Source organism: Pseudarthrobacter sp. RHLT1-30-1, from assembly GCF_059383415.1.
Map to the genome: position 1 here is coordinate 1 of NZ_JBWZCG010000030.1, position 49,059 is coordinate 49,059.

Below are 49,059 nucleotides of genomic sequence, written 5' to 3' on the forward strand. Positions count from 1 at the left end.
GAAGAACGGGGGAGCCCCTTCCGCCCTTTATTGTCCCCAGCCCTCCCTGTGCCGGAAGGCCTTATTTGACGTCGTCGTCGACCCAGTCCATGGACTTTGTGACGGCTTTCTTCCACAGGCGCATCTGGCGCTCGCGCTCGTTCTGGTCCATCTGCGGTTCCCAGCGCTTGTCCTCGGACCAGTTGGCGGAGCATTCGCCGAGGTCCTTCCAGAAGCCGACGGCGAGCCCGGCAGCGTAGGCGGCACCCAGCGAAGTCGTCTCCACGACCTTTGGCCGGATCACCGGTACGCCGAGGATGTCCGCCTGGAACTGCATCAGCGCGTCGTTGGCGACCATGCCGCCGTCGACCTTGAGTTCCGTTAGCGGGACACCCGAGTCCGCGTTGACGGCGTCGAGCACTTCGCGGGTCTGGAAGGCGGTCGCCTCCAGCGCCGCGCGGGCGATGTGGTTCTTATTCACGAAGCGGGTCAGCCCGACAATCGCTCCGCGGGCGTCCGAACGCCAGTACGGGGCGAACAGTCCGGAGAACGCCGGCACGATGTACACGCCGCCGTTGTCCTCGACCGAAGCCGCCAGGGTTTCCACTTCCGCGGCGCTGCTGATCATGCCGAGGTTGTCCCGCAGCCACTGCACCAGCGAACCGGTGACGGCGATGGAGCCTTCCAATGCGTAGTGCGGCTTGGCATCGCCGAGCTTGTAGCCAACCGTCGTCAGCAGGCCGTTCTTCGAGTGGACGATTTCCTCACCGGTGTTGAAGATAAGGAAGCAGCCGGTGCCGTAGGTGTTCTTGGCTTCGCCGGCGTCGAAGGCGGCCTGGCCGAACGTCGCCGCCTGCTGGTCGCCCAGGATGCCGGCAACCGGAACCTCGCGCAGCAGCTGCGAGGTGTGCACCGTGCCGTAGACCTCGGAGGAGGACTTGATGGCGGGCATCATGGACGCCGGCACGCCGAAGGCGTCCAGGATGTCCTGGTCCCAGGAGAGCGTCTCCAGGTCCATGAACATGGTCCTCGAAGCGTTGGTGACGTCCGTGACGTGGACTCCGCCGTCGGTTCCGCCGGTGAGGTTCCAGAGCACCCAGCAGTCGGTGTTGCCGAAGACCAGGTCCCCGGCTTCGGCCTTGGCGCGGGCGCCCTCGACGTTGTCCAGGATCCATTTGATCTTCGTGCCCGAAAAGTAGGTGGCCAGCGGCAGGCCGACCTTCTGCTTGAACCGCTCCGGCCCCCCGTCCTTGGCCAGCTCATCAACGATCGACTGCGTTCGGGTGTCCTGCCAGACGATGGCGTTGTAGACCGCCTTGCCGGTCGTTTTGTCCCAGACGACGGCGGTTTCCCGTTGGTTGGTGATTCCGACGGCGGCAATGTCGTGCCGGGTCAGGTTCGCCTTCGAGAGCGCGGAGCCGATGACCTCACGGGTGTTGTTCCAGATCTCGGCGGGGTCGTGCTCCACCCAGCCGGCCTGCGGGAAAATCTGCTCGTGCTCCATCTGTCCGGAGGAGACGATGTTTCCGCTGTGGTCGAACACGATGGCGCGGGTGCTGGTGGTGCCCTGGTCGATGGCGATTACGTACTGGTTCATGTTGACGTCCTTGTCGTGGGGCTGGCAGTTAAATGAGTGCGTAGTTAAGCGTGGTTAGGCGCAGTTCAGCGTCGTTAGGCGGCGGCCGCAATGATCGGCACCACGAGCGCCACCAGACCGGCGAGGCCTCCGCCGATCAGCGGTCCGACGACCGGAATCCAGGAGTAGCTCCAGTCGGAGGAACCCTTGCCCTTCATGGGCAGCAGGGCGTGGGCGATGCGGGGGCCCAGGTCACGGGCCGGGTTGATGGCGTACCCGGTGGGGCCACCGAGCGAGACACCGATGCCGACGACGAGCAGTGCCACCGCCAGCGGGCCAAGTCCCGAAGGTGTCCCGCCGAAGGTCAGGATCACGAAGACCAGGACGAAGGTGCCGATGATCTCCGTGATCAGGTTCCACGGGGTGGAGCGGATGGCCGGACCGGTGGAGAACACAGCCAGCTGGCTGGCCGGTTCCGGCTCGGCGTCGAAGTGCTGCTTGTACGCCAGCCACATCACCACGGCGCCGAGGAACGCACCGAGCAGTTCACCGCCGAAGTAGGTGAGCGTGGAGGCGAAGTCCACGGCGACGCCGGGTGCGTACTCCTTCTTGCCGTTGACCAGCAGGCCGAAGGTCACGGCTGGATTCAGGTGCGCCCCGGACTGGGCGGCGACGTAGACGCCGGAGAAGACGGCGATGCCCCATCCCCAGGTGACCATCAGGAACCCGCCGTTGTTGCCCTTGGTGCCTTTGAGTGCAACGTTTGCCACAACGCCGCAACCCAGCAGGGTCAGCATTGCGGTACCGAATACTTCGGACAGGAAAACTATTCCAAGAGACATCTTTGACTCCTCTAATTTTCTGTTGTCAGCCCCTCGCGAGTTTGAAGGGCTGTGGGGCCGGCGCCTGGTGGCGCCGCCGGCCGGCCACTGCGCCGGTCCCCCTGGAGGAACCACGCAGTCCCTGCGCCCGGACGTTACCCGTCCGGTCGAGGTCTATCCGGAGACCAGGCTGTGGACCTGGACGCCGTGGAATCGTTTGAGCACCTCCTGAGCGTGGCTGATCTCGGAGGACCGTGTTGCCGCATCCCAGCCCAGCGGGACGGAGAGGATGTCGGCAACCTCGTTCAAAAGCTCGCCGGTCACCAGTCCCCGGAGGGCCAGGGAGGTGCGGCGGATCAGGATGTCGACCAGGTGCCCGATCTGCTCGTTCCGGGCCATGAACTCCAGTTCCCGGATGCTCAGTTCGCGGGTCGAGTGCAGGAGCCGGTCCGGAGCGGAACCCGGGGCGCCGTCGAGGTAGCTGATGACTTCCCCGGCGCGGGTGCCGTAGCGGGTCAGCAGTCCGGCGGTACGGTCCGCATCGCGGCCAGCGGTCATGTGCGCCTTGATCCAGCGCTGCACGCCGTCCGCGCTGTCCGGGAAGCCGGCGCCGCCGCCGATGGCGAGTTTCGCCGTCGAGACCTTCCGTTCCATGCCGAGTTCAGCGAGCACATCGTTGCTCAAGTGTTCGGCCAGGGCCCGGAACGTGGTCCACTTGCCGCCGACGAGGCTGAACACGACGGCGCCGTCCTTCCCGGCGATGCCGTCCGGCGCGGGGATGCCGTTCTTCCCGGAGGGCCCGGCACCGGCCCGTCGTTCGATCCGGTAATCGCGGCTGACGAAGCCGGGCTGGGTGGTGTCGTGCCGGGGCAGCGGGCGGACGCCGGCGAACGTGTAGACGATCTGCTCCCGGTCCACGGTGATATCCGGGAAGACGTGGCCGATCAGGTCGAAGAAATAGTCGATCTCCGCTTCGGTGCACACGGCGTCCGCCGCCATATCGGCGTCGACGTCGGTGGTGCCCACCAGGACCCGGTCGCCCATCGGATAGATCAGCACGATCCGGCCGTCGGTGTGTTCGAAGAAGATCTCGCGGCCGTTGCAGGCGGCCAGCAGTTCCGGGTGGTCAAGCACGATGTGTGATCCCTTGGTGCCGCCCATGAAGGCCGACGGCGCGCCCATCGCCTGGTTGGTCAGGTCGACCCAGGCGCCGGTGCTGTTGACGATGACGTCGACGGAAAATTCGAACTGCTCACCGGTGAGCTCGTCGCGGAGTTCCACGATGCTGCCGGTCCGCCCGGCCCCTGCCCCGTCCCTGACCGCCACCAGTGAGAGGTAGTTGCTGGCCCGGGCGTCGCTGGCGCCGGCGGACCCGGCCTTCTCGCCGTCCTGCAGCACGTCCAGGGTCAACCGCTCGGGGTTGTGGACGGAGGCGTCGAAGTAAGTGGCGGCGTATTTGATGCCGGGGTGCAGGCGCGGCAGTTCCGCCAGGGCCCGCTGGCGGCCGCGGAATTGGTGCCGGGGCACGCTGCCGCCGTCGCGGGAGAAGAAGTCGTACAGGCTCAGTCCGAGTTTGATCAGGAACGCGCCGCGTTCCGTCGGCGCGCCCTGCTGCTTGTGGGTCAGGAAGCGCAGCGGAGCGGCGAGGACACCGGAGAACGTGCTGAAGATGGGGATGGTGGTCTGCAGCGGCTTCACGTAGTGCGGGGCGATGCGCAGCAGCCGGTTGCGTTCCACCACCGATTCCCGGACCAGGCGGAACTCGCCGTTCTCGAGGTAGCGGATCCCGCCGTGGATCATGTGCGAGGACGCACCACTGGCCCCCTGGCAGTAATCGCCGCGCTCCACAAGGGCTACGTCCACGCCCTGCAGGGCCAAATCCCGGAACGTGCCCACTCCGTTTATGCCACCGCCGATGATCAGCACCTGCGCGTGGGGCCGCTTCCGCAGCTTCTGCACCGATGCTCGCTCGCCGGCCATCGCCTGGTTGCGGGCTGAATCCTTCTGTCCCAAGAACTGCTCCTACTTTGCTGCTGCTGTGCGGCGCGCCGCATGGCGCGACGCCGTTCAACACTATTGTTTGGACTAATGGAAAATGGAGTCAAGCACTATGCACAAACGTGCAGAACGGAAATGGGATGACACCCTCACGCCACTCCGACGCCCTCCGCGCGGCCCAGTTGTATTACTTGCAGGACCTGACCATGGACGCGATCGCCCGCGAGCTCCGCACCTCCCGGTCCACCGTGTCCAGGCTGCTTTCCTCGGCCCGCGAATCCGGCCTGGTGCAGATCCAGATCCGCAGCCCGCTGGACACCGGGCCCGAGCTGGCAAGCATGATCCGCGCCGAATATAAGGTCGATGTGCACGTCGTCCCGGTGCTGGACACGCTCAATGAGGCGGAGACACTGGACCGCGTCGCCATGCAGGCCGCCCGCACCATCGGCCCGCTGGTCGACTCCAACGCCATCATCGGCGTCGCCTGGGGCTCCACTCTCAGCGCTGTCAGCCGGCACCTGACCCGGAAGATCACGCACGACAGCGTGATCGTGCAGCTCAACGGCGCAGGCAACATGCAAACCACCGGCATCACGTACGCCTCCGACATCATGCGCCGCTTCGGCAGCGCCTATGGGGCTCGGGTGGAACAGTTCCCGGTGCCGGCGTTCTTCGACCACGCCGCGACCAAAAAAGCCATGTGGAATGAGCGCAGTGTGCAACGGATCCTCGACCTCCAGGCCCGGATGAGCATTGCCATTTTCGGCGTGGGATCGGTCGACGCCGACTACCCCAGCCACGTCTACGCGGGCGGATACCTCGATGAGGACGACCTGAACGTGCTGGCCACTTCCGACGTCGTGGGAGATGTGGCCACCGTGTTCTTCCGGGCCGACGGCTCCGCGGACGGCATCACGCTCAACGAGCGATCCACCGGACCGGACCTTGCGCAGTTGCGCCAGGTCCGCCGCCGGATCTGTGTGGTGTCCGGTGCCTCCAAGATCAACGGCCTGCGTGGCGCGCTCGCCGCGGGCCTGGCCACCGACCTGATCCTGGACGAGGCCAGCGCCCGGCGGCTGGTCAGCTTCGACGGGGCCGAGTCGGTAAAGTCGATGTTATGAAACCCTCGCCCCGGCTCAGCCTCAATAACGGTGTCCTGATCGACCAGTTGGGGTTCGGACTCTACAAGGTGCCTCCCGGCGATGCCGCCGGACTCGTGACCATGGCGCTCGAGGCCGGCTACCGGCACTTCGACACCGCCGCCATGTACGGAAACGAAACCGCCGTCGGCCGGGGCATCGGTTCGCTGTCCGGGTTCGTGAGTCCCGACGGCGCCCGTGGCGGCTCCGGCGAGGCCTCCCCCTCGCTCTCACGCGAGGACCTGTTCGTCACCACCAAGCTCTGGAACGACGACCAGGGCTACGACGCCACACTGCGCGCCTTCGACACGTCCATGGCCAACCTCGGGCTGGAATACGTGGATCTGTACCTCATCCACTGGCCGTGTCCGCAGCGCGGGCTGTACCCCGAGAGCTACCGCGCCATGGAGACGCTGTACCGCGAAGGCAGGGCGCGGGCCATCGGCGTCTCGAACTTCCAGCCGGACCATCTGGACCGCCTGCTGCAGGGCGCGGAAGTCGTCCCGGCCGTCAACCAGATCGAACTGCACCCCTGGCTGCAGCAGGAGGAGCTGCGCGCCCTGCACGCCGGGCTGGGCATCACCACCGAGGCGTGGAGTCCGCTGGGCCGCGGCCAGGTCCTGGCGGATCCGGTGATGCTGGATCTGGCAGCAGCGCTCGGCCGGACCCCGGCGCAGATCATCCTCCGCTGGCATGTCCAGCTGGGCAATGTCGCCATCCCCAAGGCCAGCTCGTACACCCGGATCAGGGAAAACCTGAACATCTTTGGCTTCAGCCTCGACGACGCCGCCATGGACGCCCTGGCCGGTCTGGAACGTGGCTTCCGTTCCGGCTCCCACCCGGACACCGTCAATTAGGACTCATCGAATGGAACCTGTGACCCTCGAGCCCACCCCCGGCACGCCCCTGTTCAGCGCCGGACTGGACGCCCGCACCCATGCCGCCGAGGTGGTCCTGGACGGCACCAGGGTCGCCTACTGGACCTACGAGCCGGTCCGCGTGACGCCGGAGACCCGGACCATCCTGGTCATCCACGGCTTCCGCGGCGACCACCACGGCCTCCTCCGGGTCGCCGACCAGCTCTCCGAGATGCGGCTGATCATGCCGGACCTCCCCGGCTTCGGCAGCTCCGCCGCCTTCGTGGATGCCGGACACAGCGTCGAGCGCTACGGCCGTTTCATCTCCGGCTTCATGGCGGCCCTCGGCCTGGGCGCCGACACGGTCCTGCTGGGGCACTCCTTCGGCTCCATCGTGGCCAGCCACTTCGTGGCGGGAAACCCCGGCACGGTCTCGGAACTGATCCTGATCAACCCGATCGCCGCCCCGGCCCTCGAGGGCCCCAAGGGGCTCATGACCAAGCTTGCCGTCCTCTACTACGAGGCTGCCGCCCGGCTTCCCCGCCGGCTGGGACAGGGCCTGCTGCGCAGCCAGCTGATCGTCCGGGTGATGAGCGAAACGATGGCGAAGACCCGGGACAAGCGGCTCCGCCGTTTTGTCCATGCCCAGCACAGCGCCTATTTCTCCGCATTTGCCGACCGGGAGAGCCTGCTGGAGTCGTTCAAGGCCTCGGTCGGCAGCAACGTCGCGGAAGTCGCGCGCAGCCTGACGCTTCCGGTGCTGCTGATCGCCGGGGAGAAAGACGAGATCGCCATGCTGCCGGACCAGCACACCTTGCTCGCCCTGCTTCCGGACGCGCACCTTGACGTGATCCCCGGTGTCGGCCATCTGATCCACTACGAGACCCCCGAACCCGCCGCCGGCTTCATCCGCCGCTTCCTGAAGGACCATGCCGCGTGAAAATCCTGATCGACGCCCGCTTCACCCGGCTGGACCAGCATGACGGCATCAGCCGCTACGGGGCCAGCCTGATTGGGGCCACCGCGAAAATCGCCGATGTCTCCATGCTGATCAGCGACGTCCGCCAGCTGGCCCTGCTGCCGGATGTTCCCTACACGCTGATTAACAGTCCGCTGTCCCCGGCCGAGCTGTTTGTCGCCGGCAAGGTCAACCGGCTCGGCGCCGACGTGGTGGTTTGTCCGATGCAGACGATGGGCAGCTGGGGGCGGAAGTACGCCTTGGTGCTGACGCTGCACGATCTGATCTACTACGAACACCCTGCGCCGCCCGGATTCCTGCCCGCTCCCGTCCGGGTGCTCTGGCGGCTGTACCACAAGGCGTTCTGGCCGCAGCGGCTGCTGCTGAACCGGGCCGACGTGGTGGCCACCATCAGTGCCACGACGGCGGCGCTGATCGCGAAGTACCGGCTCACCAGGCGTCCGGTCCGGATCGTCGGCAACGCCCCGCAGCACGGCCACACCCCGCGCGACCCCGGTGCGGGAGCGGACAAGACGCTGCTGTACATGGGTTCTTTCATGCCGTACAAGAACGTCGAGACCATGATCCGGGGCATGGCCGAACTGCCGGACATGAGCCTGCACCTGCTCAGCCGGGTCGCCCCCGAACGCCGGGCGGAGCTCGAGGCCCTGGCACCGGCGGGCGCGGACATCGTCTTCCACAACGGCGTGACCGACGCCGAGTACGAGGCCCTGCTGGGCCGCACCACGGCGTTGATCAGCCTCTCCAGGGCCGAGGGATACGGGCTGCCGCTGGTGGAAGCCATGTCCCACGGCACCCCCGTGATCGCCAGCGACATCCCGATCTTCCGCGAGGTCGGCGGCGACGCCGTCAGTTACGTCCATCCGGATTCGCCCGCGGAATTCGCTGCCGCGGTCCGGAGACTCGAGGACCCTGATCTCTGGAAGGCCCGCTCTGCCCGTTCGGTGGAACGAGCCGCCGATTTCAGCTGGGACGACTCCGCCCGCCGGCTGCTGGCCGCCGCGGAGGAGGCCCTGGCGCTGCGTGCCCGCCGTTCAGGGCTGTGAACCTGCCAGCGCCCTGCCGGCCCTGGGCGCACAGCGCCCGACGCCGCAGGCTGATCCTCCGGGAGAATGTGAAATCCATAGAAGTAACTTCCGTGGAATCTATCTGCTAGCCTGAAGCCATGCACCCCAACGATGATCAGGCCGGCTTCTACCCCCTCTTCAGCACTCTGACCCGGCTGGAAGCCGAACTGTGGGACTCGGTTGATGCCCGCCTCCGCCAGGAATGCGGCCTTCCGCTTGGCAGGTACGAGGCAATGGCAGTGGTTTCGTCGCTCGGCTCCTGCAGGGTGTTCGACATCGCATCCGCCCTGTCCATTACGGTGGGCGGCGCCAGTAAGCTGATTGACCGGGTTGAGGCGGCAGGCTATTGCCTGCGGAAGATAAACCCGGGCGACCGGCGCTCCTCCCTCCTTGAACTCACCGCGGCGGGAACCGCCATGGTGGAGCAGGGCAGCCAGGTGGTCGAGGCCGAACTCGGCCGCTGGTTCACGCCGGCCCTTAGCATGCAGGACGCCACCACGCTGCTCGAACTCCTGTCGCGGCTGCGCAGCGCCCCCCGGACCGCGCCGGACGCGCGCTCGGCCAGAGGGTGAGCGCCGGCACCATGCGCGCCGTTGTGCTGGACGGCCCCGGGCCGGCCGACGCACTGGTCATCCGGCAATTGCCCATCCCCTTGCCGGGGGCCCGGCCAGGTGCTCATCCGGGTCCGGGCGGTCGGGCTCAACCGCTCCGAACTACATACCCGACTCGGCCTGGCCGACGGCGTCACCTTTCCTCGCGTGCCCGGGATCGAAGCGGCCGGAGAGGTGGTGGACTCCCCCGGCGGAGAGTTCCGCGCCGGAGAAAAAGTTGTCACCCTGCTGGGCGGCATGGGCCGCGTGTTCGACGGCGGCTACGCCGAGTACACCTGCGTGCCGGCCCGTCAGGTCATCGCGTTCGAATCGGAACTGCCCTGGCCTGTCATTGGCGCCATCCCGGAAATGCTCCAGACCGCACACGGATCCCTCACCATCGGCCTCGACATCCAGCCCGGCCATAGCCTGTTCATCCGCGGCGGAACCTCCTCCGTCGGGATGGCCGCCGCCATCCTTGCCAAACGCCGCGGGCTCACCGTCCTGGCCTCAACGCGCGACGGGGCCAAGCGGGCCGCACTTGCCTCTATCGGCGTCGACCACGTCCTGGTTGACGACGGCGACCTGGCCGCCGCCGTACGCCGCATTGTTCCCGGCGGCGTGGACGCCGCCCTCGAACTCGTCGGCACCCCTACGCTGCATGACACGCTGCGGGCCACCCGCGTCCACGGCGTCGTCTGCTTCACCGGCATGCTCTCCAACCAGTGGACCATCCCGGACTTCTATCCCATCGACTACATCCCCCGAGGCGTCCGGCTCACCTCCTACACAGGCGGAGCCGCCGACCTTCCCGGCGGCGTGCTTCAGGACTTCCTCCAGGCAGTCAGCGACGGCACCGCGACCGTGCCCATCGCCAAGGTCTATCCCCTCGACGACATCGTCCAGGCCCACACCGACATGGAGGAAAGCCGCTACAGCGGCAAACTCGTCGTCACGACCTGAGACCCGTACCTCCCGGCTCAGCGGGGTTGGGCAAAGCGGGGTTGGGCCAATGTCGCGTCCTACCTCCCCCAAATACTTGACGCTTCAATCTTCGGGGTCTATATTTAGTTGTAGCTTCAAGTTTTACTCCCCGACAGAAACAGAATCTGATGAAAACCCTCCTGGCCCGCATATTCGGAAAGAAGACTCCAATGACAAACCTCACCATCATCGGCAACGGCAACATGGCCCGCGGCATCGCAACGCGCGCCCTCGCAGGTGGCATGAGCGTCGAGATCCTCGGACAGGACGCCGCCAAGGCACAGGACCTGGCCGCCGGGCTCGGCGCCGGCGTTACCTTCGGCACCACCGCCGTCGCACCGCAGGGTGACATCGTGGTCTTGGCTGTGCCGTTCGACGCCGCCAAGTCCGTCGTCGGCGCCTATGGCGAAGCTTTGGCGGGCAAGACCATTGTGGACATCACCAACCCGGTGAACTTCGAAACCTTCGACTCCCTGGTTGTTGACCCCGGCAACTCCGCAGCCGAAGAAATCGCCCTGCTGGCCCCGGCCGGCGCCCACGTGGTGAAGGCGTTCAACACCACATTCGCCGACACCCTGGTGGCGGGCGCGTCAGGCGGACAGCCTCTGGACGTCTTCATCGCCGGGGACAATGCAGAAGCCAACGCCGCAGTCAGCAGTTTCGTCAGCGCCGGTGGCATGCGCCCCCTGGTGGTGGGCCCGCTCAAGCGCGCCCGCGAACTGGAAGGATTCCAGTTCGTGCTCATGACCATGCAGGCAAACCCGGAGTTCGCTGACTTCAACTGGGACACCGGCCTTCAGGTCACCAAGTAATTCCGGCTGACAACAGCCGACGAAGGACACGACATCACGCAGGCGCTCGGCTGGGATATTCCGGCCGGGCGTTTTGCGTGGCCGCGCGCCATGTGGCGACGGCCCGGCACGGTGGCTGTCCGGCCGCCGGTGGATGTCGGGCGGCCGGCCTAGGCCTTCCGCTTCATCCAGCCCCAAACCGCCGTGGCCAGGAAAAGCACCAGACCGATGATGGCCAGCCAAAAAAGGCCCTTCACGGCGAAGCCAAGAATCGAGAGAACCAGCCAAATGATAAGCAGTGTGATTATTAGTCCCATATCCGAATCCTATGACACGGCACCGGTCAGGGTGGGACCCTGGCACTACCGGGCAGGTGTGTGGAAGGACGACGTGGTCGGGTCACTTCCCCGGGCTGAACGTTCCTAGAGCACGTCCACGCCGTCGAGCCGCAACTGCACCGGGTCGTCCGTGCGCTTGGCGGCGGCGGCAACCTTGACCGCCCGCAGCACCCGGGTGACCTGCGCGGCCTGCGGGTACGGGATGAAGAGCAGGGTCCGGACCTCCTCGGGGGCCCCCGCGGCACCCTTCTGGCCCGATGCGGCAGCCAGCACGAGCGGCGCCGGGCCGGCGGTGCGCAGTTCGATGCCCAGCGGGCCAAGCTGCTGCTCGACCGCCGCACCGAAATGCCCGACGGCGGTCCGGCCGCCGGTGACGGACGCGACCCGGACGGCCGGCGGAAGCTGCAGCTCCTGCCGCAGTGCCAGTTCCCGCTGGGCGTAGCCGGCGGGGTCCCAGCGCAGCAGGGCCCCGACCCCGGCTGCGTCGTCTGCGGTGATGACCACCAGGCCGCCCGCGCCGGCGGGGCGGACCAGCGCCGCGGCGTTGAACCAGCGCCGGACGGCGTCCTCCCCTGCCCGCAGGTTTTCGCGCCGCAGCAGCGAATCGCCGTCGAGCAGCAGGGCCGCCGCGTAGCCGCCGTCCGCGACCGGTTCGGCGCCGACCGTGGCCACAACCAGGGCCTTTGTGTCCGAAACCGTGGCGAGCACCCGGTCCCCGGAGGAGGTGATGACCGGTTTTCCCGGGAAGGCGCGGCCCAGTTCCTCGGCGGTCCGCAGGGCACCGGTGGCGCCGCGCCGGAGCCGGACGCCGTTGCAGGTGCCGCAGCGCCAGGCCGGCGCCGGCGTCGAACACCAGCGGCACTGCGGCACGGCGGAGCTCCCGCTGGCCCCGGCGACCGCCAGCGGCCCGCTGCAGGCGGTACAGCGCGCCGGTTCCCGGCAGTTGTCGCAGGCCAGGGACGGTGCGTAGCCGGCTCTGGCCACCTGGACCAGGACCGGTCCGCGTTCGAGTCCGTCCTTGGCGGCCCGCCAGGCCGCACCCGGCAGCCGGGCGATCCTGGCCAGCGGATCATGTTCGAGTTCGTAGCTGTCCGCGGTGTTCAGTACCCGCGGAACGGTCCGGCGGACGACGGCCCGGTCCGCCTCCACCGGCCACGCCCAGCCAGCCTCGACGAGGCGCTGCGTTTCGGTGCTCCGGGTGTGCGCGGCGAGCAGGCAGGCGGCACCCTCCTGCCCGGCGCGCAGCAGCAGGACCTCGCGGGTGTGGGCGTAGGGTGAGCGCTGTTCGATGTGCAGGTCGTCGCCGTCATCCCAGCACACCACGAGGCCAAGATTGCTGACCGGGGCGTAGGCGGCGGACCGGGTGCCAACGGCTACCCCGGCGGCGCCGCTGAGGATCCGCAGGAAGCTGCGGTAGCGCGGGGTCTGGCCGTCGTCCGCGGTGAGCCGGGCGACGTCCCCGGCCGGCAGGAGCTGCAGGAGGGCGGCTTCGACCCGGTCCAGATCCCGGTAGTCGGGCACAACGACGATGGCGCCGCGGCCGGACAGCCGGACGGCTGCCACGGCCTCGGCGATCATCCGGGGCCAACCGCCGGGGCCGTGGCCCTGCAGCGCACCCAGCACGGCGCGCGGCGACTCCCCCGCGCCCAGGTGCTGCAGGAAGGCCGGACCGTTGCGGTAGGGCGCCCAGCTGGAGGCCTCGAGGCCGGCCGGGATGGCGGCTCCGGCCCCCGTGTCGGCCCCGTCCGCGAAGAGCGACGGATCCAGGGTTCCCGCCGGGGCAAGGTCCTTCTCGAGTTTTGCCATCCGCGGAGGCACTGCGACGCGCAGCACGTCGCTGACGTTGCCAGCGTAGCGCGCCGCGACGCGGGTGGCGAGTTCCGCGACAGCGGCGGTCAGCACGGGGACCGGGGAGACGACTTTGTGCAGCGGCACGAGGGGGTGGCCGGCGTCGGATTCCGCCGCCCGGTCCGTGAGGAAGCCGGCAAGTTCCTGGCCGTTGAACTTCACCTTCACCCGCACCCCGGGCTGCGCCGCGGTATCGAGCGCGGCGGGCACGCTGTAGTCGAAGGGCCGGTCCAGATGCGGGAGGGAGGACTCCAGCCGGACCCGCGCCACCGGAAGGTGCGCTGCCAGCGCGGGGCCGGGCGCCGCGGCCGCGGACGCCGGAAAGCCGTGCAGCAGCGACAGCTGGAAGGGCTCGTCCGGCGCCGCGCCCTGGATTGGGCTCATCGCTCTTCTCCTCCCCTCAGCAAAACGTTCAGACCCGGCCCGGTCAGTGCCGGGTCAACAAAAAATAGCCAGGCCGCCGATTCCGGCGGCCTGGCTACAGCACATCACAGCCCAGTGACATTTACCCCACGCTGCCTATCAGGCGGTGGCAAGACGGCTCAGGCGTTGAAGAATGCCTTGAGTTCGTCGACCCGGTCCAGGCGCTCCCAGGTGAAGTCAGGATCCTCGCGGCCGAAGTGGCCGTGGGCGGCCGTCTTGGCGTAGATCGGGCGTTTGAGGTCCAGCGCATCGATGATGGCCCGGGGGCGCAGGTCGAAGATCTCGGCGATGGCCGCACTGATCCGGGCCGGATCCACGGTCTCGGTTCCAAACGTTTCAACGTAGGTTCCGACCGGGCGGGCCTGGCCGATTGCGTAGGCAATCTGGATTTCGGCGCGCTTGGCGAGCCCGGCAGCGACCACGTTCTTGGCTACCCAGCGCATCGCGTAGGCCGCCGAGCGGTCCACCTTGGACGGATCCTTGCCGGAGAAGGCCCCGCCGCCGTGGCGGGCCATGCCGCCGTAGGTGTCAACGATGATCTTGCGTCCGGTGAGGCCGGCGTCACCCACCGGGCCGCCGATAACGAACGCACCGGCCGGGTTCAGGATGTTCCGTGCCCGGGAAATGTCGAGGTTGGACACGGCCATGACCGGGGCCACGACATAAGCGGCGAGGTCGGCACGGAGCTGGTCCAGGCTGGCGCCCTCGGCGTGCTGGCTGGAGATGACAACGGTCTCGACCGAGACGGGCCGGTCGCCGTCGTAGCCGACGGTGACCTGGGTCTTGCCGTCGGGGCGCAGGTAGGCGAGTTCGCCGCTCTTGCGGACCTCGGTGAGACGCTCGGAGAGGCGGTGCGCGAGCCAGATCGGAACCGGCATGTAGGACGGGGTCTCGTCGCTCGCGTAGCCGAACATCAGGCCCTGGTCACCGGCGCCCTGGAGGTCGTAGTCGTCCTCCTGGCGTCCTTCGCGGGCTTCCAGCGAGTTGAAGACGCCCCCGGCGATGTCGTTGGACTGCTGGCCGATTGAGACGGACACACCGCAGCGGGCGCCGTCGAATCCGTTGGCGGAGGAGTCGTAGCCGATCCCCAGGATCGTTTCCCGGACAATCTGCGGGATCTCGACGTAGGCGTCCGTGGTGACTTCACCGGCGACGTGGACCAGCCCGGTTGTGGCCAGCGTCTCCACGGCGACCCGGGACTCGGGGTCCTTGGCCAGCAGGGCGTCGAGGATCGCATCACTGATCTGGTCACAGATCTTGTCGGGGTGTCCTTCGGTCACCGACTCGGACGTGAAAAGCCGGAGCGAGGCGGGCGTGGACCCGTGGAAATCAGGAATGTGCAGCGGTAAAGTCACTCAACTACCTTACTGGTTGGAAAACGGACGTCCGGCGGCGTGTGTCCCCGTGCTAAGGAGACGTTGCTTACGCCTGATCAGGCCGGCGGGACAACCCGGCTCAGCTCGGCGCTGATGCGGTCGATCACAGCAGCCGCAACGTCGGATTTGGAACCCGACGCCTCTTGGGGTTCGGAGCCGGACCGGGCAAGGATGACTACGGAGTTGGTGTCCTGGCCGAACACCTTGTCCTGGCCCACGTGGTTGACCACCAGCAGGTCGCACGCCTTGCGGCGCAGCTTGGCGGCGGCATACTCCAGCACATCCCCGTCGGCGTCGCCGGTCTCCGCCGCGAAGCCGACGATCAGCTGGTTGCGCGAGGCCGCGTCGCGGATCTCGACAAGTTCCCGCAGGATGTCCGGGTTCCGGACCAGCGAGATGACGGGATCGGCCCCGTCGTCGCGCTTCTTGATTTTCGTTCCGGACACGTCGGCGGGGCGGAAATCGGCGACGGCGGCCGCCATGATGATGACGTCGGTATCGGCGGCAGCGTGCAGGGCTGCCTTGCGGAGTTCCAGGGCGGTCTCGACCCTGACGACGTCGACGCCGGCCGGCGGCGGGACGTCCATGTGGGCGGCCAGCAGCCGGACCTTCGCGCCGGCGTCGCGGGCGGCGGCGGCCAGCGCCACTCCCTGCTTGCCGGAGGAGCGGTTGCCGAGGAAGCGGACGGGGTCCAGCGGTTCGCGGGTGCCGCCGGCGCTGATCGTAACGGTGAGACCGGCGAGCGGACGCGGCGCCGCGGACAGCGTCGCAGCAAGGGCAGAATCCGATCCCTGCAGCGGTGCGGTCGCGGGGACCGCCGGCGCACCGGCGAGGGCCAACGCCGCTTCGAAGATGGCTTCCGGTTCGGGCAGCCGGCCCGGACCGGAGTCCGATCCGGTGAGCCGGCCGGAGGCGGGTTCGAGGACCGTGACGCCCCGGCTGCGGAGCGTCTCGACGTTAGCCTGGGTCGCCGGGTGCTGCCACATCTCGGTGTGCATGGCGGGGGCCATCAGCACCGGGCAGTCACCGGCCATCAGCAGGGTGTTGCTCAACAGGTCGTTGGCCTGGCCGCTGGCCGCGCGTGCCAGCAGGTCGGCGGTGGCGGGGGCCACCACGATCAGCTCGGCCTCGTGGCCGAGGCGGACGTGGTTGACGGTGTGCACCTCGTCGAAGACGCTGTTGCTGACCGGGTGCCCGGACAGTGCCTCCCAGGTGGCGACGCCGACGAAACGCGTCGCGGCCTCGGTGGGGATGACGGTGACGTCATGGCCGGCTTCAGTAAAAAGCCGGAGGAGCGACGCCACCTTGTAGGCGGCTATCCCTCCCCCGACTCCGAGGACTATGCGCACGTGGCCTCCGCCTGCGTCTGCGAAACTACTCTGCAGGTTCGATCGGAGTGGAAACGAGCTTGCCTTCGTTGATTTCGCGCAGCGCGATGGAAAGCGACTTCTCGTTCAGCTTGGTGTCGACCAGCGGGCCGACGTACTCGAACAGGCCCTCGTGCAGCTGGGCGTAGTAGGCGTTGATCTGCCGGGCGCGCTTGGCGCCGAAAATCACCAGTCCGTATTTCGAATCAGCGGCCTTCAGCAGTTCGTCGATCGGCGGGTTGATGATGCCTTCAAGGTTCGTGGACACGAATTCTCCAAATTCTAGCGGGCTGATGACTACCCGCGCCTAACGCGGGTGGGGGGTCAGCCCCATGAGTGAAACGAGCTCGTCCGCTGCCCGGCGAACGTCGTCGTTAACAACGGTGTGATCGAACTCCGGTTCAGCAGCTAGCTCTACTTTACCGGTTTCCAGCCGCCGCTGCTGTTCCTCGGTGCTTTCCGTGCCGCGGCCCACAAGCCGACGCACCAATTCGTCCCAGCTGGGCGGCGCCAGGAACACAAACTGAGCATCCGGAACGGCCTGCCTCACCTGGCGTGCTCCCTGCAGGTCGATTTCCAGAAGTACCGGGCGGCCCTGGGCGATAGCCTGGTCTACCGTGCTCTTGAGGGTGCCATAAGTGTTCTGTCCGTGCACCACGGCCCATTCAAGGAGCTCGCCCGCAGCGACCAGGGACTCGAACTCTTCCTTCGACTTGAAGTAGTAGTGCACTCCGTCGACTTCCCCGGGCCGCGGGGCCCGGGTGGTAGCCGAAACCGACAACCATACCTCGGGATAATTGTCCCGGATGTAGGTGGACACGGTGCCTTTGCCAACAGCCGTCGGGCCGGCGAGGACTGTCAGTCCCGGTTTCTTGCTCACATATTCCTTAAAGCGGGGGTGTCAGCGCGGCGGAGCCTGCTGTTTGTCGTCTATAAAATCTACCAGCGCCTGGCGCTGGTGAATTCCCAGGCCGCGGACCCGGCGCGACGCGGCGATGCCGAGTTGTTCCATAATTGCCGCGGCACGCACCCGCCCGATGCCGGGCAGCGACTCCAGCAGTTCAACAATCCGCATCCGTGCGATCGCGTCGTCGGTCTCCCCGGCGCTGAGCAATTCCCTGATCGTCAGCTTGCCCGACTTCAGACGGTCCTTTGCGGCGGCCCGGGTTGTCCTGGCGGCCGCGGCCTTGGCGAGGGCGTCGGCACGCTCCTGCGGAGTGAGGGGTCGCAAACTCACTGAATGCCTCCCTGCAGTTATCGGACGGACCGCACATGGTCCGTCCGGACGGGGCCGAACAGTGCCCCGGCCGGTGACGCGGACCTGTCCTGAACCTACCGTCTGGGCCAGGCAGAAATCAATGGACCGGTACGGCGGCGGCTTGTCCGAAGGCCAGGGAGCGCAGCGCTCCCGACGTCGGCCAGGCGGCAGAGGCGGCTGCGCCCGTTCGCCACGATTGGCCGAAAGACGGCCCCCAAAGCGGCTCCTTGCATCCAATCACCGCCCCAGGCGCAAGACAGCGGCCGCCGGGCGCACCCGTTCGCCACGAATGGCCGGAAAGACCGCCCCCAAGGCGGCCACTTGCGTCCAATCACCGCCCCCGACGCAAGACAGCGGCCGCCCAGCGTGTCGGGACCGGCTTGGGTAAGCCCCTAGGCCGCGCGGAGGGACTCGAGAGTCCGCTGGGCGGCGTCCCGCAGGGCCTGGATCCCCGGTCCGGCGCCGAGGATGTCCCGGCTGGAAGTGCCCAGCACCTGGCCGTAGGCGCTGCCGAAGGTGCGGCGCAGGTCCGCTGCCGTGGCACCCTGCGCCCCCAGGCCCGGGGCGAGGATCGGGCCGCGCACCGCGGCGAGGTCCAGACCAAGGTCCGTGAGCGCCGAGCCGACGGTCGCGCCGACGACGAGTCCGGTGGACCCCAGCTCCCCGGCATACCGCCGGTTCTCCGCGGCTGCCGCCTGGACAATCCTGCGCGCGACGGAGTCCGCCCCGCCAACGTGCTGGACAGAGGCGCCCTCCGGGTTCGACGTCAGCGCCAGGACAAAGACGCCGCGGCCGGACTCCGCCGCGAGGTCCAGGGCGGGCCGGAGCGACTCGAAACCCAGGTACGGGCTCAGCGTGACCGAATCGGCAGCCAGGGCAGAACCGTCCCTCAGCCATGCGTCGGCGTAGGCGGCCATGGTGGAGCCGATGTCGCCGCGCTTCGCGTCGGCAACGCTCAGCACCGAGGCCTCCGCCGCCGCGGCGAGGGTGCGTTCCAGCACGGCTAGGCCGGCCGAGCCGTGCCGCTCATACAGTGCCACCTGCGGTTTAACCGCGGCAGCCAGCGAAGCTACCGCCTCCAGGACAGTGAGCGAGAAACGCTCCAGCCCGGCGACGTCGTCGTTCAGGCCCCAGCTGTGCAGCAGCGCCGGGTGCGGATCAATCCCCACGCACAGCGGACCGAGGTCCGCCATGGCCCGGCCCAGCCGGGAGCCGAACGACTCCCGGCCGGCGGGCGGGGTGGGAGCCTCAGGCATGCGTGGCTGCGTTCTGCGTGGCTGGGCTCTGCGAGTCCGCGGACTGGGCATCTGCAGCCTGTGAGACGCGTTCCTGCGAGGCAAACAGTGCAGCCGCGTGCTCCTGCAGGCTGGTGACCGACCACTCGTAGGTGCGCTGCGCCTCGATCGCCTGGACGGCGGCGTTGAACTCGGCAACGGTCGTGATGCAGGGGATGCCGATCGACGTCGCCGCGGCGCGCAGTGCGTAGCCGTCGCTGCGGGCTTCGCCGCCCGAGGGCGTGTTGAAGACCATGTCGATTTCACCGGCGACGATCAGGTCCTCGATGGTGCCCTCACCCTCGGCGCTGGAGCCCTCGGCGACCTTCCGGACCGGCGTGGCCTGGATGCCGTTGCGGCGCAGCACATCGGCGGTGCCGCCGGTGGAGACGATCTCGAAGCCGAGGTCGACGAGCCGCTTGACGCCCATGATGACCGAGCGCTTGTCCCGGTTGGCCACGGACACGAAGATCTTGCCCTCTTTGGGCAGCGCGTTGTTCGCGGCGGCCTGGCTCTTGGCGAAGGCGGTGTCGAAGTGCTTGTCGATGCCCATGACCTCGCCGGTGGAGCGCATTTCCGGCCCGAGCAGCGAGTCCACCACCTTGCCTTCGGGGGTGCGGAAGCGGCTGAACGGCAGCACCGCTTCCTTGACCGAAACCGGGGCGTCCAGCGGCAGCGTGGAGCCGTCGCCGGTTTCCGGCAGCATCTTGTAGGCGGTGCGGAGCTGCTGGATCGTGACCCCGGTGCCGATCAGGGCCGCCGCCTTCGCCATCTGCACGCCGGTGGCCTTGGAGACGAACGGGACCGTGCGGGAGGCCCGCGGGTTGGCTTCGAGGACGTAGAGCACGTCGGAGGCGAGGGCGAACTGGATGTTGATCAGGCCGCGGACACCCACGCCCTCGGCGATCGCCAGCGTGCCGGCCCGGACCCGGTCCAGCACGTTGTTGCCCAGCGTGATGGGCGGCAGGACACAGGCCGAGTCGCCGGAGTGGATGCCGGCCTCCTCGATGTGCTCCATGATGCCGCCGAGGTACATCTCGGTGCCGTCGTAGAGGGCGTCGACGTCGATTTCGACGGCGTCCTCGAGGAACCGGTCGATCAGCACCGGGTGGTCCGGGGTGATTTCGGTGGCGTTGGCGATGTAGCGGGAGAGGTTGGGCTCGTCGTAGACGATCTCCATGCCGCGGCCGCCGAGCACGTAGGACGGGCGGACCAGGACCGGGTAGCCGATCTCGTCGGCGATCTTCTTGGCGTCCTCGAAGGACACGGCGGTGCCGTTCTTCGGCGAGATCAGCCCGGCCCGGTCGAGCACCTGGGAGAAGGCGCCGCGGTGCTCGGCGAGGTCGATCGCTTCCGGGGAGGTACCGAGGATCGGCACGCCGGCGTCGGCGAGCTGCTGGGCGAGCTTGAGCGGGGTCTGGCCGCCGAGCTGGACGAAGACACCCATCACGCCGCCGGTGCGTTCCTCGGCCGCGATGACCTCAAGGACGTCCTCCAGCGTGAGCGGCTCGAAGTACAGCCGGGTGGAGACGTCGTAGTCCGTGGAGACGGTCTCGGGGTTGCAGTTAACCATCACGGTCTCGTAGCCGGCCTTGCGCAGCGCCATCGAGGCGTGCACGCAGGAGTAGTCGAACTCAATGCCCTGGCCGATCCGGTTCGGGCCGGAGCCGAGGATGATGATGGACGGTTTGGCGTGCAGCGCCACCTCGTCCTCCTCATCGTAGGAGGAGTAGTGGTAGGGCGTGTACGCGGCGAACTCGGCGGCGCAGGTGTCCACGGTCTTGTAGACCGGACGGATGCCGAGGGCCTGCCGGACGCCGCGGACGACGTCCTCGGAATTGTGCGTCAGCGCACCGATCTGCTCGTCGGAGAAGCCGTGGCGTTTTGCGCGCTTGAGCATCTCCGGGGTCAGCGCGGCAGCCTTGCGGATTTCGAGCGAGATCTCGTTGAGGAGCTGGAGCTGGTCCAGGTACCAGGGGTCGATCTTCGTCGCCTCGAAGAGCTGCTCCACGGTGGCGCCGCCCAGCATGGCGCGCTGGACCTGGTGCAGCCGGTCCGTGGTGGGCCGCTTGGACTTCTCGATCAGCTCCGGGACTTCCCATTCCGGGACGTGGCTGAAGTCCAGCTGCGAGCCCTTCTGTTCGAGCGAACGCAGCGCTTTCTGCAGTGCCTCGGTGAAGTTCCGGCCCATGGCCATGGCCTCGCCCACCGACTTCATGGTGGTGGTCAGCGTGGGGTCGGCGGCCGGGAACTTCTCGAAGGCGAAGCGTGGGACCTTCACCACAACGTAGTCCAGGGTCGGCTCGAAGGAGGCCGGGGTCTTCTGCGTGATGTCGTTCGGGATCTCGTCCAGGGTGTAGCCGAGCGAGAGTTTGGTGGCGATCTTGGCGATCGCGAAGCCGGTGGCCTTGGAGGCCAGCGCGGAGGAGCGGGAGACGCGCGGGTTCATCTCGATCACGATCACACGGCCGGTGTCGGGCTCGACGGCGAACTGGATGTTGCAGCCGCCGGTGTCGACGCCGACTTCGCGGATGACGGCGATGGAGATGTCGCGCAGGCGCTGGTATTCGCGGTCGGTCAGGGTCAGGGCCGGCGCGACGGTGATCGAGTCGCCGGTGTGCACGCCCACCGGGTCGAAGTTCTCGATGGAGCAGACGACCACGACGTTGTCGTTTTTGTCGCGCATCATCTCGAGCTCGTATTCCTTCCAGCCCAGGATGCTCTCTTCGAGCAGCACTTCGGACGTGGGGCTGTACTGCAGGCCCTGGCCGACGATCCGGCGGAGGTCGTTCTCGTCATAGGCGAGTCCGGAGCCGAGCCCGCCCATGGTGAAGGAGGGCCGGACCACCATCGGGTAGCCGAGGTCCTCGGCCGCGGTGATGGCCTCGTCGATGGTGTGGATGATGTGGCTGCGGGCCGATTCGGCGCCGCAGCGTTCCACCACGCCCTTGAACTTTTCGCGGTCCTCGCCGAGCTCGATGGCGGCGATGTTGGCGCCGATCAGCTCCACGTTGTACTTCTCCAGCACGCCGTTCTTGTCCAGCGCGATGGCGGTGTTCAGTGCGGTCTGTCCACCCAGCGTGGGCAGCAGCGCGTCCGGGCGTTCCTTGGCGATGATCTTCTCGACGACCTCGGGGGTGATCGGCTCGATGTAGGTGGCGTCCGCGAACTCGGGGTCGGTCATGATGGTGGCCGGGTTGGAGTTGACGAGGATGACGCGGAGGCCTTCCTCCTTGAGGACACGCAGTGCCTGGGTGCCGGAGTAGTCGAATTCGGCGGCCTGGCCGATCACGATCGGGCCGGAACCGATGACCAGGACGCTCTTAAGGTCAGTTCTCTTGGGCATTACTTCGTGTCCTCAGTCTTGGATTCGGTGGAAATTTTGGTGTCCGCCATCAGCTCGATGAAGCGGTCGAAGAGGTACGCGGCGTCGTGCGGGCCGGCGGCGGCCTCGGGGTGGTACTGGACCGAGAAGGCCGGGATGTCCAGGCAGGACAGGCCCTCGACGACGTCGTCGTTCAGGCTCACATGGCTGACCTCGACGCGGCCGAAGCGTTCCTCGGGGGCCTGCGTTGCGCCCTCGAGCGGGGCGTCGACGGCGAAGCCGTGGTTCTGCGAGGTGATCTCCACCTTGCCGGTGCGGCGGTCCATCACTGGCTGGTTGATGCCGCGGTGGCCATATCGCAGCTTGTAGGTCCCGAAGCCCAGCGCACGGCCCAGGATCTGGTTGCCGAAGCAGATGCCGAAGTAGGGGATCTTCTCGTCCAGGACCGCGCGGAGCAGCTTGACCTGGTTGTCGGCGGTCGCCGGGTCGCCCGGGCCGTTGGACATAAAGAAGCCGTCGGGGTTGACGGCCTGGACATCGGCGAGGGTCGCCGTGGCGGGCAGCACGTGTACCCGGACGCCGCGCTCAGCGAACCGGATGGGGGTCATCCGCTTGATGCCGAGGTCGATCGCGGCGATGCTGAACCGCGGTTCGCCGTCCCAGCCCCAGTCCTTGGGTTCCACGGTGTAGGCCTCGCCGACGCTGACTTCCTCGGCCAGGCGTGAGCCTTCCATCGGGGCACTCGCCAGGACGGTGTCCACGAGTTCCTGGTCGGTGGCGCGGACGGCGTCACCGGAGAAGATGCCGGCGCGCATGGTCTTGTGCTCGCGCAGGTGGCGGGTGATCGCCCGGGTATCCACGCCCTGGATGCCGACGATGCCCTGCTCGACCAGCTCATCGTCCAGCGACCGTTCGGAGCGCCAGTTGGAGGGGCGGCGGGCGGCGTCGCGGACAATGTAGCCGGCCACCCAGATCCGCCGGGACTCGGCGTCGTCCTTGTTCACACCGGTGTTGCCGATGTGCGGGGCGGTCTGGACCACGAGCTGGCGGGCGTAGGAGGGGTCCGTGATGGTTTCCTGGTAGCCGGTCATGCCGGTCGCGAACACGGCCTCGCCGAGGGCTGTTCCGGTGGCGCCGTAGCTGGTGCCGCGGAAGATCCGGCCGTCTTCGAGCACGAGTGCTGCCGGCGTGGATGCTGCCGCGGTTGTTGAAAATGTATCTTTTGAAACTTCGTTGGAGTCCGTCACGTCGTTACTTTCCACTATCGGCATCGGCCTGGGGGGCCGCGGGGATCAAATTTTGCAGGGCGTTGAGGAGGAGGGTTTTGTCGTCGGCGTGCCGGGTGCGGAAGCCGGAATCCAGTTCGCGGCTGCCGAGCATCCAGCTGAGCACCAGCAGTCCGTCCTTTTCGACGAACTTTCCGGCCATGCCGCTTTCCTGCCGGACGCCGGTGAGCCGGTCCGCGGGGATGAAGACCGGACCTGCGCCGGCGCGGTCGAAGAGCACACCCTCCGGGTGGACGCTCAGTTCGGCGTTGGTGCGGATGCCCAGATTGTGCACGGCGATCCGGTCCAGCCAGTCACCGGCGGTGGTGGAGGCGACGTACTGCCCGTCGGCGACGGCCAGCGCCGCGCCCAGCCCGGCCGGAATCTCCGGCAGCGGGTCGACGTCGGCCTGGCGGCGCAGCCGGTTCCGCCAGCCAAGCCAGATCAGGGCCAGCGCGACGCCGACCATGACCAGGACCAGCAGCAACGAGAGTTCCTTGACCATCAGTTGCTGCCTGCCGGTGTGCCGGGCGACGCTGTTGCCTCCGGGAGCCAGCGGTACGGGGTGTTGAGTTTGCCGTCCAGGACGGTGGGGTGGCCCTTGAAGAAGGTCGCCACCACCTTGCCGGGAAGTTCCCGGCCGGCAAACGGAGAGTTACGGCCCATGGTTGCCATCTTAGAAGGGTCCACGGTCCACCGCGCAGCCGGGTCCACCAGTGTGACGTTGGCGGGTTCGCCGGCCTCGAGCGGGCGGCCCTGGTCAGCGACCCGGCCGATCGCCGCCGGAGCGGTGGAGGTGACCCGGGCGAAGTCGGCCCAGCCCATCAGCCCGGTTTCGATCATAGTGTGCTGCACGACCGAAAGCGCGGTTTCCAGCCCGGTCATGCCCATGGCGGCCTGGGCCCACTCGCACTCCTTGTGCTCGCTCGGGTGCGGGGCGTGGTCGGTGCCCACGACGTCGATCGTGCCGTCGGCCAGCGCGGCGCGCAGGGCCTGGACGTCGGCGTCGGTGCGCAGCGGCGGGTTGACCTTGTAGACCGGGTCGTAGCTGCGGGCGAGTTCGTCGGTAAGCCAGAGGTGGTGCGGGGTGACCTCGGCCGTGACGTTCACGCCGCGGGACTTGGCCCAGCGGATGATCTCCACGGACCCGGCGGTGGAGACGTGGCAGACGTGCAGCCGGGAACCGACGTGCTGGGCGAGCAGGACGTCGCGTGCGATGATGCTTTCCTCGGCGACGGCGGGCCAGCCGGTGAGGCCGAGGACCGCGGAGACCTCGCCTTCGTTCATCTGCGCGCCGGCGGTGAGCCGGGGTTCCTGCGCGTGCTGGGCCACGACGCCGTCGAACGCCTTGACGTATTCCAGCGCGCGGCGCATCAGAACGGGGTCGTGCACGCAGATGCCGTCGTCGGAGAAGACCCGGACATGCGCGCGGGAGTCGGCCATTGCGCCGAGTTCGGCGAGCTGCTCCCCCGCGAGGCCGACGGTGACGGCGCCCACCGGGCGGACGTCCACCCAGCCGGCGGTGCGGCCCAGGGTGAGGACCTGTTCGACGACGCCGGCGGTGTCCGCCACCGGGGTGCTGTTCGCCATCGCGTGCACGGCGGTGTAGCCACCCAGGGCCGCGGCGCGGGTGCCGGTCTCAACCGTTTCGGCGTCTTCGCGGCCGGGTTCGCGCAGGTGGGTGTGGATGTCCACCATGCCGGGCAGGGCCACAAGGCCGGCGGCCTCGATGACGGTCGCGCCGTCGGCGGCGAGGTTCTGGCCGCGTTCGGCGATGATGCCGTCCCGGATCAGGAGGTCTTCAGGGGCTCCGCCGAGGATGGCGGCGCCGCGGATCAGGTAGGCGCCGGCGCCGGCGTCCGATTGCTGTGATGCCATCAGTGGCTCTCCTTGGTGACGTGGGCGGAGGTGTTCTCTGCGGAGCTGGAAGGGCTGGAACTTGAATTGCCGGAGCTGCCGCGGCCGGCCGGTTCGCGGGTGTCGCCGGAGAGCAGCAGATAGAGCGCCGCCATCCGGATGGACACACCGTTGCGGACCTGAGCCAGGACCGTGGAGCGCGTCGAGTCGGCCGCGGCCGAGGAGATCTCCAGTCCACGGTTCATCGGACCGGGATGCATGATGATGGTGTCCTTCAAACCCAGGCTGTCCAGGGCGCGGAGCCGGTTGTCGTCGAAGCCCCAGCGGCGCGAGTATTCGCGCGTGGTGGGGAAGAAGGAGGCGTTCATCCGCTCGCCCTGCACGCGGAGCATCATGACCGCGTCCACGCCCCGGGCAAGTGTCTCGTCGAGGTCGTAGCTGACGCTGCACGGCCACTTTTCGACGCCGATCGGCAGCAGCGTCGGCGGCGCGACCAGGGTGACTTCGGCACCGAGGGTGCGCAGCAGCCAGACGTTGGAGCGGGCCACCCGGGAGTGCAGCACGTCCCCGGCGATCGCCACCCGCATGCCGGTGAGGTCCGCGCCCGCGGACGGGGTGCCGGCCAGCTTCGACCAGTGCCGGCGCATCGTGAAGGCGTCCAGCAGCGCCTGGGTGGGGTGTTCGTGGGTGCCGTCGCCGGCGTTGATGACCGCGGCGTCGATCCAGTCCGTGGCAGCGAGCCGGTGCGGGGCGCCGGAGGCCCAGTGGCGGATGACCACGGCGTCGGCCCCCATCGCCGAGAGCGTCTGGGCGGTGTCCTTGAGCGATTCACCCTTGGAGACTGAGGAGCCCTTCGCCGCGAAGTTGATCACGTCGGCGGAGAGCCGTTTGGCGGCGGCTTCGAAGGAGATGCGGGTGCGGGTGGAGTCCTCGAAGAAAAGGTTCACCACGGTCCGGCCCCGCAGGGTGGGGAGCTTCTTGACCTCGCGCTCCCCCACGGCCGCCATTTCCTCGGCGGTGTCGAGGATGCGGATGGCGTTGGACAGGCTCAGGTCTTCGGTGGAGAGCAGGTGCTTCACGCGGTGGCCTCGATGACTACTTCGTTGACGGGGCTGCCGTCGACGGTGTCGGTTTCCTCGAGCCGGACCCGGACCTTCTCGGCCGATGAGGTGGGGAGGTTCTTGCCGACGTGGTCCGCGCGGATGGGGAGTTCACGGTGGCCGCGGTCGATCAGCACGGCGAGGCGGACGATGCGGGGCCTGCCCAGGTCGATGATCGCGTCCAGCGCGGCCCGGATGGTCCGCCCGGAGTACAGGACGTCGTCGATCAGCACCACCACTTTGTTGTCGATGCCGGTGCGCGGCAGCTGGGTGGGGTACGGCGGGCGCATGGCCTGGTGCGAGAGGTCGTCGCGGAACATGGTCACATCCAGTTGGCCCACGATCGCGGCGGGATCCACGGTGGGATCGGCGGCGGCAATCTTGGCGGCAAGCCGGACGGCGAGGGGGTAGCCTCGCCGCGGGATGCCGAGCAGGACCAGGTCCTGGGAGCCCTTGTTGGACTCGAGGATCTCATGGGCGATACGAGTGAGTGCACGGTCGATGTCCGCCTGGTTGAGTACCACTCGGGTGAGTACAACCTTGGCCGGAACCGGTGCTTCTGGAACAGAAGTCAACGCTCGTCTCCCCTTTCCCCGCCTCACGGGACGGAATTAAAAAAGGATTGTTTGCGCTCCCAAATTACCACAGCGGCCCCTGCGACCCCGTGCCGCGGACATGCGTTTAAGCTCACACGGACATAGGCTCGGGACCATGACGACGAATGAGCCGGAGCCGCGGCAGGACCGCCCGGGCACCTCCCCCGGTGGCTGGCGGCCGCTGCCACAGCAGGCCAACCCGACCTGGCTGGGTCAGCTCCGGCCGGAGAACTACCGGCCGGCTCCGGCTCACGACGGCGGCCCGTTCCGGCAGCCACCCCTGCCCGCCCTTCCGGTGCTCCCGGCCCGCCGCGGCTCCGCCGGCTTCCTGGGGCTCGTGGTGGCCGGGGGCTTGCTCGTGTTCTTCAGCCTGTTCCTGGTCCTGCCTTTCCTGCTGGGCAGCACCGGGGTGTCCGGATTCGTGATCGGCTTCGCCGCTTCGCTGGTTCCGCTGGGAACCGTGCTGCTGACCGTGCGCTTCATCGACCGCTGGGAGCCGGAACCCAAGCCGCTGCTGCTCTTCGCGTTCGGCTGGGGAGCCGTCGTCTCGATTGCGGTGACGATGCTGCTCCAGCCCTATTTCTCGCTGCTGGCCGGGCCGGCCTCCGGGCTGGACTATACGACCTTCGCCGTCACGGTCCAGGCGCCGGTGGTGGAGGAATTCGCCAAGTCGCTGGGGCTGTTGCTGCTGTTGCTCTTCGCCCGGAAACACTTCGACGGGCCGGTCGACGGGGTGGTGTTCGCGTTCACGATCGCCGCAGGCTTCGCGTTTACCGAAAACATCCTGTACTTCGGCCGCGCCATCGCGACCTCGAGCGAGCCGGGCACCGACCTCGCGGTGGTGTTCTTCCTCCGCGGGGTCATGTCGCCGTTCGCGCACGCCATTTTCACCGGCACGACCGGGCTGATTCTGGGCCTCGCCGCGCGCCGCTGGCACAACGGGCTGTCCGTGCTGGCGTTCGGCGTCGGCCTCATTCCCGCGATGCTGCTGCACAGCGGCTGGAACAGCATGGGTCAGAACTTCCTGGCCCAGTACCTGCTGGTGCAGGTGCCGACCTTCCTGCTGGCGGTGCTGGTCATCGTGCTGCTGCGGGTCGCGGAGCGCCGGCTCACCCGTCAGCGGCTCACGGAATACGCGGCGGCGGGCTGGTTCACCGCGGCCGAGGTGGACATGCTTTCCACCGGCGGCGGACGGCGTGCCGCCCTCCGCTGGGCGGGATCCGTCGGGCGGCGGCCCCAGATGAAAGCGCTGCTGCACGCCGCCACCCGGCTCGCCTTCACCCGGCAGCGGATCCTCAGCGGCCGGGACGTGCCGGTCCACCAGCTCGACGAGCGGCACCAGCTCGGCGAAATAGTCGCGCTCCGGGCCGCCGTCGTCGGCTGACGGAGCACCTCGAAAGAGTCGCGCTCCGGGCCGCCGTCGGCTGGCAGGAGCACGAAAGAACCCCGCCGGGATGATCTGAACTGGTCCCCAAAAGTCAGAACTGATTTCTCAGTCCAACTTTCGGGGAGCAGTTCAGATCCGGGCGGGGTTCTTAGTTGAGCGTCGGTGCGCTAGGCGAGCAGTGAAGGCTTCAGCTGCTGCAGTCGGCCCAGCAGGCCGTTGATGAACGACGGCGACTCGTCCGTGGAGAGGGTTTTGGCCAGGGCCACAGCCTCGCTGACGGCCACGCCGTCGGGAACGTCCTCGTTGTAGAGCAGCTCCCAGGTGCCGATCCGCAGGATGATGCGGTCCACCGCGGGCATCCGTTCCAGGGTCCAGCCCTGCGAATAGGTTTCCAGGAATTCGTCGATCGCGGGCTGGTGCGAGACGACGCCCTCAACGATTTCGAGGGTGTACGGGTTGACGATCTGGTCCGTCTGCTCCCGGCGGGACTTCAGCACATCGAATGCCGACACCGAACGCTGTTCCGCCTCGAAGAGAACATCCAGGGCCCGGTTACGGGCCTTACCGCGTGCACTCACTAGTCGTTGACCCGCCCGAGGTAGCTGCCGTCGCGGGTGTCGACCTTGACCTTGGTGTTGTTCTCGACGAACAGCGGAACCTGGATCTCATAGCCGGTTTCGAGCGTGGCGGGCTTGGTGCCGGCCGAGGAGCGGTCGCCCTGCAGGCCCGGCTCCGTGTAGGTGATCTCGAGCACGACGCTCGGGGGCAGTTCGATGTAGAGCGGGTTGCCCTCGTGGATGGCGATGTTGACCATCTGGTTCTCGAGCATGAAGTTGGTGGCGTCACCGACGGTGGCACCGGACACGGTGAGCTGGTCGAAGTCGGCGGTGTCCATGAAGACGAAGTCCGCACCGTCCTGGTACAGGTACTGGTAGTCGCGGCGGTCGACCGTGGCGGTCTCAATCTTGAGTCCGGCGTTGAAGGTCTTATCAACGACCTTGCCGGACATCACGTTGCGCATCTTGGTGCGCACGAACGCGCCACCCTTGCCGGGCTTGACGTGCTGGAACTCAATGATGTTCCAGAGCTGGCCCTCAAGCTTAAGGACGGTTCCGTTCTTGATGTCGTTAGTGGTTGCCACAGTATCCTCTGGTTTCGTTTTTGGCGGCTTCTCGCTGCCAGCCGGTTATGCCAGGCCAGCATGCCGAACGGCCCGCCAGCCCTTAGTTATCAAAAAGCCAAGAACTATTCTACCGGCATTGTCGGTCCGCTGCCGGACGTTCCCGGGCGGGAGCGCCTCAGCCGTCGTTTTCCAGCACGTGCCGGGCGCGCTGCAGCGCCACCGTGGACGCGTAGATGCGCGACGCATCGGCGGAGCCGGCCACGCGCAGGTCCAGCGCCTTGGCGAAGTTTTCGACGGCGGCGGCAATGTTGCCGCTGGTGAAGTAGGACCGGCCAAGCAGCTGCCTGATGTCGGCCTCGTCCGGGGTGCCGCGGGTCTCCGCCAGAAGCTGGCGGAACAGTTCGACCGCACGGTCCACCCGGTGCGAGACCCGCAGGACGTCGGCTTCGAAAATCCGCAGGCGCAGCGAGGACGGATCGTTATAGCGGGCCTCGGCAAGCAGCTCGGCGGCTTCGGCCGGGTGCCCCTCGACGAGGCGCACGAAGATCAGGTCGCCGGGGTCGGTTGAGGCTGCCAGTGCAGCGGCGACGGCGTCTTCGTTGACGATCTGCGGGACCAGGGTGTCCGGGTTGATCTTGATCCCGCTCAGCCCTGCATCCGGCCAGTCGCTGGTGCCGCCTGTGATGAAGGGCATCAGGAGGCGATCTCCTGGTACGCGGCAAACAGCAGGGAGGTGTCCGGGACATCGAGGATGCCGGGGCGTCCGACGCCGTCCAGGACCACAAACCGCAACAGGTCGCCACGGGACTTCTTGTCGCGCCGCATGCCGTCGAGCAGGGCCTGCCAGCGGTCGCGCCGGTAGGTGATGGGCAGGCCGAGGCTTTCGAGGATGCTGCGGTGCCGGTCGGCGTCGGCGTCGCTGAGGCGGCCCACGCTGCGCGCCAGTTCGGCGGCGAACATCATCCCAACGGAGACGGCGGCGCCGTGGCGCCAGGAGTAACGCTCGGCCAGCTCGATCGCGTGGCCAAGGGTGTGGCCGTAGTTCAGGATTTCGCGCTGCCCGGTTTCCTTAAGGTCGTTGGAGACGACCCTGGCCTTGACCGTGATGGCGCGTTCGATCAGTTCCCGGACAGCGTCCGAGCGGGGATCGGAGACCGCGGCAGGATCTTTTTCGATCAGCGCCAGGATGGCGGGGTCGGCGATGAAACCGCACTTGATCACCTCTGCCATGCCGGAGATCATTTCGTTCTTGGGCAGGGTGTCCAGGGTGTCGAGGTCGGCGAGGACACCGGCGGGCGGGTGGAACGCCCCCACGAGGTTCTTGCCTTCGGCGGTGTTGATCCCGGTCTTGCCCCCGACGGCGGCATCGACCATGCCGAGCAGGGAAGTTGGCATGTGGATGACTTTGACCCCGCGGAGCCAGGTTGCGGCCACGAAGCCCGCCAGGTCAGTCACGGCGCCGCCTCCGACGGCGACGACGGCGTCCGAGCGGGTGAAGTCGTTCTGGCCCAGCACCTGCCAGCAGAACGAGGCGACCTCGATGTGCTTGCCCTCCTCGGCGTCGGGAATCTCGGCCGTGAGGGCCGTAAACCCGGCGCTGGCGAGCTCTTCCCGGACGGTGTCGCCGGTGAGGCGGAGCGCACGCGGGTGGATGACCAGGACGCGTTTGACCCGCTCGCCCAGCAGCCCGGGCAGGCTGGCGAGCAGGCCGCGGCCCACAACGACATCGTAGTTCTCGCCGGGCGTCTGCCCGGTGACCTTGATGACTGTTGATTCAGTGCTCACTTTTCAACTTCCTTTGTCGCCGCTGGCGTGGTTACGGCCGGGGTTTCCCCGGCAGCGTGGCCGCGCAGGGCATTTTCAATCCGGCGTGCAAGGTCGGGAACAGATCCGTGCCGCACGTCGATGACCAGGTCGGCCAGCCGCTCATAGACCGGCCGGCGGGTGGCGAAAAGCGTCTTCCACCGGTCCATGGCGTCTCCGGCGGCCAGCAGGGGCCGGCCCGAATTCCTGGCGATGCGTCCCGCCACGGTGTCCGCGTCGCACTCAAGGTAGACGACGGTACATTGGTCGAGCAGCTGCTGCGTGCCGGAGTCCAGCACCGCGCCGCCGCCCAGCGAGATGACCGTCGTGCTGCCCTGCGCATCTTCGATGGCCCGCGCCACGGCTCTGGCTTCCAGCTCCCGGAAGGCGCTCTCCCCGCGGCTGGCGAAGATCTCCGCGATGGATCCGTGGTTCGCCACCACCACAACGTCGGTGTCCACGAACGGGACCCCCAGCAGGTGGGAAAGCTGGTGGCCGATCGCCGATTTGCCGACCGCCATCGGTCCGATCAACGCAACAGGCCTGGCCAAGGCAATGGGCGGGGTCACGGGCGGGGTCAACGCAACGTGCCGGGCAGTCTTAGCGGCCGGCACAGCCGGCATTTCAGCCGACATTACTGGCCGATCGAGTCCAGGGACGCCGGAATGTTGTCCAGGTAACCCTTGATGTTGCGGGCGGTTTCCTGCACGGAATCGCCGCCGAACTTTTCCGTGACTGCCTCGGCCAGGACGAGTGCCACCATCGCCTCGGCGACGACGCCCGCGGCCGGGACCGCACAGACGTCGGAGCGCTGGTGGTGGGCCTTGGCAGCTTCGCCCGTGCTGACGTCAACCGTCTTCAGGGCGCGGGGCACGGTGGCGATCGGCTTCATCGCGGCCCGGACGCGGAGCACGTCGCCAATGCTCATGCCACCTTCGATCCCGCCGGCACGGTTGGACGTGCGGATGATCTTGCCGGTGGCGTCTTTCACAATCTCGTCATGCGCCGCCGAGCCGCGGCGGGAAGCGGTGAGGAAACCGTCGCCGACCTCAACGCCCTTGATGGCCTGGATGCCCATCAGGGCGGCAGCGAGCCGTGAATCGAGGCGGCGGTCCCAGTGGACGTAGCTGCCCAGTCCCGGCGGGAGCCCGTAGGCGAGGACCTCGACGACTCCGCCAAGGGTTTCGCCTTCCTTGTGTGCGATGTCGACTTCGGCGACCATGGCGTCGGAGGTCTCACGGTCGAAACAGCGCAGCGGGTCGGCGTCGAGGGCGAGGACGTCGGACGGGACCGGCAGCGGCCGGCCTTCCGGGACGGCCGTGCTGGCGATCGACACCGTATGAGAAACCAGCTCGATGCCGAGCTGCCGGAGGAATGCGGAGGCGACCGTGCCGAGGGCCACGCGGGTTGCCGTTTCGCGGGCGCTGGCGCGCTCCAGCACGGGACGCGCCTCGTCGAAACCGTATTTCTGCATGCCGGTGAAGTCCGCGTGTCCGGGCCGGGGGCGGGTCAGCGGGGCGTTGCGGGCCTGGTCGGCGAGGATTTCCGGGTCGACGGGATCGGCTGACATGATCTGTTCCCATTTGGGCCACTCGGTGTTGCCAACCTGGATGGCGATGGGACCGCCCTGGCTGATGCCGTGCCGGACCCCGCCAAGGATCGTGACCACGTCCTGCTCAAACTTCATCCGGGCGCCGCGGCCGTAGCCGAGCCGGCGGCGGGCCAGCGAATCGGCGATCCGGGCGCTGGTGAGTTCCACACCGGCGGGCACGCCTTCAATAATTCCGACCAGTGCCGGGCCATGGGATTCTCCGGCAGTCAACCAACGCAACATAAATTCCATCCTGCCATGTACGGCGGCTAGAACACCCGTCGGGGTGCCCCTACTGCGTCACACATCACATCTATGACTTCGGCGGGTACAGCCCCGCCCAGACCGGTGAAGTGGCGGACCTGTTCCACTGCCTGGTAGATGAGCATCTCGAGTCCGGGGACCACGGTGCCGCCGGCCTGCTGCCAGGCGGCGGCGATCCTGCTGGGCCACGGATCGTAGGCGACGTCCAGCAGGACCCCGGGCAGGCCTGGCACGGCCGCCCGGGAGAGCCCGCCCCCGCGGCGGGCGAAGAGCTCAGCCAGTTCGTCGGCCAGCTGGTCCGCCGCGCGGGGCGGCAGGGTGGAGATCACGACGTCGGCCGCGGCGACGGCGGGGGCCGCTTCGCTGAGCGGGAGGACCCGGACCGGCAGGGCCAGAGCCACGGCGGCAGCCCGTGCTTCCGCTGCCCGGCTGACATCGCGGACAAAGATGGTTGCCTCCGCCGCGCCCAGCTCCTTCAGTGCTGCGAGGGCGGCGGCTGCGGTCCCGCCTCCGCCCAGGACGGCACCGGTGGGTGCGGCCACGGCACCCGCATGGCGCAACGCGTTGACGATTCCGGCGACGTCGGTGTTGTAACCGACCAGCCGGGTGGAACCGGCACTGTCCCCCTGCGCCGGGGGCTCAAACGCGACCGTGTTCACGACCCCGAGCTCGCGGGCCACGCCGCGCACCTCGTCCACTTCGCGGGCCATGCCGGCCTTGAGCGGCATGGTGACCGACAGCCCGCGCCAGTCGTTCCCCTGACGGACGTCCTCCCGGACCCGGCCCATAAAGGCCGGCAGCGCTTCCTCGGTCACGTCGATCGCCGTGTAGTCCAGCTCCACGCCGAGATACGCGTAGGCGGCCCGGTGCAGCGCCGGCGATTTCGAATGGCTGATCGGGTGCCCCAGCACGGCGGCCCGGAGCGTCATACGCAGCGTCCGGGGTTGGCCTCACACCAGGTGTTGTAACGGGCCACGTACGTGTTGTGCTCGGCCAGGGTCTTGGAGAACAAAGTCTCCTTGGTGTCCAGGTTGATTGTCACCCAGTAGAGGTATTCGTTGGTCTTGGGCTTGGCGGCGGCGTCGATCGCCGTCTTGCCCGGCGAGCCGATCGGGCCCACCGGCAGGCCCTGGTTCGCGTAGGTGTTGTACGGGTTGGACTTGTCGGCCTTCTGGTCCTCGTCGATGTGGAAGCTCTTGATGCCGAGCCCATAGGTGACCGTGGCGTCGGACTGGATCAGCCCGTTCGTCTCGATGTTGTCCGGCTTGAGCCGGTTGTAGATGGCGCCCGCAACATCGCCGTATTCCGCCTGGCCGCCTTCGGCCTGGACGATGCTGGCGACCGTCACGACGTCGTACTGTTTCTCGGGATCCGTAACGCCCTGGGCCGTGAGTTCGTCCTGGGTGCTGGACACCAGAGTTTTCAGGACTTCCTTGGCAGGGGTGCCGAGCGGGAACCGGTGCTCGCCGGGGGCCAGGAAACCTTCGAGGTTCTGAGCCCTGGCCGACACACCGAACTGCCCGGGCGAGTCGCTGAGCGCCTTAAGTTGGGCGACCGGAACGCCGGTGCCCTCGGAGATCGCCTGGAGCGATTCCCCGATCCTGAGCCCGGCACTCAGGGCGAAGTACATGACCCTGTCCTGGTCCCGGTTCAGGAGCACGGCCACGGCATCGGAATTCTTCATCTCATTGCGCATGCTGAATTCACCGGGAGCCAGCGCCCCGCCGGAGGCCAGGAAATCCCGAAGGAAAGTGTCGGCGTTCGCGACCACCTTCTTGTCCTGCAGCTCGGTTGCGACGGACTTTGGCCCGGCACCTGGCGGCACGGTGATGACAACCTCGCCGGTTCCGGGGCCCGGATAGTCGGCCAGCGTGTCGCCGCCGAGGAGGGGTTTCAGGAACTGCGCGCCGACGGTGAGGGCCACGATAAAGACTGACAGGGTGAGCAGCAGCGCCAGGAAACGGCGCCGGCGGCGGACCTTCCTGGAAGGGCCCTTCGAAGTGGGGATGGCTGAACCTCCGGCCAGGACAACCCGGCCGTCTTCCTCGTGGTGGTATTCCGCCGGGCCGGCGTCCGCGTCGTCGTAAACGTAGTGGGCTTCGTCGGCGGGGTCGCCGTGGATTTCAGCGTGGTGGCCGGGTTCGTAGCCCGGCGCTTCGGCTTCATGGTGGGCTGCGTCGTGGTGGACAGCCTCAGGATGGGCAGCGTCTCGGTGGAATATCCCGCCCGCGTACTCGTGCTCGGGCACTTCGTGGACCGTCGCGTCGTGGCCCGCCCCACCGTGGAACTGCTCCGCGGCCGCGGGCTCTTCGTGAAACTGCTCTTCGTGCGCGGGCAACTCGTGCGCGGGCACATCGTGGATCTGCTCTTCGTGTGAGGACAACTCGTGCGCGGGGACATCGTGGATCTGCTCTTCGTGTGCGGGCAACTCCTGCGCGGGCGCATCCTGGATCTGCTCTTCGTGTGCGGACTCTTCGTGGACTTGTTCCTCATGCACGGTCGGGGCCGCCGTCGGCAACGCGGGCGTGCCGGCGGTCTTGGCCGGCTCGGCCGGGAGATCCTCGCCGGTCTCGAAAGCCTGCGGCGGGATAACGTCGTGACCCTGGGTTCCCTGGTATTTCTCCTGGGCCCTGATCTCCTTACGCGTCAGCGGTCGGCGGTCGGCGCCGAAAGCCTCACCGGCGGGGTCGTCACTGTTGACCGGGCTCACTGTAGCCTTCCAGTTTGGGCAAAATGCGTTGTGCAGAATGTGGGTCTAATACAGGCGTGGCCGGAACGATATCCCCGGTCGGCCCCGGTGCGGACTCCGCGTATACGCGGCTTCCGACCTCCGTCCCCCTGGCCCTTTGCATATCAATGGCATGTTGCAGGATACCTGCGGCCGCAACCTGATCAACCACCTTACGGTGATTCCGGGAGCTCATGCCAGCTTCATGCAGGTTCCGGTGGGCCGTGACCGTGCTCAGCCGTTCATCGACCAGCCGTACCGGGACCTCGGAACCACACTTGGCAAGTTTACCTGCCAGTAGCTTTGCGTAGTCCGTGGCCATCCGGGCCGAGGCGTGTTCCTCGCCCTTCATCGTCCGCGGCAGGCCGACAAAGACCTCGACCACTCCGAGTTCCACTGCAAGTTCCGCGAGGATCCGCACGTCGGTGTTCTTCTTCGTGTTCCGTGCCAGGGTCCGCAGGGGTGTTGCCAGGATGCCGTCACGGTCGCAGACCGCCACGCCTACCCGGACCGTGCCGACGTCCACCCCGAGTTTCACGCCCTGGGGGTAGTCGTCGGGCACGGCAGTTTCGTTCATGGCTCGTCCGCTATCGCCGGGTAATGGCGTCCACGACGGCGGTGAGAGCCGCGCCGACCTTGCCGGCGTCCGTGCCGCCGCCCTGGGCGACATCGTCCTTGCCGCCGCCGCCGCCGCCGAGGATGCCTGCCGCGAGGCGCACCAGGGCGCCCGCCTTGACGCCGGCCGTCCGGGCGGCGTCGTTGGTGGCGATCAGGATGACCGGCCGGTCATTGCTGACACCGGCGACCGCGACGGCCGCGGGCTCCGAACCGAGGCGTGTCCGCAGGTCCAGGGCCAGTCCGCGCAGGTCGTCCGCGCCGCTGACCTGGCCGGCGTCGTGAGCGATGACCTTGACGCCGGCGGCGTCCTGGGCCGTGCCCACGAGCTGTGCGGCTGCCGCGGTCAGCTGCTCCCGGCGCAGGCGGTCGAGTTCCTTCTCCGCCGTCTTGAGCTTTGTCAGCGTGGTCGCGATCCGGTCCGCGAGCAGGCCGGACGGAACCTTGAGCAGTTCGGTGAGTTCGGTGACCAGGGCGCGCTCTGCGGCGAGGTGCCGGAAGGCCTCCATGCCGACGAAGGCCTCGACGCGGCGGTTTCCCGATCCGACGGACTGTTCCCCGAGCAGGGACAGGCTGCCGATCAGCGAGGTGTTCTCGACGTGCGTGCCGCCGCACAGCTCGCGGGACCAGGCGCCGTCGATCTCCACGACGCGGACTTCGTTGCCGTAGTTCTCGCCGAAGAGTGCCATCGCGCCGAGGGCCTTGGCCTCGGCCAGCCCCATGATCCTGGTCTCCACCCGGTAGTTGTTGCGGATGGCGATGTTGGAGACTTCCTCGATCTCGGATCGGGTGGCCGGGCTGAGCCCTTCACCCCAGGCGAAGTCGAACCGCAGGTAGCCGGCCTTGTTGTAGGAGCCGCGCTGCAGCGCTTCCGGGCCAAGGATCTGGTGCAGGGCCGCGTGCACGATGTGCGTGCCGGTGTGGGCCTGCTCGGCGGCGTGCCGGCGTTCCCGGTCGACCGCCGCCTGGACGAGCGAGTCGGCGCCGATTTCACCCTCGCGGACGATTGCCTTGTGCACGCTCAGGCCCTTGACCGGGCGCTGGACGTCCAGGACCTCGACGACGAAGCCGTCGCCGGTGATCAGCCCGGTATCCGCGGCCTGGCCGCCGGCCTCGGCGTAGAACGGGGTCTCGGCCAGGACGAGTTCGATTTCGTCCCCCGTCGAGGCCTGGGAGACTTTGCGGCCGCCGGCGAGGATGCCGCGGACCTTGGACTCGCCGGAGAGTTCGGTGTAGCCGGTGAACACCGTTTCGCCGGCGGAGAGCAGCTCCTGGAAGGCACTAAGGTCTGCGTGCGACCCCTTTTTGCCCTTGGCGTCGGCCTGGGCGCGCTGGCGCTGTTCGAGCATAAGCTTGCGGAATTCGGGCTCGTCAACCTTCAGCCCGGCCTCTTCAGCCATTTCCAGCGTGAGGTCGATCGGGAATCCGTAGGTGTCGTGCAGGGCGAAGGCGTCGGCGCCGGAGAGCGGCCGGCCGGCGGACTGGGATTCCTTGACGGCGTCCTCAAGGCGGGCCGTGCCGGAGGCGATAGTGCGCAGGAACGCCTTTTCCTCGGCATAGGCGATCCGGCTGATCCGGTCGAAGTCCGTTTCCACGATCGGGTAGACGCCCTTCATGGCGTCCCGTGAGGCGGGCAGCAGTTCGGGCAGGCAGGCCTTTTCGACGCCGAGCAGCCGCATGGAGCGCACGGCCCGGCGGATCAGGCGGCGCAGCACGTAGCCGCGGCCTTCGTTGGAGGGCGTGACGCCGTCGGCGATCAGCATGAGGGAAGACCGGATGTGGTCCGCGACCACGCGCATCCGGACGTCGTCGGTGTGGTGCGGGTCCTCGGCGGATTCTGCGGAGGTGTACTCCCGGCCGGAGATGGCCGCCGCCCTGTCGATGACGGGGCGGACCTGGTCCGTCTCGTACATGTTTTCGACACCCTGCAGGATCATCGCGAGACGTTCCATGCCGAGGCCGGTGTCGATGTTCTTCTGCGGCAGTTCGCCGCTGATGTCGAAATCGACCTTGGAGCGCACGTTGTCGATCTGGTACTGCATGAACACGAGGTTCCAGATTTCCACGTACCGGTTCTCGTCGGCGATCGGACCGCCCTCGACGCCGTAGGCCGGGCCGCGGTCGTAGTAGATCTCGGAGCAGGGGCCGGCGGGGCCGGGCTGGCCGGTGGACCAGTAGTTGTCCGCCTTGCCCATCCGCTGGATCCGCTCGGCGGGCATGCCGGTGTTCTTGAGCCAGAGCTGCTCGGCTTCGTCGTCTTCTTCGTAGACGGTGACCCAGAGCTGCTCGGGCGGCAGTCCGTAGCCGCCGTCGTCAACGCTGCTGGTGAGCAGTTCCCAGGCGAACTTGATGGCGTCTTCCTTGAAGTAGTCGCCGAAGGAGAAGTTGCCGCACATCTGGAAGAAGGTGCCGTGGCGGGCCGTCTTGCCGACCTCCTCGATGTCGCCGGTGCGGATGCACTTCTGCACGCTGGTGGCACGCTTGTAGGGCGCCTGTTCGCGGGCCGTCAGGTAAGGAATGAACGGGACCATACCGGCCACCGTGAACAGCAGGGACGGGTCGCTGGAGACCAGCGAGGCGGAGGGCACCGCCGTGTGGCCCTTACTGACAAAAAAGTCGATCCAGCGCTTGGTGATCTCCTGCGACTTCATGAGCTGATTACGTACCCTTCAATATTCACTGCGTTCGTGGTTCACGCGTGTGGTCCGCGGAACGGTCTGGTCCCGGCCGACGGCCGTGCCGGCGGCCCCTGAACGGGTGCCGCCCAATTCTCATTCTCTCGCGGCTAGCGCCGGACTGCACCCCGGCCGGCTGAGCCGTGGACGATTGCCTTCTCCAGGCCGGCGTCGATGCCCAACGCACCCCGGAGCTCCGACTCCCGCTCGTTCATGCCCTCGCGGACCGCGTCGGCGAAGTCGTAGAGGCCGTCTGCGAGCCGGCCGACCGCGCGGTTCAGGCCCTCGGGGCCCAGATTGGACTGCGCTTCGGTGATCTTGCGGAAGGCGATGACGCCGATGGCGACGCCGATTCCCATCCAGATGATTCTGTTCATGTCAGGTTCTCCAGCTGGGGGTTAGCGGCTGCGGCGGCCGGTGGCGGGCTTTTTGCGGGCGGTGAAGGCCGAGCGCACGCCGTAGCTGAAGGAGGCGACCTTGATCAGCGGCGACCCGACGGTGGCGGCGACCAGTGAGGACAGCGCGGAGATGTTCGCGGACGCGTCCGAGACGTTGTTCGCGATCCCGTCGACCTTCTTCAGCTGCTGATTGGTGCTGGACACGGTGGCCGTGACCTCGTCCATCAGCGGGGTGGCGCCGTCGCTGATGGAACGGATGGAGGTCCGCACTTCGTCGAGCACTCCCCCGAGCTTCAGAATCGGCACCGCCAGCAGCAGGACCAGCAGTGCAAACACTCCGGCCGCGATCAGGCCGGCAATATCGCCACCAGTCATAGTCTTCATCTCCTTGTTGCGTCGTGTCCCTGCGAGCGTTCCGGGCTGACACAGCCGGCTGCCGCAGAACTCCCCCAAGTACCTTACATACAAAGAAGCCCGCGGCGCTTGCCACGGGCTTCTTTGTAAGGTGTCGTGCTGGATCTAGCGTGCGTAGAATTCCACGACGAGCTGCTCTTCGCAGGTCACGGGGACCTCGGAGCGCTTGGGGCGGCGGACCAGGCGTGCCTGCAGGGCGTCAAGCTTGACGTCCAGGTAGGCCGGAACCATCGGCAGGACGTCGCGGTGAGCGCCGGCTGCTGCAACCTGGAACGGAGGCATCGGCTCGCTGCGGCTGTGAACGTGGACCAGCTGGCCCTCGGCGACGCGGAAAGACGGGCGGTCAACGCGGATGCCGTCGACCAGGATGTGGCGGTGGACAACCAGCTGGCGGGCCTGCGCGATGGTGCGGGCGAAGCCTGCACGCAGCACGAGTGCGTCGAGACGCATTTCGAGCAGTTCAATCAGGTTTTCACCGGTCAGGCCCTTGGTGCGGCGTGCTTCTTCGAAGGCACGGGTCATCTGGGCTTCGCGGATGCCGTACTGGGCGCGCAGACGCTGCTTTTCGCGCAGACGTACGGCGTAGTCGGAGTCCTGCTTCTTGCGGGCACGGCCATGCTCACCGGGGCCGTACGGGCGGCGCTCCATGTACTTGGCGGCCTTGGGGGTCAGAGCGATGCCGAGTGCACGCGAAAGGCGTGCGGTCCGGCGAGCACGAGTGTTGTTCGCCACTTGTGTCCTTCCAATATCTGCGGTGTGAGTGTGTTACTGGCCTCCACGATGGAGAGCATCGGCCAACCGCTGCCTTTTGCTACTGGGCACAGGGCAAACCCATCCGAAGACAACGCAACAACGTGCGATGCCGGATTCGAGTGGATTGTGCGTCCGCGCCTTGCCAGACAACGAACAAGCCTACCACCTCGGCGCCGGCGGGCCGTCAGGCCGTCGCAACGGTCGCCGTCAGGTCAGCGCGTGCACGCCCCGGCTGCTGCGGCGCCCGTAGGATGCCGCGCCCAGGAATTCCACGGCCACAAACGCGGCGGACCCGACGACCCATTCATCGTGGCCGGGCGGAATCGCATAGGTATCGTTGGCGTGGATTGTGGTGCGTAGCCCGTCGGCGGATTCCACTGCCATCTCCCCCGAGATGCAGAAGCCGAGGTGGTGGTGCTGGCACAGCTCGGTCTGGTCGTCGGGTCTGAGGGATTCGGACCAGCGCCAGGCGGGTCCGAGAACCAGCCGCGCCACCGCGTAGTCGTTCACGGTGACAAGGTCGAATTCGGCGTTGTCGGGGCACCGTTTCTTGTCCGGTACATCAAAGGACTTAGCGGCCAAAGCTGTGACGAAATTCACGGACATGGTCCTACACCTAGGGAATCGGGCGGTAAAGCCTGGCACAAGGCCAGGCTACTGGGGTGCCGGCCGCCGACCGTAGGTGCTGGCGGCGAAGGGCCGGCGGGAGGTGCCGGTGTCCCCCATCCAGGCAGACACATGCAGCAGGTCCTTGCTGACTTAAACCCACGTTAGACCTCAGGGACCGGAAGTCAACGGCGAGTTTCCGGGCTCTCCGGTCACGCGCCCCGGATGATCCGGCGCAGCCGCTCCAGCCGGGTGGAGATGTCCCGTTCGGCACCGTTGCCGGTCGGCTCGTAGTAGTTGCGGCCCACCAGGTCGTCCGGCGGGTACTGCTGGGTGGCCACCGAGTGCGGGGCATCATGGGCGTATTTGTAGCCCTGCCCGTGTCCCAGCTGTTTGGACCCCGGGTAGTGGGCATCGCGCAGGTGGGCGGGGATGCCGTTGCCGAGGCCGGCGCGGACGTCCGCGATCGCCTGGTTGATCCCCAGATAGGCGGCGTTGGATTTGGGCGCGGTGGCGAGGTGGACCACGGCCTCCGCCAGGATGATGCGGCCTTCCGGCATGCCGATCAGCTGCACCGCCTGGGCGGCGGCGACGGCGGTCAGCAGCGCCGTCGGGTCCGCCATGCCGACGTCCTCCGCCGCGGAAATGACGATCCGCCGGGCCACGAACCGCGGGTCCTCCCCCGCCTCAAGCATCCGGGCCAGGTAGTGCAGGGCGGCGTCGACGTCGGAGCCCCGGATTGATTTGATGAACGCGCTGGCGACGTCATAGTGCTGGTCGCCAGCGCGGTCGTAGCGCACCGACGCGACGTCCAGGGCCCGTTCCGTGTGCTTGAGCTCGATCTTTACCGGAGCGGCACCGGCCGCGTCAGCGGCGCCGACCACGACTGCGTCGGCGTTGTCAACATCGCCGTACGCGACGCCGGCGGCCGCCTCCAGCGCAGTCAGCGCCCGACGGGCGTCCCCGCCGGAGAGCCGGACGAGGTGTGCCAGGGCTTCGGCGCTGAGTTCCACCTTGCCGCCGAGCCCGCGGTGGTCGGCCGTCGCCCGCAGCAGCAGTCCCTCGACGTCGGCGTCGGTGAGCGGCTTGAGTGTCAGCAGCAGCGACCGCGAGAGCAGCGGAGAGACGACCGAGAAGGAGGGATTTTCGGTGGTTGCCGCGACCAGGACCACCCAGCGGTTCTCGACGCCGGGCAGCAGGGCGTCCTGCTGGGCCTTGTTGAAGCGGTGGATCTCATCCAGGAACAGCACGGTGGTGGTCTTGAAGAGGTCCCGGGCGGTGAGCGCCTCCTCCATCACGCGACGGACGTCCTTTACACCGGCGGTGATGGCGGAGAGCTCAACGAACTTCCGGCCCGGGCCTTTGGCGATAACGTGCGCGAGGGTGGTCTTGCCGGTGCCGGGCGGCCCCCAGAGGATCAGTGAACTGGGTCCGGCGGGGCCGGTGGCGTCGGTTCCGGCGGCGAGCTGGCGCAGCGGCGAACCCTGCCCGAGGAGGTGCTGCTGGCCGACCACGTCATCGAGCGTCCGGGGCCGCATCCGAACGGCGAGCGGGCTGCGCGGTGAGGCGGAGCGGCGCGCAGAGCCTCCCTCGACCGTCTCGTCGGTGTCGCTGTCGTCCTCGATAGCGCTGCCGCTGTCCCGTCCTGCGCCAAAGAGATCTTCCACATAGATAGGCTACTTCTAGTTCCTGCCCGCCCCGACACACACCCCACAACGGAGACCCAAGCCATGGCACCCAGCGAAACCCGTGCGGCCTTCGTCTCCGGTGCCCGGCTGCCCGGCTGGGTGGAGCGCTTCGCGGCGAGCCACGGCGGGCTGGTGGAGGAGGAGCACGACGGCGGCCTGCAGCTGCGGGCCGCGGATGGCGCCGCGGCCCTGCTGCAGGCGCCGTGGCCCGACGACGGGCGTCCCGGGCGCGGTGCCGACGCCGTGGCGCGGCTGGCGTCGCTCGCATTGCAGCCGCGTTGCATCGGTGCCGTCCTGGTCCGCCGCGGCGGCTATTCGGTGGCTGTGGTCAGCGGCGGAGCCGTGCTGGCGTCCAAGACCGGCACCCGCCACGTCCAGTCCCGGACGGCGGCGGGCGGCTGGTCCCAGCAGCGCTTCGCTCGGCGGCGCGCAAACCAGGCCGATGCGCTGGTGGAGGCTGTTGCCGGGCATGCGGCCCGGATTTTTGCGGACCACCGGATCGAGTACCTGGCGCCGGGCGGCGACCGTACCCTGGCGGAGCTGGTCCTCGCCGAACCGGTGCTGAAGCAGTACGCCGCACGTCCCCGGCTGGCGTTCCTGGACGTCCCTGATCCGCGTGCCGTGGTTTTGAAGAAGGCGGCGTCGGACCTATGCACGGTGCGGATCCTGGTGACGGACCCGCCGGCCTAGAATCGGCCGGCATGGTTCAGCGGACGAGTATCATCAGCCTGCTTAGCATTTTGCCTAATGTGGTCTAAAATTATGGCATTAGCCGCCACATGCCGGCGGACCGACTGTAGGGAGAACGCTATGGGTCTGGATGACAAAATCGGCAACGCTGCCGAGAAGCTAGCAGGCAAAGGCAAGGAATCCGCCGGTGAGGCCACGGGTGATGAGAGCCTGAAGGCCGAAGGCAAGGGCGACCAAGCCGCAGCCGACATCAAGCAGGCCGGCGAAAAGGTGAAGGACGCCTTCAAGCATTAGCCGACCAACAGCGGAAGGGAGGGCGCGGGTTCCGGACGGAATTTGCGCCCTTCTGCGTCCCCGCTTATGCGCCGAGTCCGTGCGTTTGGCCGCGTCGACGCTCATGCGCCGCGTCCATGCTTACTCGTCAGCCGGACCGGAGCGAGGCAAGCGCGAGCCTTCCTCGCTGGCGTCCCGGCCCGGCGCCGGCGACGCATCGCGCAGGACCGCGGGTGCCGACCGGGGACGCCGCGGCGCCCCCAGCGCGTGGACGAACCTTTCCAGCTGCTCCTGAAAAGTGCGCCAGTCTTCCGCATCCAGAGCTGCAGGGTAGGCATCAATTTCGGCCTGGCGGGCAGTGACCAGCGCCGCCCTGCCCGCCGACGTCAGCTGCACATGGAGTTGGCGTCGATCGGCGGGATTCCGCGTCCTTGTGATGTAGCCGCCCGCTTCCAACCGGGCCAGCACCCTGCCCAGGGTCTGGCTTTGGACATGCACTTTGGCTGCGAGCTGCTCCTGGTTCAGCGGACGGGGAGCGATTGCTTCCAGGGCGATCAGGGCGGCCCGGGTCATGTTCAGCGGCGCAAGCGCCTCGTTCTGTCGGTACCGGATCAGGCGGGCCGCTGTCATAACCAACCGGCAGGTGCCCTGGAGGTACGGTTCAATTTCGCGTGTCATGGGTGCCACGTTCCCGTGTCACGGGCTCCCGCGTCACTGGCTCCCGCGTCACTGGCTCCCGCGTCAGGGGTTCCCGCGTCCCGGACTCCCGCACCAGGGTCAAGAACCAAGGATTGACGATGACGCCGACGGACAGAGCCCGGAGCGCCGCGTCGCTCCGGGCGACGGTCAGGACATGATGTACTTCGGTGGCCTTGATTTTGCACGTTCCTACCATAAGCATGCTTACTAAGCATTTGGCAAGCATGCTTAGTAGTTGCGCGGCTGGCGTCGCGGCCAATTCCGCGGCTACAACCTCCCTGGTCTCAGCGGTCGCGCTCGTCCAGATCGTTTGGGAAAACACGGTGGCGCGGATTGTCACTCGATCCGCGAACATACACGCGGGGCGAACCCAAGACCGGAGCCTGTAGCCACATCGGCACCCGTGCAATCCAGCCAATGATCCAGAATCCGGCGCCGGCCACGACCATCAGCGCGATGCCACCCCAAAAGGCCCTCGGACACCACACCGGACCGAGCATGTCCTGTCCCAGTTCAGTGCTTCCGGCGACGGTGGCGAAGAGACCCGCGATCAGGAAGAAGCCGATAAAGCCTCCGCCGGCCCGGATGGCTTCGCCGCCGAGAACGCCTGACAACAGCAGCGGAAGCACGATTCCGGCACCGATCAGCCACATGGCCACAACACCGAGAGCCTCTCCTGCGTCCCCGTCAACATTGTCGCTGAGTGGTCCGATGATGAACCCGGCGCCGATCGATACGAACATAAAAGCGATGAGGATGGTGCTGGTCGTATTGATGAAGCGATCGCTGAAGCGGAACGTTCCGGTCGGGCTGCGGGTTTGCGCGGGCACCTGCCGCGTCGGCGCCCACGGCGTGGGCTGGCTTGCGGGGCTACTTTTTCTGGCTCTTCGCCTGTCGGCTTTCTTCTGGCGCACCATCAGCACTCCCAATTATCGATCAAATGGATAAATGGAGTCTACGGTGCAAAGGTGAGCCGACTGCCATCCCGCCGGCCGCCTGATCCCCCAAGAAATCCCGGAATGGGCCGCCGTTCCGTCCCCGAACATCTGCAGATGGAACGGCGGCCCGCTAGCAGTCGGACTGGCGATGCCCTGCGGCTACTCCTCCGGAGCCAGCGTGACAGTGACCCCGTTGAGTGCCGGGCTGAAGTCGAGCTGGCAGGAGAGCCGCGATCCGCACTCCTGGTAGCCCTCGGCCTCGACCAGGAGTTCGAGTTCGTCCTCGCTGCGTTCGCCCAGGCTGTTAAAGACTTCCGTCGCCAGGAAGACGTGGCAGGTCGCGCAGGAGGCGGTGCCACCACAGGATGCCAGGACCGGCAGGTCGTTGTCGCGGAGGGCCTCCATCAGGGTCTGGTCCGGTTCCCACTCGAGGTCGTGGTTGGCACCGTCGCGGTCGATGACGACGAGTTTGTTGCTGCTCATGGAAGTTCCTTTGCGTAGGGTGCGGGGGCAGTCAGGGCGTCGGCCGTCTCGGCGTCGGCCATAACGCAGTCAACGAGGGCGGTAGCGGGGTCCGCGGCGAGCGAGGGATTGATCCGCGCCCCCTGGGCAATCAGCTTCTTGGCGGGCCGGAAGTCGGCGAGGCCTGCGATGGTGTCGACGGCGGCCAGGCGCCCGTTCCGGAGGTACACCGCGGAGAACTTCCCTGCGGCGGGGTTGCCGCGCACGATCACCTCGTCGTCCGGGTGGCGGACGCCGGCAGTCTGGAGCCTGACACCGTGCTGGACGGTCCAGAACCAGGGAATCTCCGGGTCCGCGGCGGGCTGGCCGGTGAGGTGCGCTGCCACCACATCGGCCTGGGCCAGCGCGTTCTGGATGCATTCGAGGCGCTGGCTGGCACCGTCGAGAGTGCTGGTGAAGCGCGTAACGTCACCCACCGCGTAGATGTCCGGGTCGGAGGTCCGTCCGTGCCCATCAACAAGGATCCCGTCCCGGCACCGGAGCCCTGCGGCTTCCGCCAGCTCCTGGTTGGGCAGCACGCCTATTCCGGCGAGCACGACGTCGGCCGCGTGCGCGGCGCCGTCCGCGGTGATGACACGCTCCGCACGGTCGGAGCCTTCGACGGCCGTGACCGCGGCGCCAAAAACGAAGCGAACGCCGTTCTGGCTGTGCAGTCGCTCGAAGAATCGGGACACCGGTTCGGACGTCACGCGGCTCATCACGCGGTCCTGGAATTCGAGCACCGTGATCTGACAGCCTGCGGCCGCGGCAGCAGCGGCGACCTCAAGGCCGATGTACCCGGCGCCGATGACGGCGACCCGGGCTCCGCGGACCAGGCTCCGCTTGAGCTCGAGCGCGTCGTCCCTGGTCCGCAGCGCCAGCACCCCGGGAAGGCCGGCGCCGGGAACCGTCAGGGCCCTTGCCCGTGAACCGGTGGCGATGACAAGCCGGGAGTAGCCGTGTCCGCTTCCGTCGGACAGCTGGACGGTCCGGAGGGCCGGGTCGATGCTGTCGACGGTCAGTCCCGCCCGCCGGTCGATGCGCTTGTCTTCGTAGAACTTCTCTTTGCGCAGCACGGCGGACTCATCCGCGGCGCCGGCCTTGAGGAGTTCCTTGGAAAGCGGAGGGCGTTCGTAGGGGGTCTCCTTTTCTGCCTCGAGCAGCAGGATGCCCCCGTCCCAGCCGCGGGTGCGCAGGCCTGCGGCCACCGCGACGCCGGAGTGGCCGGCGCCGATGATGATTATGGGATCCTGGCGTGTGCCTGTGGGCTGCGGGCTAGGCATTGGACTCCCCCAGTTCCACGTAAAGGTGCTCGGGGCCGGAGTTGGTCAGGTTGTTTCCACGGACGTATTCGATGGGCTTGTCGGGGTGGAGGTTGAGTGAGTCCAGCTTTTCCGCGAGAAGTTGTACCGTGACCAGGACCTCCAGCCTCGCCAGCGGCGCGCCGAGGCAGCTGTGAACACCGTGCCCGAAGCCCAGATGCCCGTCGGTGTTGCGGTCGATGTCGAACGTCTCACCGTCGGGGTATTTGTTGCTGTCGCGGTTCGCGGCGGCGGGAAGCAGCCGGACGATGGAGCCGGCGGGGATTCGCACGCCGGCAACATCCACTTCTTCGGTGGTGATCCGGCTGGCGCGCTGTACCGTCCCCCGGTACCGGGCGAGTTCCTCGACGAAGAGGTTTGCGTCGTCCGGGTTCCGCCGGATCCGCTTCAGCAGTTCCGGCTGGTCGCTGAAGGCACGGAATGCGTTGGCGAGCAGGATGGTGGTGGTGTCGTGTCCGGCGACGAAGACGAAGGCACAGAGTTCCTTGGCTTCCTTCTCGCCGAGCAGGCCGTCCTTCCACATCCGGGCGATGTGGCCGCCCACGGAGTCGCTCTCCTCGCGGTACAGGCGCTCCAAATTGTCCTTGAGGTACGCGAAGAACTCCATGGTGCTTTGCTCGTCGGTTCCGGTCCCCTGGGCGTTGCGTGCCAGCCGGCCGAAGTAACTGAAAGTCTCATCCGACCAGAACTTCATCTTCTCGAAGTCCTCGGCCGGGACGTCCAACAGGGCGCTAATGGTGGACATGCTCAGCGGGATTGCGTAGTCGTCGACAGCGTCGCCCCCTCCCGCAGCAAGCATCGGGGCCAGGTATTTGCTGGCGTTCTCCCGAACCCGTTCCTCGAAGCGGGCGATGGCCTTCGGAATGAACGCCTGGGCCACGACCTTGCGAAGCCGGGTATGGTTCGGTGCATCGAACAGGGTCAGGAACGTCAGCGGGACCGGGTCAACGACCTGGGAGGAGAAAATCTTGGGGGCGCGCATGGCTTTACGGACATCGTCATAGCGGGAAATGAACCAGACATCCGAGACCGGTGATGCGGCGCGGAGGACCGGGGCGTTGTCGCGCATCCATTCATAGTGCGCATACGGATCGCCCTGGGTGCCGTCGTCTACGACCCTAAACGGTGCCATGCCTTCCGGCCAGGGGAGTTCATGGGCGTACGGGGGCAGTCCGGCCGAAGCGGCGGGGGGCACGTCGGCGGGCACGTCGGCGGGCAATAGTTCAGTGGTGGCAGCAGACATCGTTGTCCTTCTGTCGGAGTGCATCGACGTGATGTACGTCTCAACCAACAATGCCCAGTGAGGACCGTTCCATCCCATAGGGCTTCCGTTCATCGGTTGTTAAAGCCGCCCGACGGCGGGGCGGCACATCGGAATCCGCTGTTGCTCATCCCGGTTCCTTCACCTGCGGCGGCACGCAGCGGGAAGGTAGCGCAGGCAGTAGCTGTCGGTTCAGACGAGCCGCCTCGGAGCACCTTGCGGGGGCAACGGGGCCCGCCGCGGCTGGAGGCTTGCGTCGCTGTTCCTCCGCCCGGGATCGTGTCGCAGCAGGCCGCGGTTTGGACAGACGCCTCAACCTGTACGACGCGAGATAGCCGGTCAGGCGTGGTGGACCAGAAAGTGTTCCAGGGCGGACTCATTGAGGGGCTCGTAGTAGACCGGGTCGTCGGGGTCTGCGGCACGGAATGAGTACCCGGCCGTGAGCAGGTGCCAGTCCGGGAAGGGGTCCGCGGGCAGCTCCTGTTCCTGTTTTGGGAACGGATCCGGTGGCAATTCCTGTTC

Annotated in this window: 48 protein-coding genes; 10 read left to right on the forward strand and 38 right to left on the reverse strand. The window is 67.5% G+C overall.

All coding sequences use genetic code 11. The features are described from left to right. Positions 1-61: 61 nt before the first annotated feature. The 3 genes from glpK to AC50YM_RS17555 all read right to left on the reverse strand — a co-directional run bounded on the left by glpK (position 62) and on the right by AC50YM_RS17555 (position 4,356). Positions 62-1,576: a glycerol kinase GlpK gene (gene glpK / locus AC50YM_RS17545; RefSeq protein WP_494958229.1), complete on the reverse strand. Its 1,515-nt coding sequence runs from the start codon at positions 1,574-1,576 to the stop codon at positions 62-64. 74 nt (positions 1,577-1,650) lie between these two features. Beyond that, positions 1,651-2,397: an MIP/aquaporin family protein gene (locus tag AC50YM_RS17550; protein WP_494958230.1), complete on the reverse strand. Its 747-nt coding sequence runs from the start codon at positions 2,395-2,397 to the stop codon at positions 1,651-1,653. A 153-nt stretch (positions 2,398-2,550) separates the two neighbouring features. Next, positions 2,551-4,356: a glycerol-3-phosphate dehydrogenase/oxidase gene (locus AC50YM_RS17555; protein WP_494958273.1), complete on the reverse strand. Its 1,806-nt coding sequence runs from the start codon at positions 4,354-4,356 to the stop codon at positions 2,551-2,553. Between the two features lie 158 nt (positions 4,357-4,514). On the opposite strand from AC50YM_RS17555, the gene AC50YM_RS17560 reads away from it, so the two are divergent. From AC50YM_RS17560 to AC50YM_RS17590, 7 genes are all read left to right on the forward strand, one after another. Beyond that, complete coding sequence (locus AC50YM_RS17560; protein WP_494958231.1) at positions 4,515-5,495, forward strand: sugar-binding transcriptional regulator; 981 nt, start codon at positions 4,515-4,517, stop codon at positions 5,493-5,495. Then, the gene (locus AC50YM_RS17565) at positions 5,492-6,370 is read left to right on the forward strand and encodes an aldo/keto reductase (RefSeq protein WP_494958232.1); all 879 of its coding nucleotides are present in this window, start codon (positions 5,492-5,494) and stop codon (positions 6,368-6,370) included. The genes AC50YM_RS17560 and AC50YM_RS17565 overlap by 4 nt, the downstream gene beginning before the upstream one ends. Before the next feature lie 10 nt (positions 6,371-6,380). Next, on the forward strand, positions 6,381-7,310 hold the full coding sequence (locus tag AC50YM_RS17570; protein WP_494958233.1) for an alpha/beta fold hydrolase: 930 nt from the start codon (positions 6,381-6,383) through the stop codon (positions 7,308-7,310). Continuing rightward, positions 7,307-8,395: a glycosyltransferase family 4 protein gene (locus AC50YM_RS17575; RefSeq protein ID WP_494958234.1), complete on the forward strand. Its 1,089-nt coding sequence runs from the start codon at positions 7,307-7,309 to the stop codon at positions 8,393-8,395. Before AC50YM_RS17570 ends, AC50YM_RS17575 begins: the two co-directional genes overlap by 4 nt. Before the next feature lie 119 nt (positions 8,396-8,514). Then, the gene (locus AC50YM_RS17580; protein ID WP_494958235.1) at positions 8,515-8,988 is read left to right on the forward strand and encodes a MarR family winged helix-turn-helix transcriptional regulator; all 474 of its coding nucleotides are present in this window, start codon (positions 8,515-8,517) and stop codon (positions 8,986-8,988) included. Positions 8,989-9,087: 99 nt separating this feature from the next. Then, on the forward strand, positions 9,088-9,969 hold the full coding sequence (locus tag AC50YM_RS17585; protein WP_494958236.1) for a zinc-binding dehydrogenase: 882 nt from the start codon (positions 9,088-9,090) through the stop codon (positions 9,967-9,969). Between the two features lie 191 nt (positions 9,970-10,160). Further along, a complete protein-coding gene (locus AC50YM_RS17590; protein ID WP_494958237.1) occupies positions 10,161-10,802 on the forward strand; it encodes an NADPH-dependent F420 reductase in 642 nt (213 codons plus the stop codon). Positions 10,803-10,951: 149 nt separating this feature from the next. Here the strand turns inward: AC50YM_RS17590 and AC50YM_RS17595 are convergent, their stop codons facing one another. The 14 genes from AC50YM_RS17595 to pyrR form a co-directional block, all read right to left on the reverse strand. Next, positions 10,952-11,098 (reverse strand): hypothetical protein, encoded by a 147-nt coding sequence (locus AC50YM_RS17595; protein WP_494958238.1) that lies wholly within the window; start codon positions 11,096-11,098, stop codon positions 10,952-10,954. A 105-nt stretch (positions 11,099-11,203) separates the two neighbouring features. Then, positions 11,204-13,351, reverse strand: coding sequence for a primosomal protein N' (locus AC50YM_RS17600; RefSeq protein WP_494958239.1), 2,148 nt, complete (start codon positions 13,349-13,351; stop codon positions 11,204-11,206). Positions 13,352-13,509: 158 nt separating this feature from the next. After that, positions 13,510-14,745, reverse strand: a complete 1,236-nt coding sequence (metK, locus tag AC50YM_RS17605; RefSeq protein WP_494892688.1) for a methionine adenosyltransferase — start codon at positions 14,743-14,745, stop codon at positions 13,510-13,512. 77 nt (positions 14,746-14,822) lie between these two features. Further along, positions 14,823-16,115, reverse strand: coding sequence for a bifunctional phosphopantothenoylcysteine decarboxylase/phosphopantothenate synthase (locus AC50YM_RS17610; RefSeq protein WP_494958240.1), 1,293 nt, complete (start codon positions 16,113-16,115; stop codon positions 14,823-14,825). Positions 16,116-16,140: 25 nt separating this feature from the next. Then, entirely contained in the window at positions 16,141-16,401 is a 261-nt protein-coding gene (rpoZ, locus tag AC50YM_RS17615) for a DNA-directed RNA polymerase subunit omega (RefSeq protein ID WP_011692102.1), read from the reverse strand. 39 nt (positions 16,402-16,440) lie between these two features. Then, the gene (gene gmk / locus AC50YM_RS17620; RefSeq protein WP_494958241.1) at positions 16,441-17,013 is read right to left on the reverse strand and encodes a guanylate kinase; all 573 of its coding nucleotides are present in this window, start codon (positions 17,011-17,013) and stop codon (positions 16,441-16,443) included. 21 nt (positions 17,014-17,034) lie between these two features. Further along, complete coding sequence (gene mihF, locus AC50YM_RS17625) at positions 17,035-17,370, reverse strand: integration host factor, actinobacterial type (RefSeq protein ID WP_494958242.1); 336 nt, start codon at positions 17,368-17,370, stop codon at positions 17,035-17,037. Positions 17,371-17,783: 413 nt separating this feature from the next. After that, the gene (gene pyrF / locus AC50YM_RS17630; protein WP_494958243.1) at positions 17,784-18,647 is read right to left on the reverse strand and encodes an orotidine-5'-phosphate decarboxylase; all 864 of its coding nucleotides are present in this window, start codon (positions 18,645-18,647) and stop codon (positions 17,784-17,786) included. After that, positions 18,640-22,011, reverse strand: a complete 3,372-nt coding sequence (gene carB, locus AC50YM_RS17635; protein ID WP_494958244.1) for a carbamoyl-phosphate synthase large subunit — start codon at positions 22,009-22,011, stop codon at positions 18,640-18,642. The genes pyrF and carB overlap by 8 nt, the downstream gene beginning before the upstream one ends. Next, positions 22,011-23,261 carry a glutamine-hydrolyzing carbamoyl-phosphate synthase small subunit gene (gene carA / locus AC50YM_RS17640; RefSeq protein ID WP_494958245.1) on the reverse strand — a complete coding sequence of 417 codons (1,251 nt, stop codon included), beginning with the start codon at positions 23,259-23,261 and terminating at the stop codon, positions 22,011-22,013. Before carA ends, carB begins: the two co-directional genes overlap by 1 nt. Beyond that, the gene (locus AC50YM_RS17645) at positions 23,242-23,760 is read right to left on the reverse strand and encodes a PH-like domain-containing protein (RefSeq protein ID WP_494958246.1); all 519 of its coding nucleotides are present in this window, start codon (positions 23,758-23,760) and stop codon (positions 23,242-23,244) included. Before AC50YM_RS17645 ends, carA begins: the two co-directional genes overlap by 20 nt. Further along, complete coding sequence (locus AC50YM_RS17650) at positions 23,760-25,133, reverse strand: dihydroorotase (RefSeq protein WP_494958247.1); 1,374 nt, start codon at positions 25,131-25,133, stop codon at positions 23,760-23,762. Before AC50YM_RS17650 ends, AC50YM_RS17645 begins: the two co-directional genes overlap by 1 nt. Then, positions 25,133-26,191, reverse strand: a complete 1,059-nt coding sequence (locus tag AC50YM_RS17655; protein WP_494958248.1) for an aspartate carbamoyltransferase catalytic subunit — start codon at positions 26,189-26,191, stop codon at positions 25,133-25,135. Before AC50YM_RS17655 ends, AC50YM_RS17650 begins: the two co-directional genes overlap by 1 nt. Beyond that, positions 26,188-26,787: a bifunctional pyr operon transcriptional regulator/uracil phosphoribosyltransferase PyrR gene (gene pyrR / locus AC50YM_RS17660; RefSeq protein WP_494958249.1), complete on the reverse strand. Its 600-nt coding sequence runs from the start codon at positions 26,785-26,787 to the stop codon at positions 26,188-26,190. The genes AC50YM_RS17655 and pyrR overlap by 4 nt, the downstream gene beginning before the upstream one ends. Positions 26,788-26,923: 136 nt before the next feature. Here pyrR and AC50YM_RS17665 point away from each other — a divergent pair, with 136 nt between their 5' ends. After that, positions 26,924-28,192, forward strand: a complete 1,269-nt coding sequence (locus AC50YM_RS17665; protein WP_494958250.1) for a PrsW family intramembrane metalloprotease — start codon at positions 26,924-26,926, stop codon at positions 28,190-28,192. A gap of 170 nt (positions 28,193-28,362) precedes the next feature. On the opposite strand, the gene nusB is transcribed toward AC50YM_RS17665, so the two are convergent. The 15 genes from nusB to AC50YM_RS17740 form a co-directional block, all read right to left on the reverse strand. Next, positions 28,363-28,773 carry a transcription antitermination factor NusB gene (gene nusB, locus AC50YM_RS17670; RefSeq protein WP_494958251.1) on the reverse strand — a complete coding sequence of 137 codons (411 nt, stop codon included), beginning with the start codon at positions 28,771-28,773 and terminating at the stop codon, positions 28,363-28,365. Beyond that, complete coding sequence (efp, locus tag AC50YM_RS17675) at positions 28,773-29,336, reverse strand: elongation factor P (protein ID WP_494958252.1); 564 nt, start codon at positions 29,334-29,336, stop codon at positions 28,773-28,775. The genes nusB and efp overlap by 1 nt, the downstream gene beginning before the upstream one ends. Before the next feature lie 157 nt (positions 29,337-29,493). After that, positions 29,494-30,012: a tetratricopeptide repeat protein gene (locus AC50YM_RS17680; protein ID WP_494958253.1), complete on the reverse strand. Its 519-nt coding sequence runs from the start codon at positions 30,010-30,012 to the stop codon at positions 29,494-29,496. After that, complete coding sequence (gene aroB, locus AC50YM_RS17685) at positions 30,012-31,103, reverse strand: 3-dehydroquinate synthase (RefSeq protein WP_494958254.1); 1,092 nt, start codon at positions 31,101-31,103, stop codon at positions 30,012-30,014. Before aroB ends, AC50YM_RS17680 begins: the two co-directional genes overlap by 1 nt. Then, entirely contained in the window at positions 31,100-31,642 is a 543-nt protein-coding gene (locus AC50YM_RS17690; protein ID WP_494958274.1) for a shikimate kinase, read from the reverse strand. Before AC50YM_RS17690 ends, aroB begins: the two co-directional genes overlap by 4 nt. Positions 31,643-31,755: 113 nt before the next feature. Beyond that, positions 31,756-32,955 (reverse strand): chorismate synthase, encoded by a 1,200-nt coding sequence (gene aroC / locus AC50YM_RS17695; RefSeq protein WP_494958255.1) that lies wholly within the window; start codon positions 32,953-32,955, stop codon positions 31,756-31,758. Positions 32,956-32,981: 26 nt separating this feature from the next. Beyond that, a complete protein-coding gene (locus AC50YM_RS17700) occupies positions 32,982-33,905 on the reverse strand; it encodes a shikimate dehydrogenase (RefSeq protein WP_494958256.1) in 924 nt (307 codons plus the stop codon). After that, positions 33,902-35,686: an endolytic transglycosylase MltG gene (mltG, locus tag AC50YM_RS17705; protein WP_494958257.1), complete on the reverse strand. Its 1,785-nt coding sequence runs from the start codon at positions 35,684-35,686 to the stop codon at positions 33,902-33,904. Before mltG ends, AC50YM_RS17700 begins: the two co-directional genes overlap by 4 nt. Next, complete coding sequence (ruvX, locus tag AC50YM_RS17710) at positions 35,667-36,281, reverse strand: Holliday junction resolvase RuvX (RefSeq protein ID WP_494958258.1); 615 nt, start codon at positions 36,279-36,281, stop codon at positions 35,667-35,669. The genes mltG and ruvX overlap by 20 nt, the downstream gene beginning before the upstream one ends. 10 nt (positions 36,282-36,291) lie before the next feature. Then, positions 36,292-38,970, reverse strand: a complete 2,679-nt coding sequence (gene alaS / locus AC50YM_RS17715) for an alanine--tRNA ligase (protein WP_494958259.1) — start codon at positions 38,968-38,970, stop codon at positions 36,292-36,294. A gap of 134 nt (positions 38,971-39,104) precedes the next feature. Then, complete coding sequence (locus tag AC50YM_RS17720) at positions 39,105-39,371, reverse strand: DUF6167 family protein (RefSeq protein ID WP_494958260.1); 267 nt, start codon at positions 39,369-39,371, stop codon at positions 39,105-39,107. Positions 39,372-39,392: 21 nt separating this feature from the next. Next, entirely contained in the window at positions 39,393-39,767 is a 375-nt protein-coding gene (locus tag AC50YM_RS17725) for a DUF948 domain-containing protein (RefSeq protein ID WP_494958261.1), read from the reverse strand. Positions 39,768-39,911: 144 nt separating this feature from the next. Beyond that, positions 39,912-40,538 carry a 30S ribosomal protein S4 gene (rpsD, locus tag AC50YM_RS17730; protein WP_494958262.1) on the reverse strand — a complete coding sequence of 209 codons (627 nt, stop codon included), beginning with the start codon at positions 40,536-40,538 and terminating at the stop codon, positions 39,912-39,914. A 228-nt stretch (positions 40,539-40,766) separates the two neighbouring features. Continuing rightward, complete coding sequence (locus AC50YM_RS17735; protein WP_494958263.1) at positions 40,767-41,165, reverse strand: cupin domain-containing protein; 399 nt, start codon at positions 41,163-41,165, stop codon at positions 40,767-40,769. A gap of 212 nt (positions 41,166-41,377) precedes the next feature. Further along, on the reverse strand, positions 41,378-42,832 hold the full coding sequence (locus AC50YM_RS17740; protein ID WP_494958264.1) for a replication-associated recombination protein A: 1,455 nt from the start codon (positions 42,830-42,832) through the stop codon (positions 41,378-41,380). 63 nt (positions 42,833-42,895) lie between these two features. Here AC50YM_RS17740 and AC50YM_RS17745 point away from each other — a divergent pair, with 63 nt between their 5' ends. Together AC50YM_RS17745 and AC50YM_RS17750 are read left to right on the forward strand one after the other, a co-directional pair. Next, the gene (locus AC50YM_RS17745; RefSeq protein WP_494958265.1) at positions 42,896-43,543 is read left to right on the forward strand and encodes an acVLRF1 family peptidyl-tRNA hydrolase; all 648 of its coding nucleotides are present in this window, start codon (positions 42,896-42,898) and stop codon (positions 43,541-43,543) included. A gap of 120 nt (positions 43,544-43,663) precedes the next feature. Then, positions 43,664-43,837 carry a CsbD family protein gene (locus AC50YM_RS17750; RefSeq protein WP_494958266.1) on the forward strand — a complete coding sequence of 58 codons (174 nt, stop codon included), beginning with the start codon at positions 43,664-43,666 and terminating at the stop codon, positions 43,835-43,837. 120 nt (positions 43,838-43,957) lie between these two features. On the opposite strand, the gene AC50YM_RS17755 is transcribed toward AC50YM_RS17750, so the two are convergent. The 6 genes from AC50YM_RS17755 to AC50YM_RS17780 form a co-directional block, all read right to left on the reverse strand. Next, positions 43,958-44,494 carry a MarR family winged helix-turn-helix transcriptional regulator gene (locus AC50YM_RS17755; RefSeq protein ID WP_494958267.1) on the reverse strand — a complete coding sequence of 179 codons (537 nt, stop codon included), beginning with the start codon at positions 44,492-44,494 and terminating at the stop codon, positions 43,958-43,960. A gap of 305 nt (positions 44,495-44,799) precedes the next feature. Further along, positions 44,800-45,432, reverse strand: a complete 633-nt coding sequence (locus tag AC50YM_RS17760) for a hypothetical protein (protein WP_494958268.1) — start codon at positions 45,430-45,432, stop codon at positions 44,800-44,802. 180 nt (positions 45,433-45,612) lie between these two features. Beyond that, complete coding sequence (locus AC50YM_RS17765; protein WP_494958269.1) at positions 45,613-45,936, reverse strand: 2Fe-2S iron-sulfur cluster-binding protein; 324 nt, start codon at positions 45,934-45,936, stop codon at positions 45,613-45,615. Further along, positions 45,933-47,237, reverse strand: a complete 1,305-nt coding sequence (locus AC50YM_RS17770; protein ID WP_494958270.1) for an NAD(P)/FAD-dependent oxidoreductase — start codon at positions 47,235-47,237, stop codon at positions 45,933-45,935. Before AC50YM_RS17770 ends, AC50YM_RS17765 begins: the two co-directional genes overlap by 4 nt. Further along, positions 47,230-48,519: a cytochrome P450 gene (locus AC50YM_RS17775; protein WP_494958271.1), complete on the reverse strand. Its 1,290-nt coding sequence runs from the start codon at positions 48,517-48,519 to the stop codon at positions 47,230-47,232. The genes AC50YM_RS17770 and AC50YM_RS17775 overlap by 8 nt, the downstream gene beginning before the upstream one ends. 357 nt (positions 48,520-48,876) lie before the next feature. After that, on the reverse strand, positions 48,877-49,059 hold a 183-nt coding region (locus AC50YM_RS17780; RefSeq protein WP_494958272.1), incomplete at its 5' end, for a hypothetical protein.

Coding starts and splice junctions, on each gene's coding strand:
- AC50YM_RS17645 (WP_494958246.1), bottom strand. CDS start 23,760: ATGGTCAAGGAACTCTCGTTGCTGCTGGTCCTGGTCATGGTCGGCGTC.
- AC50YM_RS17735 (WP_494958263.1), bottom strand. CDS start 41,165: ATGTCCGTGAATTTCGTCACAGCTTTGGCCGCTAAGTCCTTTGATGTA.
- AC50YM_RS17565 (WP_494958232.1), top strand. CDS start 5,492: ATGAAACCCTCGCCCCGGCTCAGCCTCAATAACGGTGTCCTGATCGAC.
- AC50YM_RS17770 (WP_494958270.1), bottom strand. CDS start 47,237: ATGCCTAGCCCGCAGCCCACAGGCACACGCCAGGATCCCATAATCATC.
- ruvX (WP_494958258.1), bottom strand. CDS start 36,281: ATGAACGAAACTGCCGTGCCCGACGACTACCCCCAGGGCGTGAAACTC.
- AC50YM_RS17600 (WP_494958239.1), bottom strand. CDS start 13,351: ATGAGCCCAATCCAGGGCGCGGCGCCGGACGAGCCCTTCCAGCTGTCG.
- AC50YM_RS17700 (WP_494958256.1), bottom strand. CDS start 33,905: ATGACGCTCCGGGCCGCCGTGCTGGGGCACCCGATCAGCCATTCGAAA.
- AC50YM_RS17720 (WP_494958260.1), bottom strand. CDS start 39,371: ATGAACAGAATCATCTGGATGGGAATCGGCGTCGCCATCGGCGTCATC.
- alaS (WP_494958259.1), bottom strand. CDS start 38,970: ATGAAGTCGCAGGAGATCACCAAGCGCTGGATCGACTTTTTTGTCAGT.
- AC50YM_RS17570 (WP_494958233.1), top strand. CDS start 6,381: ATGGAACCTGTGACCCTCGAGCCCACCCCCGGCACGCCCCTGTTCAGC.
- carB (WP_494958244.1), bottom strand. CDS start 22,011: ATGCCCAAGAGAACTGACCTTAAGAGCGTCCTGGTCATCGGTTCCGGC.
- glpK (WP_494958229.1), bottom strand. CDS start 1,576: ATGAACCAGTACGTAATCGCCATCGACCAGGGCACCACCAGCACCCGC.
- AC50YM_RS17725 (WP_494958261.1), bottom strand. CDS start 39,767: ATGACTGGTGGCGATATTGCCGGCCTGATCGCGGCCGGAGTGTTTGCA.
- AC50YM_RS17590 (WP_494958237.1), top strand. CDS start 10,161: ATGACAAACCTCACCATCATCGGCAACGGCAACATGGCCCGCGGCATC.
- AC50YM_RS17560 (WP_494958231.1), top strand. CDS start 4,515: ATGACACCCTCACGCCACTCCGACGCCCTCCGCGCGGCCCAGTTGTAT.
- pyrF (WP_494958243.1), bottom strand. CDS start 18,647: ATGCCTGAGGCTCCCACCCCGCCCGCCGGCCGGGAGTCGTTCGGCTCC.
- AC50YM_RS17595 (WP_494958238.1), bottom strand. CDS start 11,098: ATGGGACTAATAATCACACTGCTTATCATTTGGCTGGTTCTCTCGATT.
- AC50YM_RS17760 (WP_494958268.1), bottom strand. CDS start 45,432: ATGGTGCGCCAGAAGAAAGCCGACAGGCGAAGAGCCAGAAAAAGTAGC.
- AC50YM_RS17745 (WP_494958265.1), top strand. CDS start 42,896: ATGGCACCCAGCGAAACCCGTGCGGCCTTCGTCTCCGGTGCCCGGCTG.
- AC50YM_RS17765 (WP_494958269.1), bottom strand. CDS start 45,936: ATGAGCAGCAACAAACTCGTCGTCATCGACCGCGACGGTGCCAACCAC.
- AC50YM_RS17555 (WP_494958273.1), bottom strand. CDS start 4,356: ATGGCCGGCGAGCGAGCATCGGTGCAGAAGCTGCGGAAGCGGCCCCAC.
- AC50YM_RS17665 (WP_494958250.1), top strand. CDS start 26,924: ATGACGACGAATGAGCCGGAGCCGCGGCAGGACCGCCCGGGCACCTCC.
- AC50YM_RS17750 (WP_494958266.1), top strand. CDS start 43,664: ATGGGTCTGGATGACAAAATCGGCAACGCTGCCGAGAAGCTAGCAGGC.
- aroC (WP_494958255.1), bottom strand. CDS start 32,955: ATGTTGCGTTGGTTGACTGCCGGAGAATCCCATGGCCCGGCACTGGTC.
- AC50YM_RS17775 (WP_494958271.1), bottom strand. CDS start 48,519: ATGTCTGCTGCCACCACTGAACTATTGCCCGCCGACGTGCCCGCCGAC.
- AC50YM_RS17580 (WP_494958235.1), top strand. CDS start 8,515: ATGCACCCCAACGATGATCAGGCCGGCTTCTACCCCCTCTTCAGCACT.
- AC50YM_RS17755 (WP_494958267.1), bottom strand. CDS start 44,494: ATGACACGCGAAATTGAACCGTACCTCCAGGGCACCTGCCGGTTGGTT.
- carA (WP_494958245.1), bottom strand. CDS start 23,261: ATGCCGATAGTGGAAAGTAACGACGTGACGGACTCCAACGAAGTTTCA.
- AC50YM_RS17550 (WP_494958230.1), bottom strand. CDS start 2,397: ATGTCTCTTGGAATAGTTTTCCTGTCCGAAGTATTCGGTACCGCAATG.
- AC50YM_RS17650 (WP_494958247.1), bottom strand. CDS start 25,133: ATGGCATCACAGCAATCGGACGCCGGCGCCGGCGCCTACCTGATCCGC.
- AC50YM_RS17680 (WP_494958253.1), bottom strand. CDS start 30,012: ATGCCCTTCATCACAGGCGGCACCAGCGACTGGCCGGATGCAGGGCTG.
- AC50YM_RS17690 (WP_494958274.1), bottom strand. CDS start 31,642: ATGGCGGTCGGCAAATCGGCGATCGGCCACCAGCTTTCCCACCTGCTG.